Origin of the sequence: Streptomyces sp. CB00316 (assembly GCF_001905595.1) — a bacterium.
Taxonomy (GTDB): Bacteria; Actinomycetota; Actinomycetes; order Streptomycetales; family Streptomycetaceae; genus Streptomyces.
This window is the reverse complement of the sequence record NZ_LIXI01000001.1, coordinates 628,039-685,199: the sequence shown is the minus strand read 5'-3', so window position 1 is coordinate 685,199 and position 57,161 is coordinate 628,039. Positions and strand designations below refer to the sequence as shown.

Sequence of the window (57,161 nt, the reverse complement as noted above, 5' to 3'; positions counted from 1 at the left end):
CTCCAGGTCGCTCTCGCCGCGCGTCGAGCGGGCCAGGGCCGCGCGCAGGCGGTCCTCGGGGATCAGGATGTCACCGTGCATGCCGGTGACGGCGTGGAAGATGCCGAGGCCGGGGGTGGAGCTGTAGCGCTCGCCCTCGGCGGTGGGGCACGGCTCGGCGGTCACCTCGAAGCGCAGCATGTCCCAGCCGCGCAGGGCGGAGGCGAGCTGCGACGCGGTGCCGGCCCGGCCCTTCCAGGAGAATTCGGACCGCCAGGTGCCGGGCGCGGCCGGCTGTCTGATCCAGTCCAGCTGGACCCGTACACCGAGGACGCCCGCCACTGCCCATTCGACATGTGGGCACAGCGCGCGCGGTGCGGAGTGAACGTACAGGACTCCACGTGTCGTCACCGGAACCTCCCGTGTGGGACGAGGTACGCCTTCCCCAGCGGCCTCGCGCCCGCACCGCCTCTTTCCGGCCGGCTCCCGAGGTTGTCATCAGTAAACAGCATCGGGAGTTAATCTCCTGAAAAGGGACAGTGTGTGACGTGCCGTAATGTACCGGAGCCACCCGCCGTGACGAGGCCGGGAGCGGTGCCACTGGTTCGACGGGGAAAAGCTACCGTGCGCCGGGGCCGTCCGTGTGACGTACCGTCGGTCCGGGGCCCCTGATTCGCCGGCTTTCACCCGGCAGGGCGCGCACGCCCTCGACCTGGGGATCATGGGCTTGCCGGGGGCATGACCAGAGGCATAGACCAGGGATCGACCGGAGGGGAACGGCGAATGACGGAGCGTGCGACACGCCCTCGAATGCGTACCGTCGGGACCGCGCTGGCGGCGCTCTCGTTCGTCGGTGTCGCCGCGCTGGCCGGATGCAGTGGTGAGGGTTCGGGCGACGGCGTGTCACAGAACGCGCCCAGGGTCGCTTCCTCCTCGCCCTCAGCCTCGCCGTCCCCCGCCTCCGGCTCCGGCTGGAACCCGAGTCCGGGGTCCGTCGCCGCGGTCGGGGACTCCATCACCCGGGGCTTCGACGCCTGCTCGGTGCTGGCGGACTGCCCCGAGGTGTCCTGGGCGACCGGGAGCGACAGCCTGGTGCGGAGTCTCGCCGTACGGCTGCTCGGCGCGACGAAGGCCGCGGACCGCAGCTGGAACCACGCGGTGTCGGGGGCCCGGATGGCCCAGCTGCCGGAGCAGATGGCGCTGGCGGCGAAGGAGCGGCCGGAGCTGGTCACGGTGATGATGGGCGCGAACGACGCCTGCCGGGACTCGGTGCGGCTGATGACGCCGGTGGCGGACTTCCGGGCGTCGTTCGAGGCGTCGATGCGGCAACTGCGGGCCGGGGCGCCCGAGGCGCAGGTGTACGTCTCCAGCCTGCCGGACCTGAAGCGGCTCTGGTCGACCGGGCGGCTCAACGAGTCCGGCAGGAAGATCTGGAGCCTCGGCATCTGCCAGTCGATGCTCGCGGACGCGGACGACCTGGGGCCCGCGGCCGTGGCGCGGCGGGACGCGGTGCGGGACCGGGTGGTGGCGTACAACGGGGTGCTGCGGGACGTCTGCGCGAAGGACCGGCACTGCCGGTACGACGGCGGGGCGGTCTTCGGTTTCCGCTTCACCGGGGCGCAGCTGAGCCCGTGGGACTGGTTCCACCCCAGCCGCGACGGCCAGGCCAGGCTGGCGGAGATCGCCTACCGCACCATCACGGCGGCCGAGCCCCCCGCGTAGGCCCCGGGCCGCTCCCTACGGGTGGCGCGAACCCGCTCTCCCCGTTCACCATGGGTGGCGTGATGTGCCGGTCCGCGACCGAGGGTGGTTGATCATGACGACAGTGGAGCGGAGGCCCGGTGCTCCGGCCGTCGAGGATGCCGCCCCACTCGCTTCACCGGTCAGCTCCCACAACGAGTGGGACCCGCTGGAGGAGATCATCGTCGGGCGGCTCGACGACGCGACCATTCCTTCCGGCCACCCGGTGGTCTCCTGCAACGTCCCGCCGTGGGCGGCCCGCTTCCAGGGACTCGCGGCCGGTCGCAGGTACCCGCGCCGGCTGATCGAGCCCGCGCAGCAGGAGCTGGACGGGTTCGTCTCGCTGCTCCACTCGCTCGGCGTCACCGTCACCCGTCCGGACGCGGTCGACCACCGGCGGCGGTTCGCCACTCCCGACTGGTCCTCGCGGGGGTTCTGCAACACCTGCCCGCGCGACAGCATGCTGGTGATCGGCGACGAGATCATCGAGACCCCGATGGCGTGGCCGTGCCGGTACTTCGAGACGCACTCCTACCGCCGGATCCTGAAGGACTACTTCCGGCGCGGGGCCCGCTGGACCGCCGCGCCGAAGCCGCAGCTGACGGACGAGCTGTTCGAGAAGGATTTCCGTGCCCCCGGGGCCGATGAGCCCATGCGGTACATCCTCACCGAGTTCGAGCCGGTGTTCGATGCGGCCGACTTCGTACGGGCCGGGCGCGATCTGTTCGTGACGCGCTCCAACGTCACCAACGCCATGGGCATCGAGTGGCTGCGCCGCCACCTCGGGCCCGGTTACCGCATCCACGAGATCGAGAGCCGCTGCCGGACGCCCATGCACATCGACACGACGTTCCTCGTGCTGGCGCCCGGCAAGGCACTGGTCAACCCCGACTACATCGACGTCGACCGGCTGCCCGCCGTCCTGGACTCCTGGGACATCCTCGTCGCCCCCGAGCCGGAGCCCGTCAAGGACCTCGTGCTCCGGACGACCTCGATGTGCGGCAGCTGGCTCAGTATGAACGTCCTCATGGTCGACGAGAAACGGGTCGTCGCGGAACGCCACCACACCGGCATGCTGCGCGCGCTCGAGCGGTGGGGCTTCGAGCCGATCCCGTGCGACCTGATGCACTACGCGCCGTTCGGCGGCTCCTTCCACTGCGCGACGCTCGACGTGCGGCGGCGCGGCACGCTGGAGTCCTACTTCGACTGATCCCCCGTGATCTCCACGGTGGTGGTGGCGCGGATGTCCGCCAGGGAGCGGGCGGCCTCGACCGTGTACGTGCCGGGGACCGTCCTCCAGCCGTACGCCTCCTCGTCCCGGACCTCGTACGCGCGCCGCTCGACGGGGACGGTGACCTCCACGCTCTCCGGTGAGGTACGGGTCCTCGCTGTACGCCTCGAAGTGGCGGCCGCCGAGCGGGGTGCGGTGCAGGTTGACCGTGGGCGCGAGCAGCACGTGGACGCCCTTGCGGCGGGCCTCCTGGGCGAGCAGCCGCCCGGCGCGGCGGGCCAGCTCCGGGTCCCAGGTGGCGGCGAGGGCGGTGGGCGAGGGCAGGGCGATCGAGGGGTCGGCGGCGGTCCAGCGGACGCCCCGGACGCCGATCGGGCCGTCCGACATCACCAGGGAGCGCAGGCCGATCGCGGGCAGGGCGGGCAGCGACCACAGATCCTGCCCGGCCAGGAGACGCGCCTTGTCGTCGAGGCCGAGGGCGGCGAGGGCCGTGTCGACGGCCTCCCGTTCAGGGACTTCCTGGGACTGCTGAAAGGGGCCGGGGACCCCTCGTAGAGCTTGAGGCCCCTCCAGTGAAGCTGCCCTCAGCGCGCCAGGCCCAGGGTGACGCCGAGGCCGACCAGGACCGAGCCGATGGACCGGTTCAGCGCCTTCTGGCGACGGAGCATCGCGCCGCGCAGCCGGGAGTGCGAGAAGAAGAGCGCGACCAGCGCGAACCAGCCGAGGTGCGCCGCCGACATGAGGAGTCCGTAGCCGGCCTGCTGCCACAGGGCGGTCTCCGGGCCGACGACCTGGGTGAAGGTCGCGACGACGAACAGGGTCGTCTTCGGGTTGAGCGCGTTGGTCAGGAAGCCGCCGCGCAGCGCCCCGAAGCGGGTGAGCCCGGGCCGGTCGCTCAGGTCGACGTCGAGGTCGGCGCGGGCCAGGAAGGTGCGTACGCCGATGTAGATCAGGTAGGCCGCACCGGCGAGCTTCACCGCGGTGAACAGGGCGGTGGAGGAGGCGATCAGCAGCCCGACGCCGAGCATCGTGTACGTGACGTGGACCAGGACGCCCACCGCGACCCCGGCCGCCGCGAGGACGCCGGTGGTGCGCCCGTACAGACAGCTGTTGCGGACGACCATGGCGAAGTCGGCGCCCGGGCTGATGACGGCGAGGACGGTGATGGCGGCGACCGCCAGCAGCTCGGTCACGCGGCCCACTCCTTCGGGGCGGCCGTGTCACCGCTGCCCGCCGGGTCGACCAGGTCGCGGGCGAGGAGGGTGGCCCCGGCGACCGCTCCCGGCATCAGGAACACCGCGACGAACGGGACCAGGAACGAGAGGGCGAGCGGGACGCCGAAGCCGAGCACCAGCAGCCGGCGGGTGCGCAGCAGGCCGAGCCGCTTCTTCAGGGCCAGCCCCCGGCGCTGGAGGGCCACGGCGGTCAGCTCTTCGGCCAGGAAGTAGCCGGAGACGCAGATGCCGATCGCCGGGACGACGGTCTGGCCGACGACCGGGATGAAGCCGCAGGCGAAGAGGGCGATCCCGAAGAGGGCGACGCGCAGCAGGATGCGTACGGAGTCCCGGGCGGAGATCCACAGTTCGCGCCAGAGCGGCAGCCCGGACTCGTGGACCTCGCCGCCCTCGCCGCGTTCGACCTCCTCGGAGAGCGACTCGTAGAACGGCTGGCCGACCAGGAGGGTGACCGCGGTGAAGGTGATGACCGCGAGGAAGAGGCCGAAGACGAAGACGAGCGCGGTCAGCGTGGTGCGGAGCAGGCCGATCCAGGGCGAGGACCAGTCGTCGGCGAACGGGGTGGCCCAGCCGACGAGGTCGTCGGCGCCGTGGCCGAGTCCGACGAGGGCGCCGGCGTACACGACGAGGGTGATGAGTCCGGGCAGGAGCCCGAAGCCGAACCACCGGCCGTGCCCGATGACCCAGCGCTGCCCCTTCATCAAGTAGCCGAAGCCTGCCCCGAGATCGTTCATGGCGTCAGCGTACTGGCGTGCGGAAGGCGGCGAGGACCGCACCCCTGGGCGGGGTGCGGTCCTCGCGTGAAGGTGCTGCTGTCGGGTCAGGCGACCGAGAGCTCGACCTTGATGTTGCCGCGGGTCGCGTTCGAGTACGGGCAGACCTGGTGGGCCTTCTCGATGAGCGCCTGGGCGGTGGCGGCGTCGACGTTGGGGATGATCGCGCTGATGGCGACCTCCAGGCCGAAGCCGCCGGCCTCGGTCTTGCCGATGGAGACCGAGGCGGTGACCGTGGAGCCGGAGATGTCGGCCTTCTCCTGGCGGGCGACGACGCCCAGCGCACCCTGGAAGCAGGCGCCGTAGCCCGCCGCGAAGAGCTGCTCCGGGTTGGTGCCCGCGCCGCTGCCGCCCAGCGCCTTCGGCGGGTTGACGACGACGTCCAGCTGGCCGTCGTCCGAGGAGACGCGGCCGTCACGGCCGTTCTCGGCGGTGGCGACAGCGGTGTAGGCGACGTCTATCTTCTGGATGGTCATGATGTGAGGATTCCTCCTGTTGGTGCGCCGCGACTCGCGCCCACGATCGCGACGGCCTGGGAATGAGCCTAGTGGGTACCACTCCCCGGCCGTGCGTGGGTCATGCGTGGCTCAGGCGAGGGAAACGATCATCTTTCCGGTGTTCTCGCCGCGCAGGAGGCCGACGAACGCGTCATAGCCGTTCTCGATGCCCTCGACCGTGGTCTCGCGGTACTTCAGCTCGCCGGAGGCCAGCCAGCCGGCGACCTCCTCGACGAACTTCGGCTGGAGGTCGGCGTGGTCGCCGACGAGCATGCCCTGCAGGCGCAGCCGCTTGCCGATGATCAGCGCCATGTTGCGCGGGCCGGGGGTCGGCTCGGTCGCGTTGTACTGCGCGATCATGCCGCAGATGGTGGCGCGGCCGTGCACGTTGAGCGCGCCGATGGCGGCTTCGAGGTGGTCGCCGCCGACGTTGTCGAAGTAGACGTCGATGCCGTCCGGGGCGGCTTCCTTGAGCTGGTCGCGGACCGGCCCGTTCTTGTAGTTGAACGCGGCGTCGAAGCCGTACTCCTCGGTGAGGAGCTTGACCTTCTCGTCGGAGCCCGCGGAGCCGATGACCCGGGAGGCGCCCTTGAGCCTGGCCAGCTGGCCGACCTGGCTGCCCACGGCACCGGCGGCGCCGGAGACGAAGACCGCGTCGCCCTCCTTGAAGGAGGCGACGTCGAACAGGCCCGCGTAGGCGGTGAGTCCGGTCATGCCGAGCACGCCGAGGTAGGCAGAAAGCGGGGCGAGGTCGGGGTCGACCTTCACCGCGTGCTTCGCGGGCACGTCGGCGATCTCGCGCCAGCCGAGGCCGTGCAGTACGTGGTCGCCGACGGCGAAGCCCTCGGCGTTCGAGGCGATGACCTCGCCGACCGCGCCACCGTCCATGGGGTGGTCGAGCTTGAAGGGCGGGGTGTACGACTTCACGTCGTTCATCCGGCCCCGCATGTACGGGTCGACGGAGAAGAACTTGTTGCGGACGAGGATGCGGCCTTCGGCCGGAGCGGCCACCTCGGTCTCACGCAGCGCGAAGTCCTCGGCCTTGGGCCAGCCGTGGGGGCGGGCGACGAGGTGCCATTCGCGGCTGGACGTGGGAAGTGCTGCAGACATGGGCTCGGGTTCTCCTCAATGTCCTACGGGGGAAGCCTTGGGGAAAGCTTCATGACATGAAACAACCGTGCACCTAAATATTTCATATTGTCAAGTAAATCGGTACGCTGGACTCCATGGCCACCCGCACAGACCCCCTGACCCTTGAGGTCGTCGAGCTCATCGGCACCGTCGTGGCGCGCTACCACGAGGAGTACGACCGGGCCGCCGCCGAGCACTCCCTCACCGGGGCACAGGCGCGGGTCCTCGGCCTGCTCGCGCTGGAGCCGACCCCGATGCGGAGGATCGCCGTCAAGCTGAAGTGCGAGCCGTCGAACGTGACCGGCATCGTCGACCGCCTGGAGACCCGCGGCCTGGTCGAACGCCGGGCGGACCCGGTCGACCGCCGCGTGAAGCTGGCCGCCGCGACGGAGGCGGGCCGGCGGACGGCACGGGAGCTGCGCGACTCACTGAACTTCGCCCGGGAGCCGCTGGCCGAGCTCTCGGACGCGGAGCGGACCGTCCTGCGGGATCTGCTGCGGCGGATGCTGGGCGAGGCGTAGCCCCCTCCGGAGGCCCCCTACCGGCACCACCAGAGGAACGGGGTGCAGGTCGGCGACGGTGTCGGGGAGGGTGTGGGCGTCGCATCCTCGGTCGGGTCGCCCGGCGGGGGCGAAGGCGCCGGTACGGTCGGCGGCTCCTGCGGCTCCTCCGGGCCCGGCGGGTCGGCGGGCGGGCTGTCCGAGGCGTCCGGGGGCGAGCCGGGTGTGGTGGTCGCGTCGCCGGGTTCCCGGTCCGGGCCCGAATTCGAGGACGCCGTGGGCGAGGCCGTCGCCGTGGCGTCGGACGCCGGGGACTCCGCCGGGCCGGCCGCCGGAGCGCTGCCCGACGGCGACGGACCCACGGGCCTGCCCCGGCCGGAGGTGACCGGGCCCGGATCCTGCGCCCCGCCACCGGAGGCGGAGTCCGGCACCGTCTCGTCGGGGCCGCGCGGCGCGTCCTCGACGAAGTCGGCGGCGATGTCGCCCCGGCCCGGCTCCGTCGCCAGCTCCGTCAAGCTCAGCGCGCCCGCCGCGAGGACCAGACCGCCCACCGCGAGCAGCGCCGTACGGCCGCGTCCGCGGTGGCTGCCCCGCGCACGTCGGCGCGAGCGGGCGGCGGGCGCGGGCGTGGCGGCGGCTCCGTCCGGCGCGTCCGGGGCGTGGCCCACGAGGGTCGGCGCGGGCACCGCGAAGGGGCCCGGTGCCTCGGCGGGAGCCCCGCACCCGGCGCAGGCCAGAGCTCCGTTGAGATGCCGTCGGCACGGGTCGCAGTAATCCATGGCGCCCGCAGGTTAGACGTGCGGAGATCGACTCAGGAAGCGGACCAGGTGAGGATCCTGTGAGGAACCCGGGATTCCGCGGACGGCCGGTCCGATACGCCTGACCTGCGCGAGGATGGGCGGCATGACCGCTCCCACCCCCTTCGGCCCCCGCGCATTCCAGCTTGTCCTGCTCCGCCGGATGGCCGACCACCAACCCGATCTGGTCGAGGAGGCACGGCAGGAGCTGAGCGCCTCGCTCGCCGACATGCGGGAGGCCAACCGCCGCTGGCAGGCCATGGTCCGGGCGCCCCGGGGGCGGGGTTCGCTGAGGCGCTACCGCTCGGTGCTCGGGGAGCCGGAACTGACGCTGAAGCGCCGGGTGGGCGACCTGGAGTGCGAGGCCCTGCTCTGGCCGGTGCCCCTCTGGCCGGACCTCCGGTTCGAGGTGATGGCCGCGCCGGGCGGGGCCGTGTGGAACGAGTGGCTCGTCCGGGCGCCGGGGGCGGCGGGCCCCGAGCTCACCTCCGTACCTTCGCTCCGTCCCTGGTCGTGCACCGTGGACGAGGTGGCCCGGGCCTTCCCCCCGGCGCGGCCGATGGAGGGCAGCGCACCGACCCGGTGGGCGCTGGCCCTCACCGACCCGGGCAGCGGGGAGCCGTACGTCGCCGAGTTCACCTGGGGTCTGTTCCAGCGGCTGCTGCCCGGCTGAGGGGTCGGCATCAGCTGGCGGGGCGTCAGCTCACGACCCTCGTACGGCGCATCCCAGCGCGCGCCACCCGGCGGGGAACGCGACGATGCGATGAGAGGCCGGCTGCCGCCGGTACCCCCATCCGTGCTCTCGGGAGAACCTGCCGTGACCGTCAGCCTTGAGCAGTTGCAGCGTTGCCACATCGCCGTCGATCTCGGGGCCGCGAGGACCCGTGTGTACGTCAAGGGGCTCGGGCTCGTCGTCGACGAACCGAGCGTCGCCGCCGTCAACACCCGTACGGGATCGCTCATCGCGGTCGGCGTGCTCGCCGAGCAGATGACCGGCCGCACCCCCGAGTACATCCGGGTGGTCCGCCCGGTCTCCGGCGGAACCGTCGTCGACATCGAGATGGCCCAGCGGATGCTGCGCCACCTGCTCGGCGACAAGCTCCGCCGCCAGCTGCGCCGCAAGCCCCGGCTGCGCGCCGCCGCCTGCACCCCGCACGAGGCCGATCCGCTGGCCCAGCGCGCCACGGTGGAGACCCTCGTCGGGCTCGGCGCCCGGCGGGTCGAGCTGGTGGACACCCTCATCGCGGCGGCCGTGGGCTGCGGGCTGCCGGTCGAACAGCCGACCGCTACCATGATCATGGTGTGCGGCGCGGCCACCACGCAGATCGCCGTGCTCTCGCTCGGCTCGATCGTGACGGCCGTACGGATCCCGGTCGGCGGCAACGCCATCGACGAAGCGGTGATCCAGCACCTGCGCCAGCACCACGAGCTGATGCTCCCGAGCCAGTCCGTGCGCCCGCTGCAGCTGGCGCTGCACGGCAACGGCCTTCAGCTCACCGGACCCGCCCTGACCGAGATCCACGGCCGGGACGTGGCGACCGGCCTGGCCCGCTCGGTGCAGGTCGACACCGCCGCCGTACGGCGGGCCATCCACGCCCCGCTCACCGCCGTCCTCGACGGCGTGGGCAAAGTGCTGCGCGAGTGCCCGCCCGACCTGGTCGCCGACCTCGCGGACCGCGGGATCATGATGGTGGGCGGCAGTGCGCTGCTGCCGGGGCTCGACGAGATGCTCCGCGACGCGACCGGCATGCCGGTGCACATCGCCGACCGCCCCGACGTCTGCTCGGTGCTCGGCCTCGGCGCGATGCTGGACGGCAGGATCCAGCCGATGGTCCTCGACCCGCTGGCGGGTTAGGGGTGTCTTGACCTCCGCCGGCCGACTGCCCCTCCTCCTGGAGGCCGTCCTCAGCATCGGCGGCGACCTCGGGCTCCGGGCCACCCTCCAGCAGATCGTGGACACCGCGACCACGCTGACCGGGGCCCGCTACGGCGCCCTCGGCTTGCTGGAACCCGACCAGGACCGGACCGAGGCGCTGTACACCACCGGGATGACCGAGCCGGAGCGTCAGCGCGTCGCTCACCTCCTCCAGGAGCGCCGCGCGGGGCTCCCGTCCGAGGGCGGCGGCCGGGAGCCGGGTGGACCGCCCGCCCCGGCCTTCCTCACCGCCCCGATCCAGGTGCACACCGAACTCTTCGGCCACCTCTGCCTGGCGGAGAAGGGTTCGGGCCCCTTCTCCGAGACGGACCGGGCCCTGCTGCACGTCCTCGCCTCCCAGGCGGGCATCGCCGTCGGCAACGCCCGGCTCCACGAGAGCGCCCGGCAGCGTGAGCGGTGGATCGAGGGGGCGGCCGCCGTCACCACCGCCCTGCTGACCGGCACCGACGCGGCCGACGCCCTGATGACCGTGGCCGAAGGCGCCCGGGCGCTGGCCGGTGCCTCGGCCGGGGTGATCCTCCAGCCCACCGAGGCGGGCGGGATGGAGATCGTGACCGCCTCCACGCTCGAGGACCCGGCGGGCATCGTCGGCACGACCATCGCCCCCGGCTCCCCCGTCCTGGTCCAACTGCTGGGCGGGGAGCCCGTCTTCATCGACGACTCCGCCACCGACCCCCGGATGACCACCGACGTACGGTCCCGGTTCGGGCCCAGCATGATGCTGCCGCTGCAGAGCGGCGGCCGCCTCATCGGCACCCTCGCGCTGCCCCGGCGGCGCGGCGCGCCCCCGTACACGGCGGTCGACCGGCTGCTGGCGACCCAGTTCGCCTCGCAGGCCGCCCTGGCGCTGGTGATGGCCGACGCGCAGGCGGACCGCGAGCAGCTCGCGGTGTACGAGGACCGCGACCGGATCGCCCGTGACCTGCACGATCTGGTGGTCCAGCGGCTCTTCGCGACCGAGATGATGCTGGAGTCGACGCGTCGGCGGGCGCTGCGGGAGGTGGCGGGCGAGGGAACGGGTGAGGGGTCGGGCGGGCAGGCGGTCGAGCGTTCGGGGGAGGAAGAGGCCGGCGAGCTGCTCGGGAGGGCTGTGGACGAGCTGGACTCCACCGTCCAGGAGGTCCGCACCGCGATCTTCGCCCTCCAGCAGCCACCGGCCGAGGCCCCGAGCACGTTCCGGGGCCGGGTGCTGCGGGAGACCGGGGGCGCCGCGGCGCTGCTGAGGTTTCCGCCGTCGGTGCACTTCACGGGGGCGGTGGACGCGATGGTGGGCGAGGAGACGGGCCGGGAGCTGCTGGCCGCGCTGCGCGGGGCGCTGGCCGCCGCACACCGCAGGCCCGGTATCTCGGCGATCGACGTGGCGGTAGACGCGACGGTCCGGCTGCCCGACGGACGGAGCGCGGTGCGTCTGGTGGTGGCCGATGACGGGCGGGACGAGGAGGGCGGCCGGTCGACGACGGTGACCTGGCAGGCGCCGCTGTGAGCTCCGGACGGGGCCTGGGCGGTCGGTGTCAGTGCTTCGGGGCCGCCCGCAGCGCGATCCGGGTGGTGGAGTGGGCCACCCCCGCCTCGCGTTTCAGTCGCCGCAGCAGCGAGTCCAGCGCCACCGGGTCGGCCGCCGTGGCGCGGATGAGGTAGTCGTGGCCGCCCGTCACGTGCACCACCTCCGTGATCCCGGGCAGCATCAGCACCGAGCGCTCGAACTCCTCGTTCGTCGTGTCGAGCCGCAGTGTCACATCGATGAAGACGACCAGGCCCGAACGGGTGTCGGCGGCCGGGTCGACGATGACGGTGAAGCCGCGGATCACCCCGTCCTTGCGCATGCGGCGGACCCGGTCGCCCGCCGCGTTGGCGCTGAGCCCCACGCGTACGCCCAGATCCCGGTACGAGATCCGCGCGTCCTCCTGGAGAATGCCGAGGATTTCCCTGTCCAGCCGATCCATACCGCGATTGTCCCAGCTTGTGGCGATATCGGCTGAGGGGAGCCACGAAGAGCCGCAGGGAGCCCCTGTCGCCCGGTCGGCGCAGGCCGGCGGGCCGTGCGCTCCCCCGCGGCCTTGACTTGCCGTGTGGATACCGCCGTCAAGCAGTCCCCCGAGCCCTCGGACGCCCCCGCTCCGGCGGCCGCCGGAGCCTCCCCGGCGGCGTACGGCAATCTCGTCATGGCGACGATCGGCTTCGCCCTCACCTTCTGGGCGTGGAACCTGATCGCGCCGATGTCCGGCGACTACAGGGACCGGCTCGGGCTCAGCTCGTTCCAGCAGTCGTTCCTGGTGGCCGTGCCGGTGCTCGTCGGGTCGCTCGGCCGGATCCCGGTGGGCGCGCTGACCGACAAGTACGGCGCGAAGCTGATGTTCCCGCTGGTGTCGGCGCTGACGATCGTGCCGGTGCTGCTGCTGATCCCGGCGAAGAACTCGTACGGCGCGATGATCGCGGTCGGCTTCCTGCTCGGGCTCGGCGGCACGACGTTCGCGATCGGTGTCCCGCTGGTCAACTCGTGGTTCCCGCCCGCCAGGCGGGGGTCCGCACTGGGTGTGTTCGGGATGGGCATGGGCGGGGTCGCGCTCTCCGGCTACTTCACCCCGCGCATCGCGAAGCACGGCGACAACCTGCCGTTCCTCGTCGTGGCGGGCGCGCTGGTCGTGTTCGCGCTGCTCGCCGCCGTCCTGGTCAGCGACCACCCCGACCGGAAGATCCCCACGGCAACGCTGGTGCACCGGCTGGGCGAGGCCGGGAAGCTGCGGGTGACCTGGGAGCTGTCGGCGCTGTACGCGATCGGCTTCGGCGGGATCGTGGCGTTCGGGGTCTATCTGCCGACGTACCTGAAGACCTGGTACGAGATGTCACCGACCGAGGCGGGCACCAAGGCGGCCGGGTTCGCGCTGGTCACGGTCGTCTTCCGGCCGCTCGGCGGCTGGCTCTCGGACCGGATCCACCCGGCGCTGGTGACGTCCGGCGCGCTGTTGCTGGCGGCCCTGATGGCGGTCGTCCAGGCCTTCGAGCCGCCGCTGAACCCGGCCGGCACGATCGCCCTGCTGACCATGGCGGCCGGGCTCGGCACCGCGAGCGGGAGCGTGTTCGCCCTGGTCTCGCAGGTGACCCCGCAGCCGAAGGTGGGCAGTGTGACGGGGATCGTCGGCGCGATGGGCGGGCTCGGCGGTTTCGTGCCACCGCTCGTGATGGGGGCGATCTACAGCGCCAAGGACTCGTACGCCATCGGCTTCATGCTTTTGTCCGATCTGGCGCTGGCCGGGTGCGTGTACGCGTACGGGCGGATGCGGAACATCCAGCGCGACGGGTGAGCCATGCGTGGGGTGTCCCTTCCTGACGGTACGTGGGGCCTGTCAGGCAAGGCCCCGAGAGCCCGACCTGGGGTGACGCTGCCCTCATCGGCCTCCGGGCCCCGGCGAGGTCCGCGCCGACCCCCTAGGCTTCCCGGCGTGACCCTCCTTCTTTCCGCGCTCCAGTCCCCCACCGGCCCGGCAGCCCGCCGGGAGGCCGTCCGTTTCGGTGCCCTCTCCCTGACCTACGGCGAGCTGGCCGCCGCCTCCACCGCCCTCGCCGCACGGATCGCGGACGCGGGCCGGGTCGCCGTCTGGGCCACCCCGACGCCGGAGACGGTGATCGCGGTGGTGGCGGCGCTGCGGGCCGGGGTGCCGACCGTACCGCTCAACCCCCGTACCGGCGAAGCCGAGTTGGCGCACATCCTGGCCGACAGCGAGCCCACCGCCGTCCTGGCGGGCCCGGACGACGAGCTGCCCCCGGCGCTGGAGAAGCTGCGGCGGGTAACGGTCGACGCGCGGGCGGCGTCCGAGGCCCCGGAGGAGTACGGGCCGGGCGAGGCGCCCGCCGAGGCGCCCGCCCTGATCGTCTACACCTCCGGCACCACCGGCCCGCCCAAGGGGGCCGTCCTGCCCCGCCGGGCCATCGCCGCATCCCTGGACGCGCTGGAGGAGGCCTGGGGGTGGACCGGCGACGACGTCCTGGTCCACGCGCTGCCGCTGTTCCACGTCCACGGGCTGATCCTGGGCGTGCTCGGGCCGTTGCGGCGGGGCGGCACCCTGCGCCACCTGGGGAAGTTCTCCACCGAGGGGGTGGCCCGCGAGCTGGGGTCCGGGGGCACGATGCTGTTCGGCGTACCGACGATGTACCACCGGCTGGCCGAGGTGCTGGACGCCCCGGCGAGCGACGGGGAGCGGGACGCTCCGACGGGTGATGCCGAACGGGACGAGCTCGCCGGGGCGCTGGCGGGGGCGCGGCTGCTGGTCTCCGGTTCGGCGGCGCTCCCCGTCCATGACCACGAGCGCATCGCGGCGGCGACCGGGCGGCGCGTGATCGAGCGGTACGGGATGACGGAGACCCTGATGAACACGGGGATCCGGGCGGACGGCGTACCACGCCCGGGCACGGTCGGCCCGCCGCTCGCCGGGGTGGAGCTGCGCCTGGTGGAGGAGGACGGCACGGTACTGGAGGGGCCGGAGGCTGTCGGCGAGATCCAGGTGCGTGGCCCGAACCTCTTCACCGGCTACCTGAACCGGCCCGACGCCACGGCCGCAGCGCACACGGCGGACGGCTGGTTCCGTACGGGCGACGTCGGCACGGTGGACGAGGACGGGTACGTCACGATCGTCGGGCGCAAGGCCACCGACCTGATCAAGAGCGGCGGCTACAAGATCGGCGCGGGCGAGATCGAGAACGTGCTCCTCGGCCACCCCGGCGTCCGGGAGGCGGCCGTGACCGGTGAGGAGGACCCGGACCTCGGCGAGCGGGTCGTGGCGTGGGTGGTCGCGGCCGACCCGGACTCTCCGCCGCCGGCCGAAGAGTTGGCGGACCATGTGGCGGACCAACTGGCCCCGCACAAGCGCCCGCGCACGGTGCACTTCCTGGACGCGCTGCCCCGTAACGACCTGGGCAAGATCATGAAGAGGTCGCTCCATGCCCGCTGAGCCCGCTGAGCCCGCCGCCCCCTCGGCACCGACGAGTGGCCGACTGTCGGCCCGGGAGACCATCGCGCTGCTCACGGGCGGCGCGGGCTTCACCGAACACCGCCCGACTCCGCGCACTCTGTCACCGGACGGTCCGCTCGGCTGGGCGGGGTACGACGCGGCGCGGGAGCGGGCGGCGGAGCGGACGGGCGAGGTCGAGTCCGTGGTGTACGGCACCGGGGTCGTCGGCGACCGGGAGTGCGTGCTGCTCTCCTTCGAATTCGGCTTCCTGGGCGGCTCGTTGGGGCAGCTGACGGGCGACCGTCTGGAGGCCGCGTACGGGCTGGCGCTGTCGCGGCGCCTCCCGCTGCTCGCGCTCGTCGCCACGGGCGGCAGCCGGATGCAGGAGGGCATGGTCGCACTCACCCAGCTCCAGCGGGTGGCGGCCGCCTCCACCCGGCTGCGCGCGGCGGGGCTCCCGCAGATCGCCGTGGTCCGCGACCCCACGACCGGCGGCGGCTGGGCGACGGTGGGGGCGGGCGCGGACGTGGTGCTGGCCCTGCCGGGCGCCCAGGTCGGGTTCGCCGGGTCCCGGGTGCGGCCGCCGGAGGCGGACCCGTACGCGTACGGGGCCGAGGGCCAGTTCGCGGCGGGCCAGGTGGACGCGGTGGTCCCGGCCGGGGAGCTTCCGGGCACGGTGGGACTGTGGCTGCGGGCGCTGGGGGCGGGTGGGGCGTCGCGGGCCGGGGCCGGGGCCGAGGCGCGTGAGACCGAGGCGCCTCAGGGCGGGGCCGGGGCGCCTCAGGCCCGGGCGGCCGCCCGCGTGGACGGGCCTGACGCCGCGCCGCTCCCGCGGGCCCAGGCGTCCTCCGCCTCCGGGCTGCCCACGAGCGGACGGGAGGCGGTGGAGCGGGCCCGTTCATCGCAACGCCCGCGTGCGGAGGCGTACTTGGCGGACTACTTCACCGTACGGCTCCCCCTCCACGGGGACAGGTGCGGCGGCACGGACCCGGGGCTGCTGACCGGCTTCGGCCTGCGCGCGGACGGGCGGCCGGTCGCGTACGTAGCCCAGTGCGGGACCCCGACCCGCCCGGCCGGGTACCGCGCGGCGGCCCGCACGATCCGGCTCGCGGACCGGCTCGGCGTCCCCGTCCTCACCCTGGTCGACACCCCGGGCGCCGCCAACGACGCCGAGGCGGAACGGGCGGGCGCGGGCGCGGCCATCGCGGACACCTTCGCGGCGATCGCGGCGGCCCGGGTACCGGTGACGACGCTGGTGATCGGCGAGGGCGGCTCGGGCGGTGCGCTGGCCCTCGCGGCGCCGGGCAACACCCATGTCACGGCGGACAGCTACTTCTCCGTCATCGCCCCCGAGCTGGCGGCGGCGATCCTTAAACGGCCCCCGTCGGAGACGGGCGCCACCGCCGACCAGCTCCGCCTGCGGCCTCAGGACCTGGTGGAGTCGGGGATCGCCCGCTCGATCGTCACGTGAGCCGCGGCCGGGAGGCACTCACGGCTGCCGGGCCGCCGTCCGCACCAGGGAGCCCCACAAAGAGCAGTGGCCCGGTCCGCGGTGGCGCCCAGGCGCTCCAGGGGCACGCCGTCGCGCGGCCTCTACGGCTGGGGGTCCCGGGCGTCGTAGCGGGCGAAGCCGCGCCACTTCAGGGCGAGCAGGGAGACGGCGACGACGCAGGCGGTGCCTCCGCCGACGACGGCCACGGCGGGCGAGGTGAGGTCGGCGACCGAACCGGCCAGGAAGTCGCCGAGCCGGGGCCCGCCCGCGACGACGACGATGAACACACCCTGGAGCCGGCCGCGCATCTCGTCGGGAACCGCCGCTTGGAGCATGGTGTTGCGGAAGACCATGGACACGGTGTCGGCGCACCCGGCGAGCGCCAGGAAGAGCAGCCCGAGCCAGAGGTGCCGGGTGAGCCCGAAGACGGCGATGGCGGCGCCCCAGCTGCCGACGGCCAGCAGGACGGCGAGGCCGTGCAGCCGGACACGGCCGAGCCAGCCGGAGAACACCCCGCCGAGGAGTGCCCCGAGCGCGGGAGCGGCGACGAGCATGCCGGTGGTCCGGGCGTCACCGCCGTACCAGACGATGGCGACGACCGGGAAGAGTGCCCGGGGGTGGGCGAGGACCATGGCGCACAGGTCGGTCAGGAAGGTCATCCGGAGGGTGGGACGGCCTCCCAGGAACCGCAGCCCTTCCAGTACGGAGGCCCGCTTGCGCGCCCCGCTGTCCTCCCGGTCCGGCAGCATCGAGGGCAGCCGCCACATCGCGTAGAGGGAGGCGGTGAAGGTGAGCGCGTCGACGGTGTACGCGGCGCGGTACCCCCACCAGCCGACGATCAGCCCGCCCAGCATCGGGCCGACGAGCGCACCGGTCGTACTGGTCATGGAGCTCAACGCGTTGGCGGCGGGGAGCTGTTCGGGCGGCAGCAGCCGGGCGATCATCGAGGAGCGGGCGGGTGCGTTGAGGGCGAAGCAGACGGCTTGGAGGGCGACGATCGCGTACAGCAGGCCGACGTTCTCGATGCCCGCGAAGGTGGCGGCCGTCAGGACGAGGGCCAGGGAGAGAGATCCCGCCGCGCTGAACAGGCCGAGCTTGCGCCGGTCGACGGTGTCGGCGACGGCTCCGCCGTAGAGCCCGAACACCACGAGCGGCACGAGTGAACAGAACCCGATGAGCCCCACGGAGAACGCGGACCCGGTGATGTCGTAGACCTGGAGCGACACGGCGAGGGCCGTCATGCCCTGCCCGATCCAGGAGACGGTGTTGCCGAACCAGAGCCGCCGGTAGTCGGGCGAGGAACGCAGCGGGGTGAGGTCGGCGAATATCCGGGTACGGTGAACGGGCGGCTCGGTCGTTTCGGTCACAGGGGATGGTAGTCACGATCGGTTCCCGACGGCCCTGGCGGCCACCCGAGCAGGTGGGGAGACCTTCGAGAAGGGGCGCGTGGCGGGGCGAGAAGGAGCTGTGCGACGGGAATGGGGTCCGCGGCCCTCCGCGGCCTCACGCGCACATGCGCATCGGGGCCGGCTCCCCACGCGGTCTCTACGATGCCCGCATGAAGCATCGAACCGCCCTGGACCGCTGGGAACAGCACACGCGTACCCCGCTGATGGTACTGGCCGTGGTGTTCGCCGCCGCCTACGCCCTTCCCGTCCTCGCTCCGGACGCACCGGCTTGGGCACGCACCGCGTGCGGGGCGGCCGAGTGGGCGGTGTGGGCGACCTTCGCCGTCGACTACCTGACGCGGCTGCTGCTCACCCCCGGCAAGTGGGCCTTCGTCCGCAGCCATCCGCTGGACCTGCTGGCAGTGGCCCTGCCGCTCGTCCAACCGCTGCGCCTGCTGCGACTGCTGTCCACACTGCTGCTGGTGGGCCGACGAGCCAGGCACGCTCCACAGGTCACGATGACCGTGTATGTCGCGGGGTCCGTCGTCGGACTCATGATGTTCGGTTCGCTCGCGGTGCTCCAGGTGGAACGGGATGCGCCGAGCGGCAACATCCGCACGATCGGAGATGCCGTGTGGTGGTCCTTCACGACCATGACGACGGTGGGCTACGGGGACCTGGCGCCCACCACCGGACTCGGCAGGCTGCTCGCCGTGGGCCTGATGCTCTCCGGCATCGCACTGCTCGGTGTGGTGACGGCGAACATCGCGGCCTGGTTCATCTCTCGCTTCGAACGGGACAACGCCGAGGAAAGAAGGCAGACGGCACTCCTGGAGGCTCTGACAGCAGAAGTGGCCGCGCTGCGGGCCGAGCTGGCACGTGGCGCCGGCGCCTCCGAGCCCGCGTCGAGAGTGCCCGGCCCTTCGTCTGCCGGGCCGTGACCCCCGTCCGCCGGATCACGGCTCCGCATGAGCGAGCTGCCAGGACCGCGGCTTCAGGATCCTCATCCCCCGACTTTCCCCGCGATGATCTGTCGGCCGCGGGTGGTGTCCACCACGATGGGGATGCCGTCGGGAATGCGGCCTTCGAGGTCGCCGAGCAGATGGCGGAGACCATGAGCGGCTCCGCCGGGAGCCGGCCCCGCACGGCCCGGGACCGCGGCAGACCCCGCCACAGTGTGGCGGCCGTCTGCCGCGAACCCGCCGGCCCAGTACGTCTCCCAGGGGCCGGCAAGGGCTCGGTCACTCGGCCCGGTGGGCGCCGGGCGGCAACTCTTCCGGCGGCTCCGAGTGGCCCCTCAGGCGGAGGATGGCGGCGATCAGTCCACCCCAGACGATGAGCATGGCGACAACCATCATGACGATGGCGCTGGCGGACATCAGCGGTCCTTCCGGTCAGCGGGCGACTCCATGTCCAGGTCGATGTCCTCGCCACCGGCCGGCCACGGCATCAGAGTGAGGATGACCCCTACCAGCAGTGCGCCGATGGCGACGCTCCAGCCTGCGGAGAGCAGGAAGCCGGTCGAATAGCCCTCATAGTTCTCCTCGAACTCGGTCCGTAGGCTGTCGATCATCATCCAGCCCAGCACCAGCGGTGTGATGACACCGAGGCAGATACGCCACCAGCGGCCGAGCCGGATGGCGGAGGTGGCGTCTGCGTTCTGCTGGAGGCTGGGCAGTTGCCGCAGCACCCAGACGATCACGATCAGCCCGACCAGAGCCGCCAGGGCGATGCCGTACTGATTGATGAAGTGGTCGGACGCGTCGAGCAGATAGATGCCGGACTCGGTAGGGAACAACAGGACCGAGACCAACGCCACCAGACCGCCGATCCCCAGGACCGCCGGCATGCGCCGCATGCCGGTCCGGTCCTGTACGGCCGAGACGACCACCTGCACGATGGAGATCAGCGAGGAGAGCCCCGCGATCACCAGGGAGCTGAAGAAGAGCACGCCGAAGAGGCCACCTAGCGGCATTTCCGAGATCACCGCGGGGAAGGCGACGAACGCCAGGCCGATGCCCGCGCCGGCGACTTCGTCGACGCCGACCCCCGAGGCGGTCGCCAGATAGCCCAGAGTCGCGAAGACCCCGATACCCGCCAGGATCTCGAACGAGCTGTTGGCGAACCCCGCCACCATCGCGGAACCCGTCAGATCGGCCCGGCGGCCCAGGTACGACGCGTACGTGACCATGATTCCGAAGCCGATGGACAGGGAGAAGAAGATCTGCCCGTAGGCAGCGACCCAGACGCTGCCGCTGCCGAGTTCCGACCAGTTCGGCGCGAAGAGGGCGTCGAGACCTGTGGCCGCTCCGTCCAGCGTGAGCGCCCGGATCACCAGCGCGGCGAACAGGACGAAGAGCAACGGAATGAAGATCTTGTTGGCACGCTCGATACCTCGCCGGATACCGAACGCCAGGACGACCAGCACGACCGCCCACACGGCGATGAGCGGCCAGAACACCCCTGGTACGAAGCCGTCCAGGAAGCCCGGGGTCTCAGGGGCCCGCAGGAAGTCGCCGAAGAGGAACGCCTCCGGGTCGTCGCCCCACTGCCGGCCCACCGAGAACCCCACGTACCGCACGGCCCAGGCGATGATGACGGCGTAGTAGGTGGCGATCACGAAGGAGATCGCCACCTGCCACCATCCGATGACCTCTGCCGGCCGGGCCATCCTGCGCAGAGCGGCGGGGGGCGACAGACGGTACTTGCGCCCGATGGCGTACTCCATGATCAACAGCGGAATGCCCGCCGAGAGGAGCGCGATGAGGTACGGCAGCAGGAAGGCGCCACCACCGTTCTCGTAGGCGATGGCGGGAAACCGCCAGATATTGCCGAGCCCGACGGCCGAGCCGATGGCGGCCAGCAGAAAGCCGGTGCGGGTGGCCCATTGCTCACGTGGCTGCTCTGCCATTTGCAGTCCTCGGATCCCCTCATAGCGCTGCGGATCAAACTGATGGAACGTTAGCGCGGAAAGTGCCCCAAACCACCCTGACAGGGCCCACAGATGACACGAAGACTGCGCACACCGACCAAGCGCTGGAGGGCTCGAACGCTTTCGGCGTCACATTCGCCGCCCTGCTTTCGACGGGTCACCGTAGACCCGACCGCGGGGACCGCGTGCGCGCGCACCCGCCGGTCCGCGCCCAGACCGACCGGGTCGGCGGGGAATGTCGCCGGGCGTCGCAGCGAGTCTCCGCCGCGTCAGCTCTTGTGGCTGGATGCGTCCGTCGACCGGTCCTCCGTCTGCGCTCGCCTGCGGCGGATCGCCCAGGCTGTCAGGAGGAGCACGGCCAGAAGGGTGGCCAGGACGGTGGGGCCGACGGAGTCCAGTGCGTCGGCGAGGGCGCGCTGAGCGGCTCCGGCGGTGTCGATGACGGGGTCGGTGACGGCGGGGTCGCGCTGGACGCGGATCTCGTACCAGCCGTAGTAGGCGACGTACGCCCCGACGAGGAGGAGGAGTCCGCCGCCGATGCGCGGTGCGAGGGCACCGACCCGGCGCAGTTGGCCGACGGCTGTGCTGCGGGTGAGGGCTACGGTCAGGGACGCGACGCCGACGATGAGTCCCATACCGCCCGCGTACGCGGCGAAGAGGACGGCCCCCTCGGCGGTGGAGCCGCTGCGGAAGGCGGAGACGACGATGGCGAGGAACGGGGCGATGGTGCAGCCCAGGGACGCGGTGGCGTAGGCCATGCCGAACAGGGCCATCGAGGGGATGGACCGGGTCACGGCGGGGGCCCGTCGGACTCTCGGCAACATGACGGGCAGTTGGCGGCCGGTCAGCAACCAGCCACCGGCGACGGCCATGAGAACGCCGAAGGTGACGGTGAACCACGGCAGGTGTTCCTGGACCTGGCCGGCCACAGGCTGGACGGCCAGGCCGAATATGCCGAACAGGGCGGTGAAACCGACGGTGATCGAGGCGGTCGCAACTAGGGCCCGGGTTATGGCGACACCGCGAGTGGGACTGTCGTCGCCGAGGACGAGGAGGGACAGGTAGGCGGGGAGCAGGGCGAAGCCACAGGGGTTGACGGCGGCGAGAACGCCCGCGGTGAGCGCGAGGGCGAGCGGGAGGTCGGACATCGCGGGTCAGCCGACCAGCCCGGCGACCTTCTCGGCCAGCCCTTCGCCTTTGGGCAGGACGCCCTCGTAGACGGTCTTCCCGCCCTTGTCGAGGATGACGTAGCGGCTCTGCTCCGTGACCTCGAAGCGCTTCCAGACCTCGCCGTTCTCGTCGGACAGGTGCGGAAAGCCACTGGTCCGCGTGTCGGCGACGAAGTCCTTCATGGCCTTGTTCCTGTCCAGGCCCGCCACACCGACGACGTGGGCCCGGCCCGCGTAGTCAGCGGCGACCTTGCTGGTCGCCGTGGCCTGGGCCTTGCACTTGGGGCACCAGGGCGCCCAGAACCACAGCACGGTCGGCCTGCCCGCCAGGCTGCTGGCGTCGAAGTGCTCGCCGTCCACCGTGGTCGCGGTGAACCGCAGCGGCCGCGGCACCTCGGGCTTGGCGGCCTCCTCGCTTCCGGCGCCCGGGGAGGCCGGCGGCAGGCCGGTGGGCGAGGAGCCGGAGGACCGTGTGTCCGCCGTCGCGTTGTCGGTGCCGCTGTTCGCACCGCATCCCGCGAGGGCGAGCAGAGCGGCGGCAAGGGCGGCGGGAAGAACGGAGCGGGTACGCATGGAGGACTCCTGGGCGATCGGGATGGGAGTGACTCTAGATCCGACCTGCCCGCCCCGCGGATGCCGCAGGGCTTACGCTTCGGTGACGTACGCCGCAGGCCCTGGCCGAGGCGGTCGGGGGCCCGGCTCATCGCACCGCAGCTGTACACGGCGAAGACACCCACTCCGGCTTCGGCCGAGGCGCGACTGCTACTCCGGCTGGTCCGCGTCCGGGGCGTCGGGGCGGTGACCGGGGAAAGCCGACCCTGCTGTGGCCTCGTGGTGCAGCCGCAGGAACTCCATGTGTCGCTCGTACTGGTCGAGGGTGTCACCGATGAGTTGTTCCCTGGTGTAGCCCATGACGTCGTACCCCTGGTTGCCCTCGGCCAGTTGGACCTCGAAGCGCACATAGGTGTCGTGGGTGCTCACCGACCGGGTGGCGAAACCCGGGGTGGGCCGTTCGACGGGCCAGGCCCGATAGATGAACTGGTCCTTCGGGCCGATCGGCACGGCGAGGCCGACGTATGAGAGGCCGTTCTCTTCGACGGTGCCGGACAGGATCTGCGCATCCGCCCCTTGCTCACGCAGTTCTTGGACGACTTCCTCGAACGCCGGGCGGCAGACGTCCTCCACGAATCTGGCGGCTGCCCGTCTGCCGGGGAAGGACATCGCCCGCGACAGCCTCTGGCGCCAGTTCCGCGCCCCCGTAGGCCCCTGCTGCGTGGTCCGTCCGGAGAGCGACCCCGGCAGGGTGGTGGTGAGTGCCTCCTCACGCATCCGCTCGGAGCGCAGCGCCAGGTAGAGCCCCGCCATGATCAGGAACATCACGAACGAGAAGGGCAACCCCATGATGATCGTGGCGTCGGTGAGGGCCTGCACGCCGCCCACCAGGAGCATGGCGAGTGTGAGCAGGCCCGTCGCCACCGCCCAGAAGACGCGGAGCCAGGTCCGCGCGTCGGTCACAGGTGTGGGGAGGTGCGAGCTGAGGTTGCCCATGACCAGGGCTCCGGAGTCGGCGGAGGTGACGTACAGGAGCAGCCCGACGAAGGTCGCGAGTCCTGCACTGAACATCGCCCCGGGGTATTGGTCCAGCAATCCGTAGAAGGCCTGCTCGGGGGAGTTGAGCGCGGTCTCCCCGAAAGCGGAGTTGCCGTCGCGCACCACGAACAGTGCGCTGTTGCCGAAGACGGCCAGGAAGAGGCCGGTGAAGAGGAACGGGATGATCAGGGTCGCGGCGACGAACTGGCGCAGTGTGCGGCCTCGCGAGATCCGAGCGAGGAACAGACCCACGAACGGCGCCCAGGCGATCCACCAGGCCCAGAAGAACAGCGTCCAGGCGTCCAGCCATTCGGTCGGCTGATCGTAGGCGAAGGTGTTCAGTGTCATCGACGGAAATCCGCTGAGGTAGTCGCCGATGTTCTGAACCAGCGCGTTGAGTAGCCGGAACGGTTCGCCGACGACCAGGATGTACAGCATCAGCAGCACCGCGAGGAGCACGTTGAGCTGCGACAGTCGGCGGATGCCCTTGTCGACCCCGGCAGCCGCCGAAACGGTGGCCATCACCACCGCGACGGCGATGAGCCCGATCTGTGCGGGCAGACCCTCCGGGACGCCGAAGAGGACCTTGAGCCCGTAGTTCAGCTGCACCACGCCGATGCCGAGAGACACGGAGATCCCGAAGACCGTACCGATGATGGCCGCCAGGTCGACGGCGTCACCGATCCTGCCGTGGATCCGACGGCCGATGATCGGGTAGATCGCGGAGCGGATGGCGAGCGGCAACTTGTGACGGAAGGCGAAGTAGCCGAGCGCCATACCCATCAGCGCGTACATGGCCCAGCCGGTGATGCCGTAGTGGAACAGCGTCCACACCACGGCCTGCTGGGCCGCCTCCAGCGACTCGGGGTCCCCTTCCGGTGGCACCAGGTAGTGGCTCACCGGGCCGGCGACGGAGAAGAACATCAAGTCGATGCCGATGCCCGCCGCGAACAACATCGCGGCCCAGGCGAAGAGCCCGTAATCCGGTTTGTAGTGCTTGGGACCGAGCTTGATCGTGCCGTACTTCGACAACCCGATGAAGACGACGAACACGAGATACAGGGTCGCGGCGAGGAAGTAGTACCAGCCGAACCAGCCGGAGATCCTGTCGACCACCACGCCGATGACCTCCTCGGCACCCGAGGGGGTGATGATCGCCCAGATCGAGATGGCCAGGATGAGCGTCGCGGAGCCGAAGAAGACCAACGGTTTGAGCGAGCTCGTCCCTTCCGCACCGGGATCGGCCTGCGGCTCGTCCGCGTCAGGCCTGGGGCCCTTGTCTCCTACGGTCGACATGGTCGGCTCCTTTCGCAGGGGCGGGCAACTGTGCGGCTTCCGGTCTGCCGGAGGCCGGTCGGTCTTCGATCAGGGCGGCGTACCGTCGGCGCCCCGCCATACGGTCACGCTGGAACCGGGGGCGGCATCATCGTGTACGACCCGGCCGACGGCGGGGTCGGCGACCCGGGCCGGGCGGTCCTCGACGGACTCGATGCGGACGCTCTGCTCCTTGTCACACAGCAGGTGCGAACGGGAAGCGGGGACGGGCGCCGCGCCGGAGCCGCGGCCCGGACCTCCTCGGAGGTCGAGCCGGGTGAGACGCACGGCACCAGCCGCTGTCGAGGTCCACTCAAGGGCCGCGTCGCCGCTGGGGTAGGCCACCCTCCTCGCCGAGGGCCACTCGCATCGGGTGTGCAGACCACCCCTACACCTCCGGTCGGTACCGAGCTGATCAGGTGGCTGCCAGCAACATGGCCTGTCCGATGGCCACCGGTCCAGGGGACGCACCGCAGCATCGCCGAGCTGGTGGCCCCATGCACACCGCTCGGGCTAACACCAGCGCGCGTCTCCTCACGGTTGCGATGCCCGCCCCGCGTGAACACGCTGTTGGTTGTCCACCGCGGCGCCCCGGGGCTGTTCCCCTTGTACGACGGCGGCGCGAGGTGTGCCGACCGTGGTCCGGTCGGTTCAGCGGCGGGTAGCCCTGAACGGTGACTCCCGCGCAGGACGAGTTGGTACGACGGGACGAGGACGCTTTCCGCGACGGGCGGGTCAGGGCGCCTTCCAGAGCGTCAGTTCGGTGACGTAGTCGCGTGCCTTGAAACCCGCGCTCTCATCCCTCTGGACGACGACGTGCTTGATGGTGAGCATCGCGAGATTGCCCTCATCGGTGACGGTGCACAGCACCGTGCCCGGGGTCAGCTGTTCGCCCTGTGCCTCGCCGCCGAGCTCGGAGGGCAGCGCGTCGGCCGCCGCGCCCTCGGCACACTCCTGGGAGGTGGTGCCCGCACTTTTTCCCATGGTCGTCAGAAAGCGCAGGGTGTAGGTGCCGCCGAACTCCTCGTACTGCAGCTCGTTTCCCTTCCCCTCGCTGAGGGCGTTCGGGTCGATCTTCGGTTTGTCCAGGTCGACGTTGGTGTAAGAGATGCGGTTGGAGGTGAACTGGGCGCGCAAGGTGAGCGGTTTGTCCCTGAAGATCTCCGTGTAGCCGTTCGGCGCCGCGTTCCCGGTGGGCGATACGCCGGTGCCCGGCGGGGTGCCCCCGGGGGCCGGGGTACCGGCGGTGGGCGACGAGGCTGGTTGTCCGCCGCGGCCCCGGGCGTTGTCCGTGTCGTCACCCTGGGTGAGGACCCAGACGGTGGTCGCCGCCACCGCCAGGGCCAGCACGGCCGCGCCGACCGTCAACGGGGTACGGCTCCGGGCCGCTGACGGGGCCGTAGGGGGGCCGGTGGGGGGTGGTGCTCCCTGCGGGAACGGGACAGGGGATCCGGCCGACGGCGGCTGTACCCGGCCGTATTGCGGGTGCTCACCGGGCCGGGAGGCGTGGGTGGGTGTGTATCCGCCCGATGCCACGCCGACCGGCGGTGCGGCGTCGGCCGGTGCCGCGGCACCGGTGGGCACAGCTGCGCCTGACGCGACGGGCGGTGGGGGCACGGTCTCAGCACTCGCCACGGCGCCGGAACGCGGTCCGGAATCGGTCTCGGCCTGCTGCCGGGCGGCTTCCTCCCGGCGGGCGATGTCCGCCGCGACGGGCGCGGGCAGCCAGCCGACGAAGTCACGCGACGGCCGCCCGCTCAGCTCCTGGCACAGTTCCGCCAGTTCGGAGGGGGTGGGGCGGGCGGTCGCGTCGGCGGCCAGCGTGCGCTCCAGGACGGCACGCAGCGGTTCTGGGTACGCCGTCAGGTCCGGCGGCCGGGACTCGCTGTTGGCGATCTTGGTGGCCAGGGTGATGGCTCCGGCATCGCCGTAAGGGTGGCGGCCGGTCGCGGCGACGGCGGCGATCAGGCCGAGCGAGAAGACGTCGGTCGCCGGTGTGAGGTCTTGGCCGCCGGCGTGTTCCGGGGACATGAACTGAGGGGTGCCGATGAGCCCTCCGCTGCGGGTGAGCTGGGTGGCGTCGGCGGCCCGGGCGATGCCGAAGTCAATGATCCAGGGGCCTTCGGAGCCGATGAGGATGTTGCTCGGCTTCATGTCACGGTGGATCACTCCGGCTTTGTGCACGGCGTGCAGCGCCTCCGCCGCACAGCCGGTCAGCTGCAGCACCGTGGTCAGCGGGAGCGTCCCATGCCCGGTGAGGAGCTGGTCCAGGGCGAGGCCGGGGACGTACGTGGTGGCCAGCCACGGCTGCGGGCCGGTGGTGTCATGGTCGACGACGGGGACGATGTGGTAGCCCCGCACCCTGCGGGCGGAGGTCGCCTCCTGCTCGAAGCGGCGGCGGAACTCCTCGTCCTGGGCGTACTCACGGCGGATCACCTTCAGGGCGACCGGCTGGTTGCCTCGCGTGCGGGAGAGATAGACGCGCCCCATGCCGCCCTCACCGATCCTGGCGAGCAGGCGGTAACCGGCCACCTCACGCGGGTCTTCGGGGCCCAGCGGGCTCAACTGACCCACGTTCTCAGCGCTGTTCAAGGTTTCCGACCCTCTCCGTCAATACGATGATCGTACCGACGGGTCCGCGTCCCTGATAGGCGTCCGGGGAAGTCGGGAGAAGAGGCGAGGTTCGGGGAGTTTCGTGGAGTCGCGCGAGTTCGTCCTGATGGCGGATGTCGCCGGGCACCCATAAAGTGACGCCCCTGCCGACAGACAGCGAGGTGTCCGTGGAACATCATCTGGCCGCTTCGGCGGAGCGGGCCGACTATCTCGTGGAGCTCTCCAACGTCGTACGCGACACCTCCTCCATCGGCGGACGCGGCCCGCGGTCCCTGCGCCGCCTGGGTCTGGTCCTGAGGGCCCTGATGGAGCTCACAGGGGATCCGGACGTCTCCGTCTACCTGGTCGCCGACACCAGCCTGCTGGGCGGGCACCGCGAGTTCGGTGATCAGGCCGAAGTCCGGCGACTGCGCGGCTGGGTGGTCGACGGGCTGGTCGAGGAGGTCGACGACGCCGATGAGCGCGTCCTCGAGCTGGCCCGCATGACCTCGTTGCCGGTCATCACCGGCGACCGGTATGTCGACCACCGCCTGGAGCACCCGTGGATCCAGGGCAACACCTGGCAGTTCCTCAAACCGCAAGCCCGCCCCGACGGGTCCGTCGCCCTCGTGGCGATGGATATGGGCGTGCGCTCGGCGGCGGAGATCTCGCGCAGGATGGAACTGTCCGCACTGAAGAAGCAGGGTCTCCTCGGCCCCTCCCGGACGCCGCTGGCAGAAGTGATCATGCGGACGTGGCGCTGCCCGGAACTCCGGTGCACCCTCTACGACATCCGCAAGGGCGAACGGATCCTGCTGCCCCGTATGCGGCGCGGCGTTCCCACCTGCGAGCTTCACGGCACGCCTCTGGTGGCTGAAGGACCGCGCCTGGGCACCACCCAGCTCAAGGCCGTCATCAACGGCACCTGCTTGGCCCGGTACACCCTCGACGAGGGCTCCGAGGCGCACGTCGGCCGGCTGCCGGGGCAGGTGGGAATCGCCCTGCACAGCCTGCTGCCCCCGCAGGTCGCCCAGCAGGTCAGCCGCAGTCATGTGGCCGTCTCCGCCCGGAGCGGCGCAGTCCTGATCCGTGACATCAGCACCTACGGGACCCGCATGCGCCGCGCCCGCAAGCAGGGTGCGTTCGGCCCCTGGGAGAAGCTGCCCCCGCAGACCGACCGTCCCTTCCGTCCAGGCGACGAGGTCGAGCTCTCCTCCGGCGTCGTACTCACCCGTAGTGGCCGACGCTTTCCCGCCGAACTGGCCGACGCCTGGCGGGCGGAAGCCGCCAGGACCCCCGTGTCGCCCACTGCCGTGGCGCCCACCCGCCGGGCCTGACCACCTTGGCGCCGGCTGGACACCTGACCGTCCGGTGACTGACTCCGCCGCTTCGGTCAGGGTCGGCGGCCGGGTGGAGCAGGCTGCATCCCGCTGTGACGCGAGACCGTCGGCTGCTGCCATACGGTCCACGACTCACCTCGGCCACCACAGAGAGGACGCCTCTTCTCCGACGCGGGGAAAACGCCCATACGCCTCAGAGGCACCGTCACCGACAGGGCGACTTGTCATATTCAGTGACGGAGTAAGGCGATATCGCCCCGGCTGAGGGCGAAGCCAAAGGCTCCCTGGCCCTATGCATCGACAGGGCCGCAAACAGGGTGTGAGCGTCACATGATCAGTTCACCGAGCCGGTTCCTCGACATGCCTTTCGGCACGCCGGTGCGCACCGCCTCGAAGCAGCCGCGGCCTCGGGGCGGGCGCGAGCGGAGAAGTCGGCCGCCGAATGTCACCCCTTCTGTGCTCCCATCAGCCGGATAATGAGGTCGTCGAGGCTGATCAGGCCGGTCAGTCGGCCCTCTGTGTCGCGTACGACGGCGAGGGAGGCCCTACGGTGCTGGAGTTGCTCGACGGCGTGGGCGACGGTGTGGCTCGGAGCCAGTTCCGGGACGGGGCGTGCCAGTGCTCGGGCTGTCAGGTTTCTGCCCTGGGCGCGGGCGACCAAGGCGTCGCGGGCGTGTAGCGAGCCGAGGACCGTTTCGCCGTCCCGTACGAGCAGCCGGGTGTGGTCGGCCGCTGCCGTAGCCGCGAGGACCGCGCTCGTGTCGGCGTCGCCTTCGATGTAGCTGATCCGGGCAGCGGGCACCTGGAGTTGTGCCACAGGGGTCTGCGGTTCGCTCAGGGAGCGGGAGATCAGGCCGGAGTCGGCCTCGCTGATCAGGCCGAGGCGCTCGGACTCCTCGACCAGGTGCGCGAGTTGCTCACGGTTGTGTACGGAGGTGAGCTCGTCGCGGGGAGTGACGCGGCACAGCCGTACGAGCGCGTTGCTGACCCTGTTGAGCACCCAGATCAGCGGGCGCACGAGACGGATCACGGCGCGGAACGGCGGCGCGAGGAGCATGGCGGAGCGCTCGGGGTGGGCGATGGCCCAGGACTTGGGTGCCATCTCACCCAGCACCATGTGCAGGAAGACCACCACGGTCATCGCGACGGCGAAGGCGATGCCGTAGCTCAGTGCGCTGGGCAGGCCGAGCTTCTCCAGGAGTGGGTCGATCTCGTGCGAGATGGCGGGCTTGGAGATCGATCCCAGGCCCAGGGTGCAGATGGTGATGCCCAACTGGGCACCGGCGAGCATCAGGGACAGTTCGCGCATCCCGGCGAGCGCCGATTTGGCGCCGCGTTGGCCCTGGGCGGCGGCGCGTTCCATGCGGTGACGCTTGGCGGCCACCAGGGCGAACTCGGCCGCGACGAAGAAGCCGCTGCCGATCAGCAGGAGAAGGGTGATCGCGAGGGCCAGGGGGAAGCTCATGCGGTCGGCTCCTCGTCGGCAGTGACGGTGCGGGGACCCGCGTCCTGGTCGGTGCCCGGCGGGCGCTCCAGGCGGATGCGGTCGGGGACATGGCGGTCGAGGGTGCGGACCTCGATGAGGATGTTGCCGACGGTGAGGCGGTCGCCGATGGCCGGGAAGCGGCCGAGCCGGTCCACGATGAGGCCGGCGGCGGTGTCGTAGTCCTCTTCCTCCGGGAGTTCGATGCCGGTGGCTTCGGCGATCTCGTCGAGGCGGCGGCCGGCGTCGACCAGCCACCCGTTTCCGTCCGCGGCCGCGATCTCGATCACTTGGTCGGACTCGTCGGTGATCTCACCGACCAGCTCCTCGGCGATGTCCTCGAAGGTGACGATCCCGGCGAAGCCGCCGTGCTCGTTGAGGACGACCGCGAATTCCTGCTTGTGCTCCTGCATCTGCTCGACGGCGCCGGGCAGCGGCAGCGTGTCGGGAAGCAGCAGAGGGCGCCGGGCCAGTTCACCGGCGGTGATGTGCTCGAAACGGTCGGCCGGCAGGCGCATCAGTTCGCGTACGCCGATGACGCCTGTGATGTCGTCGTGGCGCTCGCCGGTGACGGGGTAGTTGGAGTGGCCGTGCTCGGCGATCAGCCGCACGACCTCGGTGGCGGGTGCGTCGGCGCGTACGTATGCCACCTCGACGCTCGGCACCATGACCTCGTCCAGGGTGCGTTCGGAGAACTCCAGTGCGTGGTCGAGGAGTTCGGCGTTGGCGCGAGGCAGCTGGCCCTGTTCGTGGGACTCGCCGATCAGGTGGCTGAGTTCTTCCAGGGTCGCGCCGTGATGGAGCTCTTCGACGGGCTCGATGCCGACTTTTCGCAGCAGCTTGTTGGCTGTTGCGTCGAAGAGGTGCACCACCGGGCCGACGACCTTGAGGTACGCGAGGGTGGAGGCCGACAGCGACTTGGCGAGCCGCTCGGGGACGGCCAGGGCCAGGTTCTTGGGTGCCAGTTCGCCCAGCACCATCTGCACGACGGTGGCCATGACGAAGGCGAGCGTCACCGAGACCGCGGAGACCGCGCCGTCGGAGAGGCCGGTGCCGGTCAGCGCGGGCCGCAGCAGCGCGGAGACGGACGGCTCGGCGAGGAAGCCGACGACAAGGCCGGTGACGGTGATGCCCAGCTGGGCGCCCGAGAGCATGAACGAGAGCCGTTCGAGCACCTTCACGGCGCGCTCCGCGCGCTTGTCACCCGCTTTCGCCTCGCGGGCGAGCGCCAGCCGGTCGGCTGCGACGTACGCGAATTCCTGCGCGACGAAATAGCCGGTGCCTGCGGTCAGGACGAGGACGGCCAGCAGGCCGAGTACGGCATTCATCGGACAACCCGGGTATGGGTTACCGGACCGTCGGGGTCCGTCGGACTGGCGGACAAGACGTGCTCCTTCAGAGGCGGTGGATGAGGACTACGGGTCTGCCGGGACCGAAGTCCCGTGGCCCGAGTATCAGGGGGATCTGTGGCGGGGCTGCGTCGGCCCGTCAGGCGGCCGGGCCGACGAGTTCTCCCAGTACGTCTTCCATGGTGACGAAACCCAGGACTCTGCCCGTGTCCCCCGTGACCGCGGCGAGGTGGCTGCCGGAGGCGCGCAGGGCGGTGAGCGTGTCGTCCAGGGGCGTGTCGATACTGACGCGGTTCACCGCATGCACGGCGGAGCGCGGGAAGGGCTGGTCGCGGTCCATGACGCCGAGGGTGTCCTTGATGTGGAGGTAGCCCATGACGGTACCGGTGGGCCCGGTGACCGGGAAACGGGAGAATCCGGTCCCAGCGGCGGTGCGCTCCAGCTCGGCCGGGGTGATCATGTGGTCGGCAGTGACCATCTTCGGCGCGGGGACGAAGATCTCGCCCACCGGCCGCGTACCCAGCTCCAGCGCGTCACGCAGCCGCTCGCCGTCCTGCGGCGACAGAAGCCCCGCCGCACTGGAGTCACGGACCATACGGGCGAGCTCGTCGTCGGTGAAGACGGAGGCGACCTCGTCCCTCGGCTCGACCTTCAGCAGTTTCAGCAAGACGTTGGCGAAGGCATTGATGGAGAAGATGACCGGGCGCAGCGCGCGGGTGAGGGCGACCAGCGGCGGGCCGAGCAGCAAGGCGGTCCTGACCGGGGCGGCAAGCGCGATGTTCTTGGGCACCATCTCACCGATCAGCATGTGCAGATACGTCGCCAGGCTCAGCGCGATCACGAAGGCGATCGGGTGGACCAGGCCGTGCGGGACGTGGACGGCGTCGAAGCCCGGCTCCAGCAGACGGGCGATGGCGGGCTCGGCGACCGCGCCCAGGACCAGCGAGGTGGCGGTGATACCGAGCTGGGCCGTGGCCATCATCGGGGAGATGTGCTGCAGCCCCCACAGGGTCAGGCGGGCGCGCTTGTGGCCCGCGCGGGCCTGCGGCTCGATCTGACTGCGGCGTACGGAGATAAGGGAGAACTCGGCGCCGACGAAGAAGGCGTTGATCAAGATCATCAGAGCGCCGATGGCCAGCTGGATCACGGTCATCGGGTCGTCTCCTCAGAGTTCCGCTGCGGGCCGGGGGCGGGTCCGGGCTCGGTGATGTGCACCCGGTCGACCCGGTGGCGCTCGACGTCGAGAACGTCCAGCTGCCAGCCGCCGAAGGCGACCGCGTCACCTTCGACGGGGATGCGCGCGAGATGGGTGGCGATCAGCCCGGCCACGGTCTCGTAAGGCCCCACGGGGGCGGTCAGGCCGATGCGGGCGAGTTCGTCGATCCGTACGCCGCCGTCGGCCTCCCAGCCGGCGCGGCCGTCCGGTGTGGGCGGGGCGGGGAGGAGGCCGGGGGGCTGTGCGGGGTCGTGCTCGTCGCGGACCTCGCCGACGACTTCCTCGACGATGTCCTCCACGGTCGCGACACCGGCCGTGCCGCCGTACTCGTCGATGACCACCGCCATCGTGCGGTGCTCGCGCATCCGCTCCAGGAGGCGGTCGGCAGGCAGGGAGTCGGGGACCCGCAGCGGCGTGGTCGCCAGCTCGGTGATCGGCGTGACCGGTCGTTCTCCTGGGTCGAGGGCGAGGACGTCGCGGATGTGGACGGTGCCGATGATCGCGTCGAGGCTGTCGCGGTAGACCGGAAAGCGGGAGAGCCCGGTGGCGTACGTCAGATTCGCCGCGTCGGCCGCCGTGGCGTGGACTTCCAAGGCGCGCACGTCGACGCGCGGGGTCATGACGTTCTGGGCGGTCAGCTCGGACAGGTGCAGAGTGCGGACGAACAGTTCGGCGGAGTCCGCCTCGATCCCGCCCTCGGCAGCCGAGTGCCGGGCCAGCGAGGCCAGCTCGGCGGGGGTGCGGACGGAGAGCAGTTCCTCGGCCGGCTCCAGTCCGAAGCGTCGCACGATCCGGTTCGCGGTGCTGTTCAGCTGGTGGATGAGAGGGCCGAAGGCGGCGGTGAAACCGCGCTGCGGACCGGCCACCACCTTGGCAACGGCCATCGGGCGCGAGATCGCCCAGTTCTTGGGCACCAGCTCGCCCACGACCATGAGCACGACCGTGGAGATGGCGACGCCCAGCACTGTTGCCGTGGACGACGCAGCGGCGCCGAGCCCCACGGCTTCGAGCGGACCGCGCAGCAGGGCCGCGAGCGACGGCTCGGCGAGCATGCCGATCACCAGCGAGGTGACGGTGATCCCGAGCTGGGCGCCGGACAGCTGGACCGTCAGCTTGCGAACCGCTTTGAGGGCGCTCTCGGCGCCCCGCTCCTCCGCCTCGGCCGCCCGCTCCAACTCACCGCGCTCCACGGTGGTCAGCGAGAATTCAGCGGCGACGAAGAGCGCACACGCGAGGGTGAGAGCCAGGGCCAGGAACAGCAGAAGCACTTCGGTCACCGTGCCACCTCCGCTCCCCGGCGCACACAGTGTGCGCAGGTGGTGGCACGGTTCGTACTGGGAGGCTCGCCCATAACGGGTCGCTCACTCCTTCTCTGCTCGGTTCGGTTCGGTGGAACTGCTGAGGTATCAGTGTCCCCAACCTCATAGTAAAGGGATAGTAAAGTGAATGCTGGATGGCTCCGCCCTGGAGTATTTTGCGCGCCTCCGGAGCTTCACACTCCCGCACGCGCCGCCTGCCCAGCACCCTGGCACTCACAAGATCCCGATGGCGCCGCCAGGCCGGATTCCACGTCGTCCAGGGCTTGGCGTGCTGCGGCGAGCTGTGCCCGCAGAGCCTCTACCGGGTTGTCCACTCGCGGCTGCCGCCCCGGCACGCTCCTCTCCCGCTCCATCTCCAGCTCCCGGGCTTCCTCCAGGGAATTGATCACGACTCCGATGAGGAGGTTGACCAGCACAAAAGAGCCGAGCAGGACGAACGAGCCGAAGTAGAAGACGGTCCAGCGGGAGATCTCCAGGCCGCCGCGTACGGCGTCACCTAATCCGTCGAGGGTCATGAGGAGGAAGAGCGTGAGGGCCGCGCGGCCGAGTGACCCGTAGTGCTCGGGGTCTTGGTCGGCGAAGAACACCCAGCCGACCATGGCGTACACGTACAGCAGGAGCGCCCCGACGAGGGCGAAGCTCAGGGTGCCGGGCAGGCTCTTGCCGACGGCGACGATCACGATCCGCAACTGCGGCAGGAAACGCGCCGCACGCAGTACGCGCGCCAGGCGCAGGAGCCGCAGCACGGTGGCGTTCTCACGGGCGAACGGCATGAAGGCCAGGGCCACGACGAGCAGGTCGAACACATTCCAGGGGTCACGGAAGAAGCCCCCGGGTCGATCGGCATGGGCGGCTGCCCGCAGAAGTATCTCCGCGGTGAAGGCGGCGAGGAAGAAGTTCTCCGCAGCCTTGAGGGCACCGTGCCATTGATGCACGACGCCGCTGTACGTCTCGATTCCGAGCAGGACGGCGTTGGCCGCGATGAGACAGAAGACGGCGCTGGAGAAGGCGCTGGAGTCCACGATGCGGCGACTGCGGTGGGCGAGCCCGTGCCGCAGACGCACGGCCGTCCGATCGGACATGGTGTTTCGTTTCCTCGCAGACCTGTTTCGGACATTTCCCGTGAGCCGCAGCGGTATGCGGTCGGCGGGGCCGACCACCCCCTATGCTTCTACATGCGTGTAGATATTGCGAGCCGGACCCGCCAATCATCCACTCCTGAGGAGGACTTCATGGCATCGATCGACCTGGACAAGGTGCTGGACAAGGCATGGGCGGACAAGAGTCTGCCGGAGGTGCTCGCTGCTCCCGTCGGCGCCCTGAAGGGGGTCTCGGACCGTGACGGCGAGCTGCTGCAGGAGGCGTTCGGCATCAAGACCGTCCGCGACCTCGCCGAGCTGAAGTACGTCCGCTGGGCACAGGCCCTGGCGACACTGGACACGGCGGCCAAGTAGGCACGACCGATGGGTTGCCGCACATCGAGGGCACGGCAACCCACTTCCCCGAACCTCCACGTACTCCGAAGGAGAGAACGCCACGATGGTGTTCAAGAAACTGCTCGGGTCGCTCGGCGTAGGCGGCCCCACGGTGGACACGGCCCTGGAGGGCGGCCCGGTCCAGCCCGGCGGGACGCTGCACGGGCAGGTCCATCTCGTCGGCGGGAAAGCCGACTTCGACATCGAGCAGATCACCCTGGAGCTCGTCGCCCGCGTCGAGGCGGAGCACGAGGACGGCGAAGCCGAAGGGACGGTCTCCTTCGAGCGCTTCACTGTCGGAGGCGGCTTCCGCCTCGCAGAGGGCGAGCGTCGCACCATCCCGTTCGCAGTGACGGTTCCGTGGGAGACCCCGGTCACCGAACTTCACGGCCAGCCGCTCGGCGTCGTGCTGGGCCTACGAACCGAACTGTCAGTGGCGGGCGGCAAGGACAAGGGCGATCTGGACCCGCTGACCGTCCGGCCGCTCCCCGCACAGGAGGCGGTCCTGGAGGCGTTCGGGCAGCTCGGCTTCGGCTTCAAGTCGGCAGACCTGGAGTACGGACACATCGGCGGCACGGGCCAGCAACTGCCCTTCTACCAAGAGGTCGAGCTCGCGCCGGCTCCCCAGTACGCGCACGCCATGCGGGAGGTCGAGGTCACCTTCCTGGCCAACCCGGGCGGCATGGAGGTGGTCCTGGAGGCCGACAAGGGCGGCCTCTTTCCCTCCGGTCACGACGCTGTCAACCGCTTCACCGTCAGCCACCAGGACGTCGAGCAGCGCGACTGGAGCGCCGAGGTCGACGGCTGGGTACGCCAACTGGCGGCCGGACACGCGGTTCACGGATCCCACGCCGCACACGATTACGGGCACGGGCACGGCGAGCATCACCAGGGCGACAGTCACCACCGCTCCGGACCTGGCATGGGCACCATGGTCGCGGTCGGCGCGGCAGGGCTGGCCGTCGGCGTTGTCGGAGGCATGGTGGCCGCCGAAGTCGTCGACGAGGTGGGCGACTTCTTCGAAGGGGACGACGAGGGTGAAGAGGGCTGAAGCGCTGACCAGCCTCCTGATAGCTTCTACGCGACTGTAAAGAAATGTGGGTGTTTGGATCGGCCCCCTTCCGGCCCGGACACCTCCTGACGCATATGGAGTTCTTATGGCCCTGTGGGATCGCTTCAAGGAGTCCGCGTCAACGATGCAGACGCAGCTCATGGCGAAGAAGAACGACCTCAAAAGCGGCTCCTTCCGCGATGCGAGCATGGCGATGTGCGCCCTGGTCGCCGCCGCCGACGGCACCATCGACCCGGCGGAACGGCAGCGGGTGGCCCAGCTCATCGCCACCAACGACGTACTGCAGAACTTCGCCGCGGACGATCTTCGGCGCCGCTTCGACGACAACCTGAACAAACTGACCGCCGACTTCGCCTTCGGCAAGGTCAGCGTGTTGCAGGAGATCGCCAAGGCGAAGAAGAAGCCCGCCGAGGCCCGCGCCGTCATCCAGATCGGCATCGTCATCGGCGGCGCCGACGGCGACTTCGACAAGGACGAGCAGGCCATCGTCCGCGAAGCCTGTTACACGCTGGACCTGCCGCCCCATGAGTTCGACCTCTAGCGAACAGGGCACACACCCGCACACGGCGTACTCGGAGAAGCGGACGCGGAGATCTCAGGCACCATCATCGGCGTGTTGGGACGCCTCGTCCTGTCGGGCCGACAGCACATCGGCACCCTGTGGACCATCCTCATCGGTATCGCCGCCGCCTTCCTGGGCACCACCATCGCGGCCGGACTGGGTGTCGCGGACTCCGAGAGCGTCGACCGGATCGAATGGCTGATCCAGATCGGCCTCGCCGTTGTTGGCGTCGCCGCACTCGAACGGGTCAAGTCCCGGCGCTGACGCTCCGCACCGGGTGCGGAGAAGGGTGGGCCTGCGGCACTCAGCCGCAGGCCCGCCCCTCTTTTTCCTGGCCGCCGGAGCGCGTCGGCGAATGCCGGCGAAGTCCGCACCCACGATGCGAGTGACGGCAGGCCGTGACGCCCATGTCAGGCTTCGTCGCGACATCGAGCAGCCGGGAAGCGGGCACTCCTGCCTGGCTTGCGAGGCCCTCCGGGTGGATGACCGCAGTCTCCTCCGCTGATTCGCGCGCGTATCCGGTGCCGGTGATGGTGTAGCCCGCCGCCCTCAGTGTTTCGGCGGCCTTCGCGACCTGACCGGGCACCCCGCTGCCGTTGAGGACCTGCCCTGTACGCGCACCGTAGCGGCGTACACCGGATCCTTGGAGCCCGCGGCCACCTTCTCCTTGTCGACCTCCTGGTCCTTGGCCATCGAGGCGAGGAGGTCTACGGCCTGAGGCCCGCCAACTGCCTTACTTCGCGCTCGTCCTCTGCAACCGCGGCTCCCCGCGGCGCGTGAACTCCACAGTCGCGTAGGGGAAGCTCATCCGTGGTGGGATGCTCCGAATTATCCGTAGGTGGCGGATTGCAGAACGAAGAACAAGGCGATCGCCGCGTTGAGTGCGGACAAGGTCGACGCGGCCGTTCCGGCTGCGGCGACGATGGCGGCCATACCGGCCGCAGTCAGTGCCGGCGGCCAGCCACCGGTCGGCGGAACCGGTCCCAGCAGAGCGGCAATACGTCGCGGTACCGGACCGGCCTCGGCGAAGGCGGCCAAGCCGGGTACCCCCGCGCGCCGGGAGATCAGCGCGGCCTTGCCGACGGCGCGTGCCGTTGTCCGGCGGTCTCCGGTAACCCGGGCGGCTTCCTCGTCGGCCCAACGCTCCGTGCTGTATCCCACCGCCGCACGGAACGGCCGCAGCAGCGGGTTCGCGCAGCCGGAGAGCTGCACCGTGAGCAGAAGGCGGTGGTGCCGTCCGGCAAGGTGGGCGCGCTCGTGGGCGAGCAGCGCGCGGCGCTCTGCCTGGCTCAGGCCGGAGAGCATGCCGGTGGAGACCAGGATCCGGCCCGGAGAGCCCGGCAGCGCGTACGCGTACGGCACCTCGTCGGCGAGTACGGCGACCTGCGAAGCGTCTGGATGCGCGGCGAGCGTGCGATGAGCTCGGGCACGGAAGCCGTAGTGCCGTCGCAGTGCCAGCGTGCACGCCACGACCACGAGGGCAAGGGCGCCGATGGACGCCTTCCCGGCCACCTCGTCGTACGGAACCGCCTCTCGCACCTCGGGATCGGACCAGCTGTCGGGCAGCGGGTTGCCGGGTAACTGCGCCGTACCGACCACGACTAGGAGCCCGAGGCACAGTGTGCTGCATGCGGCGAGGATCGCCCCCACCCAGGTCAGCAACAACGCCGCGATGCGCGGATGCAAATGCTGTTCAGCCAGCCGCGCGATCGGCAGTGCGGTCAGCGGCAGGATCAGGGGCAGGAAGACGAAGACGCCCATCGGTCAACGCTCCGGATCATCAGCTTCGTTGAGGAGGGAGCGCAGGAGCTGCTCGTCGTGTGAGGACAGAGAGGACACGAAACTGGAGAGCACCGCATCGCGGTCCTTCTGGTTGTCGAGCAGCTTGCGCATGCGCATGGCCACCAGACCGGCCCCGTCCGCCACCGGCGTCCACTCGAAGGACCGGCCGGCCCTGGTGCGGGCCACCGCCTTCTTCGCGTACAGCCTGGTCAGGATCGTGATGACCGTGGTGTACGCCAGATTGCCGCCGAGCTGTTTCTGCACCCACGCGGCAGCCACCGGGCCCGGTGCCGAGCCGAGCACCGACAACACCTGCATCTCAAGTTCGCCCTGGCGCCTGCGACCGCGTCCATCCGGGCTCGCCGTCTCCGTGCCGTCAACCATGGCGCGGCCCCCTCTCCGTTCCGCCGCCCCGAACCGGTACGAGCGTCGAGGAGGCATCGTACTGGCCACTTGGCGCCAGCCTCTTCCGCGATCGGAACGCCTGTGTGACCGGAAGGCGCCGACAGGCACACCCAGTTCACACACCTATCAGCTCCCGCAGCGGCTCAAGTCAACCGATCTGGCCACGCAGATGCACGTGTGGACCGAACGGTCCGACGGGACGATCACGCTCGCCGAACAGGATGCTTCGAGTACGCGTCGTGTAGAGCAGGTGATCCGTGGAACGAGAGAGTCGATTACTCTCCGCCACCTCACAGCCGGAGGGTCGATGGCCGCTGCTGCGCCGCACGCACGAACTGTCGCGCGGAAGCGAGCACACCGGCAGCACCTTCCCCAAGGCGGTACCGACTGCGTTACGGAGTCCGGCGCGCAATCTGTGGACGACGCACGCCCGGGGCAAGCCCTCGCACGGCAAAGCCGCCCCCGTACGCGGTCCGCTGCCGGGGCGGTCAGGGGCGGCTTGTATCGGTCTTCTCAGTGGCCGGCGGTGAGCTGGCCGGCGAGCTTGCCGTGCATCTCGGCACTGGCCTTGTTGAGGCCGATGATCGTGACCTTCTTGCCGCGCTGGGCGTACTTGGTCTCGATGGCATCCAGGGCGGCGACGGAGGAGGCGTCCCAGATGTGCGTTCCGGAGAGGTCGATGACGACGTCGTCGGGGTCGTCCTTGTAGTTGAACTGGTAGACGAGGTCGTTGGAGGAGGCGAAGAACAGTTCCCCGGTGACCGCGTAGACGACCTGGTTGCCGTCCGGGTCGACGACCCCGGAGACCTCGGCGATGTGGGCGACCCGCTTCGCGAAGATCACCATCGCGGTGATGCAGCCGAGAACGACACCGATGGCGAGGTTGTGGGTGGCCACCACCGCCGCGACGGTGACGACCATGACGGTCGTCTCACCGACCGGCATCCGCTTGAGCGTCTTGGGCTGGATGGAGTGCCAGTCGAAGGTGGCGAAGGAGACCAGGATCATCACCGCGACGAGAGCGGCCATCGGGATGTCCGACACGATCGGGCCGAACGCGATGCACAGGACCATCAGGAAGGTACCGGCGAGGAAGGTGGAGAGGCGGGTCCGGGCGCCGGACGTCTTCACGTTGATCATGGTCTGGCCGATCATGGCGCAGCCGCCCATGCCGCCGAAGAACCCGGTGACGATGTTGGCGATGCCCTGGCCGATGGACTCTCGGGTCTTGTTGGAGTGGGTGTCGGTGATGTCGTCGACGAGCTTCGCGGTCATCAGCGACTCCATCAGCCCCACCAGCGCGAACGCGAAGGCGTACGGGGCGATGATGGTGAGGGTGTCCATGGTGAACGGCACATCGGGCAGACCGGGGACGGGCAGCGAGGACGGGAGGTCGCCCTTGTCGCCGACGTTGGGGACGGCGATGCCGGCGGCGACGGTGATCACGGTCAGTGTGACGATGGCGACCAGGGGTGCCGGGATCACCGTGGTGATCTTCGGGAAGAACACCATGAGGGCCAGACCGCCGATGATCAGCGGGTAGACGGCCCACGGGACGTCCCGCATCTCGGGCACCTGCGCCATGAAGATCAGGATGGCGAGGGCGTTGACAAAGCCGACCATCACCGAGCGCGGGACGAACCGCATCAGCTTGGCCACCCCGAGCGCGCCCATCGCCATCTGCATCAGGCCGCCGAGGATGACGGCGGCGATCAGGTAACCGAGCCCGTACTCGTGGTTGAGCGGTGCGATGACCAGGGCCATGGCACCGGTGGCCGCGGAGATCATGGCCTTGCGGCCACCCACGATCGAGATGACCACGGCCATCGTGAAGGAGGCGAACAGGCCGATGGCCGGGTCGACGCCCGCGATGATCGAGAAGGAGATCGCCTCGGGGATCAACGCCAGGGCAACGACGAGGCCGGCCAGCACCTCGGTGCGGAAGACCTTCGGGGAAGCGAGCCAGTCCGGCTTGGACATACGCAGCTTGGGAGCTGCGGACAGCGGTGTAGACATGCAACCGTTTCTGTTCGGGCGCACACATCCACCGGTCTGGACACGCACGCATCGTTCTCGACTCCACACAGGGGGCGGAATCCCGGCAGCCCGGCGCCGATAGGGCTCTGCCTGATCGGGCGGCAGCCTTCGTGGCCGACAGTCGGGCATCATTGCCCGATAAGCCGTGAGGCCCTGGCCGGGGCTCAAGCGTCAGCGAGGTCTGCCCAGCGGTCTCGGCTCACTGAAAATCGTACCCTGACGTCAAGGCAGAGTGCGAGTTGCGGCTTGTGAAATGCAGGTAAACACGTCTGCGGATCATGTGATTATGGACACGTATGCTGGTTCCCTTCGAACGATCGAAGAGCAGCCGGTTTATAGAGGAGGCAGGCGCGGAGATGGCAGAGCGGCAGATGCAGATCGGTGAGGTGGCTGAGCGGACCGGCTTGTCGCTGCGCACGATCCGGCACTACGAGGAAGTCGGCCTGGTCATCCCCTCCGCCCGCAGCAAGGGAGGTTTCCGCCTGTACACCGAGACGGACGTCGACCGCCTGATGGTGATCCGTCGTATGAAGCCGCTGGACTTCTCACTGGAGGAGATGCGGGACCTTCTGGAGATCGTCGACCGCATCGCAGCCGACGACGCGCCTACAGCCGAGGAGCGGGAGCGCCTGCATGAGCGGCTGGGCTCCTACCGGAAAGTGGCCGACGCGCGCTGCGAGACGCTGCGCGCTCAGCTCATGGCCGCCGAAGACTTCGCCGCCACACTGCGCCGCAGGCTCAACGCCCGGAATTCCTGACGGCCCGGCCTCGGGACGGTATGCAAGTCCTCCCTGATCCATACCTCGCCCCGCTGCGGACATGCGACTGGCATCGATGACGACGAGGGATGCGGTTCACCGGCTGTGCGCCCCGACGCCACGCGTCTCGCCTTTCGCGCAGCCTGCCCCAGCGGGGCGGTCGCGCACACCCCCGAAGGGAACGGCGGCGTCACCGACACCTGGTCCCGCGTGCTGCCCTCCCCCGCCGGACCGAGCGCTCCGCGACCTCAGTCCGCGCGGACGACCGCCCGTCGACTCGTTGCGAGGTGCCGGCTCGCGAAGCTGACAGCCGATGGGAACGCGGCCGACACCAACCTGGCCTCACGGGACAGCGGCGCCTGAGCCCGAGGGCGGGGGGCGTCCAGATTCTCGGTCGGGACGAAAAACCATTCCGACCTGCGCCCAGTGGCGAGTGGCGGCGATGACGTCCTCTGCGGGTGAAGGGCTTCCATTCGAGCTTCGCCGGCCCGTCGAAGTGCCTACTGCGCTGCAGCCTCGTCCAGGAGAGCGGCGAGCGAATCCACCAGCGTTTCCTCACGATCGGCTTCAACGTGGCTGGTCCCGAGCGCCGTCCCCCCCTCTTCGCGTGGGTCGTGAGGCAGGCTGAGTCCCGCCCCATAATGGATCATCCCCGCAACTCTCCGGTAGCGTCAGCGTATGAGCCATCCACATCCTGATCTGAAGCCCGCCCCTCCTCTGGCCCCGGGAGGGCTGAGAGTCGTCGCCCTGGGCGGTCTCGGAGAGATCGGCCGCAACATGACCGTCTTCGAGTACGCCGGCAAACTGCTGATCGTCGACTGCGGCGTGCTGTTCCCCGAGGAGACCCAGCCCGGCGTCGACGTGATCCTGCCCGACTTCACCTCGATCCGGGACCGTCTGCACGATGTCGTCGGGGTGGTCCTCACCCACGGACACGAGGACCACATCGGCGGCGTGCCCTACCTCCTGCGAGAACGCCGGGACATCCCGGTCATCGGCTCGAAGCTGACGCTCGCCTTCCTTGAGGCCAAGCTCAAGGAGCACCACATCAAGCCCACGACGGTGCGGGTGAAGGAAGGGGACCGGCGCGACTTCGGGCCCTTCGGCTGTGAGTTCGTGGCGGTCAACCACTCCATCCCCGACGGCCTCGCGGTCGCCATCCGCACCGGTGCCGGGATGGTCCTGCACACCGGTGACTTCAAGATGGACCAGTTCCCGCTGGACGACCGCATCACCGACCTGCGCGCCTTCGCCCGGCTCGGCGAGGAGGGCGTCGACCTGTTCCTCACCGACTCCACCAACGCCGAGGTGCCCGGTTTCACCACATCCGAGCGCGAGCTGAACCCCGCCATCGAGCACGTCATGCGGACCGCCCCGCGCCGGGTCATCGTCTCCAGCTTCGCCAGCCACGTCCACCGCATCCAGCAGGTTCTCGACGCCGCACACCAGCACGGACGCAAAGTCGCCTTCGTGGGCCGGTCCATGGTCCGCAACATGGGCATCGCCCGCGAACTGGGCTATCTGAGGACGCCGCCGGGCCTCGTGGTCGAGGCAAGGGAGCTGGAGAAGCTGCCCGACCACAAGATCACCCTGGTCTGCACGGGCTCCCAGGGCGAACCGATGGCCGCCCTCTCCCGCATGGCCAACCGCGATCACTCGATCCGTATCGGTCAGGGCGACACCGTCCTGCTCGCCAGCTCCCTCATCCCGGGCAACGAGAACGCCATCTACCGGGTGATCAACGGGCTGACCCGCTGGGGCGCCAACGTCGTCCACAAGGGCAACGCCAAGGTCCACGTCTCCGGCCACGCCAGCGCCGGTGAACTCGTGTACTGCTACAACATCGTCAAGCCCCGCCATGTCATGCCCGTCCACGGCGAGTGGAAGCACATGCGGGCCAACGCCGACCTCGCCATCCGTACAGGCGTCTCACCGGACCGCGTGATCATCGCCGAGGACGGCGTCGTCGTCGACCTCGTCGACGGGCGCGCCTCGATCACCGGAAAGGTCCCCGCCGGCTACGTGTACGTCGACGGCATGACGGTCGGCGGCGCGACCGAGGCGTCCCTGAAGGACCGCCGCGTCCTCGCGGAGGAGGGCGTCGTCACCATCGTGGCGATCGTCGACACCGACACCGGAGCACTCGCGGAGGCGCCCGACTTCCTCGCTCGCGGATTCGAGCACGACGACACCACCTTCGAGCCCGTGATCCCGCTCATCGAGAAGACCCTGGCCGCAGCGGCGCAAGAGGGCATCGGCGACCACCACCAGCTCGAACAGCGCATCGCTCGCGCCGTCGCCTCCTGGGCCTTCCGCAGCCACCGCCGCAAGCCCCTGATCATCCCCGTCGTCATCGACGCCTGACATCGCGCCGCCGACCGGAGGAGACCCCCACCATGACCACCCGCTTCGAGGAACTCGACTGGAAGCCGACACCGATCGGCGACATCAGCTTGCGGCGCCGACGCGACCCGTTGTCGGGAGCCGACGTGTACGAGGTGAAGCTCGGGGACGAGTTCCTGATGTCCAGCCTCTTCACCGAGGGCGAGATCGCCCTCGCCAGGCTGGGCCTCGCCCCGCTCGCGCACCGCCCCGGCCTCGATGTCGCCGTCGGCGGCCTCGGCCTCGGGTACACGGCACATGCCGCACTGGAGGAGCCGGGCGTCCGCTCCCTGATCGTCGTCGACACCCTCGGCGAGGTCATCGACTGGCACCGACGCGGCCTGGTACCGCTCGGCACCGCGCTCGGCTCGGACGACCGCTGCCGGCTGGTGCACGGTGACTTCTTCGCCATGGTGCGGGAGGGCCACGGGCTGGACCCGCAAGCCGAGGGCCGCCTGTTCCACGCCATCCTGCTGGACGTCGACCACTCCCCCCGTCACGTGCTGCACTCGAGCCATGCCGCTCTCTACCGGCCGGAGGGCCTGAGCGCCCTCTGCCGCCTTCTCCACCCCGGAGGCGTCTTCGCCCTGTGGTCCAACGACCCGCCGGACGACGACTTCGTCTCCCTGCTCGCCGACGGCTTCCAGAGCGCCGCCGCCCACGTGGTGGAGTTCCCCAATCCGCTGCGAGGCGGCACCTCGACCAACACCATCTACGTGGCCATGACGGGCAGCGCACCGGAACCAAAGGCCTGACCATCCTGCCTGGATTCGCCGGTCGGCGCGCACCGCAACGCTCCTGACTGCGCTCTCCCGCCCCCTGCCCCGGTGTCCGCCCTCTCCGACGCCACGTGGATCTACGGCATCCCGGCCGACGATTCGGACGGAGCCGTGGGGCAACACCCCTGGCCAAGCGGGAGCGGGCGGGCGAGGCTCGCGGAAAGCCCCTTCGCGCAGGCTCTGCATGACAGTCGCCCACTCTCTCCCAGGGTGAGGTGTGGCCCCCCTCCCGGGCCAGGGTCCCCAGAGGCCCCTGCCTTCGGCTCCTGCCGCCTTCGGCAGGTGTGCTATTCGTGGGCGGCGAGGAGGGTGCCGAGGCTGGCGTCGGGGAACTGCCGCCGGAAGGAGTTCGCCTGCCAGCGGTCGGGGAACAGCGCGAGCTGCGCTTTGTCGCGGATCCTGGTCAGCGCCTCGCCCTTGACCAGCTGGGAGCGGTTGAGGGTGTCCGCTCCGGCGGCGTCGGTGGCCCGCGCCAGGTGATAGGGCAGCATCTCCAGGCGGACGGGTGCGGAGAACTCCCCGGCCATCCGGGCGGAGACGACGTCGAACTGCATCGGCCCCACCGCCGCCAGGACCGGTGCCTGGTCCCCGCGTGTGTCACTCACGAGGACCTGCACGACGCCCTCCTCGTCCAGCTGGGCGATGCCGCGGCGGAACTGCTTGGAGCGGCTGATGTCGACCGGCCGTACGACCGCGAAGTGTTCTGGGGCGAAGGTCGGCATGGGCGGGAACAGGGCCGGCGGCCCGTCGTAGAGGGTGTCGCCGACGCGCAGGGCCGCGGCGTTGATCAGTCCGACGACGTCGCCCGGGTAGGCGGTGTCGACCATGGAGCGGTCCTGGCCGAAGACGCTGTGGGCGTACTTGGTGGCGAACGGCTTTCCGGACGCGGCGCGGGTGACGGTCGCGCCTCTTTCGAAGACGCCCGAGCACACCCGCAGGAAGGCGATCCGGTCCCGGTGGGCCGGGTCCATGTTCGCCTGCACCTTGAACACGAGCCCGGAGAAGGGTGCGTCGACGGGCCTGCTGCCGCCGCCTTCCAGTTGCCGCGGCCCCGGGGGCGGGGCGAGGTCGACGATGGCGTCCAGGAGCAGCCGTACGCCGATGTTGGAGACCGCCGCGCCGAAGAAGACCGGCGTGGAGCCGCCCGCCAGGAACGAGGCTTGGTCGAAGCCGGCACCGTCCGCCTCCAGCAGCTGGAGCTCCTCCACCGCCTGCTGCCAGTCGGCGCCCTCCTCGAACGCGGCCCGCTCGGCGGGAACGACCTCTTCGGCGGCTTCGTGCGCGCCGCCGGGGGTACGGGTGTAGCGGAGCATCCGCTCCGGCTCGCGTACGTCGACCAGGCCGCGCAGGTAGCCGGAGGTGCCGACCGGCCAGTTCACCGGGGTGGGCTTGAGCCGGAACTCGCGCTCGATCTCGTCCAGCAGCTCCAGGGCCTCCCGGCCGGGCCGGTCCCACTTGTTGATGAACGTGATCACGGGGATGCCCCGGTGCCGGCAGACGTCGAAGAGCTTACGCGTCTGCTCCTCCAAACCTTTGGCCGCGTCGATCAGCATGACCGCGCAGTCCACGGCCGCCAGCACCCGGTAGGTGTCCTCGGAGAAGTCCGCGTGCCCAGGAGTGTCCAGCAGGTTCAGCACGCAGTCCCGATAGGCGAACTGCAGGACGGCGGAGGTCACGGAGATACCACGGGCCTTCTCCATCTCCATCCAGTCCGACGCCACACCCCGCCGCCCGGACTTGCCGTGCACCGCCCCCGCCGACGTGATCGCGTGCGCGTGCAGCGCCAACGCCTCGGTCAGCGTCGACTTGCCCGCGTCCGGGTGACTGATCACCGCGAACGTACGCCGCCGGGCCGCTTCAGCGGCGGCCCACTCGCGCATGGCGTTCACCGCGCCGCCTCCGATCCAGCCACCGACGTATCCAGCAGGTGAGCGAGCTGCTCATGGAGGGAACGCGCGAACGCCTCCGCCGTCTCCAGCTCACGGCGCAGGTCCTCACACCGCGCATCGGCCCGCACCCAGTACTTCCGCAACTTCGCCACCAACTCCTCGCACGCCTGCTCATCATTCTCCGGCAGCGGACCACCGCGGCCAGGAAGCCGGTCCAGCACATCGAGCAGCGCCCGCACATCGTCCAGACAGAACCCGAGCGGCCGCATCCGACGCACCAGCACCAACCGCCGCACCTCCGACTCCGTGAACAGACGGAAACCACCCAGACTGCGCCCACTGGGAGCGACCACACCGACGCTCTCGTAATGACGGATCGTGCGCAGGGACAGACCCGAGCGCCCGGAGACCTCACCGATCCGCATCAGCCGCTCACCCACGACTCCACCGCCCCGCGTCGCCCGTCCGGCACCTTCGCCTCCTACAAATCTACCTTGACGTCAGGGTAGACTGGTAGCTGCTGCAACGGAGTCGGGCAACCGCCACAATCAGGCGGCCTCATGTTTCCGCCAAGGGGGGCGTTCCGCCGCCACCCCGAGCGTCGGCGGCCGATCCCGGCCTTGAAGTTCGCACCTGCGCCGTCGCCGTACAGCGGCAAGGTCGTCGGCTTCCGCGACGACCGTAAGAGCCGATTCGAGCTCGATCCGGACGTTGGGCCCAGGGCCCCGTCATCGCAGCAGCAGCGTCCGAGCAGTAAGCATGCAGCCCTCATGGCCTGAGAACAAGCCGCGTATGCCGGGCCGGACCCCGATGGACTGGTGAAGATCGCAGCATCCCGCTCGACGGCCGTGGGACCGCGCCACGACGCTCCTCGACGACGTCCTCGGACCGGGCGCCGTGGCGGCCGGTCCCGGCCAGCTCGACGAGTTCCCCGCCGGTGCCGAAGGCCGCGTCGCATGCGGCGGCCACAGCGGGTGTCGGGTTGCGCAACCCGCTCTCCAGATTGCAGATCTGCCCTTCGGAGACGTTCGCACGCCGGGCGGCGTCGCGCACGCTCCACCCCCGACGTGCCCGGAGTGTGGCCAGGACGACGCCGAAGCCGCCCGGCGGCAGACGCGTGCCGGCCGATCTCCCTCCCGGGACCGCCCCTGCCGCGCTGTCCGCCGGATCCATACCCGTCAGCGTACGGAGCCTTGCGGCCGCTATTCGATCCCCGGCGAATAGCCACCGAGCGCGTACGCCGCCCCTAGGGTGAGCACAATTCCTGACATCAAGGCTTGCCAGAAAGGGGGGAATTGTGCCGCGCGTCTTCCTCAGCTTTCGCAAACCGGACTCCCGGTGGATGCGAGACCGCGTCTATCGCGCACTGTCCGAACGCTTAGGTGCCGACGAGATCTTCAAGTCGGGCCAGTCGATCCCGCCCGGGGCCGATTTCGCCGAGATCCTGCGGCGGCAGGCCGCCGAGTGCGAGCTCATGTGCGTACTGATCGGGCCCGGGTGGCTCGACGCACGGGGCGAGGACGGTGTGCGGCTTCTGGACCGGGATCACGACTGGGTCCGCGTAGAGATCGCGACAGCTCTGCGGGCGGGAAACCGCGTTGTCCCGGTCCTTCTGGGTGACGCGACGCCGCTGCCCGACGCCTCGACTCTGCCGGCCGTGATCGCGGAGCTGGCGGGCCTGCAGTTTCTCCGCGTTCCGGAGACCCATTTGGCGGACGGGCTGGCGCACTTGGGCGACGAACTGGCCTCTCTCCTATCCGGTACCGATACCGGCCCCGCTGACGAACTCGGGCACGGCACATCGCCGGCCGCCGATCCGGAGCCGTCGATGACCATGACGGCCCATGTGTCCGGCGGCGGCAGCGCCTACCAGGCGGCCTGTGATCAGACGATCAGGCTGGCGTGAGGGGCGGACGATGAATCATCCCGGAGCAGACGGTGCCCATCGGATCGGGCCGTATGCGCTGCTCAGAAGAGAGCGCACGATAGGCGGGAGCGAAGTCTTCGCGGCCCGCACGGACGAAGGGCTCCTCGTCACGGTCACGGTCGTGGGGCCCGAACTCGCCGCGGACCCGGGGTTCCGGGACCGGTTCCGAGCCGCCGTCGAGGCCGCGCGGACGCTGTCCTGTGCCTTTCTCATACCGGTGGTGGATGCTGACGCCGACGCGCCGGTTCCCTGGCTGGCGACCCAGTTCACCGCCGGACTGCCGCTCCGGCAGGCGGTCGACCGGCACGGCCCGCTGTCCGAACCGGCTCTGCGGGTGCTCGCCGACGGCCTCGCCCAGGCGCTGGCCGTACTCCACGCGGCCGGTACGGTCCACGGCGAGGTGAGCCCGGACTCGGTGCTGCTGACCATGGACGGGCCCCGCATCACCGCCCTGGGGATGGTGGGAGCCACCGGTAGCCCGGCCCCCTCACCGACGGACGAGATGTTCGACCTCGGGTCGACCGTGCTGTTCGCAGCTTCCGAAGGCGAGCCGGACACGGGCGCACTCCCCGTGTCACTGCGCGACGTGATCGGCGGCTGCCTGTACCAGGACCCGCCGGACCGTCCCACCGCGGAGCAACTCGTCGCCTACCTGATGCATCAGAACCTGCCTGTCCTGACCGGCACTTGGCTGCCGCAGGCGATGACCGCCGACATGGCCGCAGCGACCGCGGCGGTGGGATCGGAGTCCGCCGGGGGCGGCGGCCGGGGCCCGCTTCCTCCGCTGCCGGAGATCGCGGCCGGCGCGGGTGTCAGCCGCCGGAAGCTGATCATCGCTCTGGCCGGAGGCGCGGCCGCACTCGGCGGGACCGCGGCGGCACTCGCCTTCTCCGGTGACTCGTCACCGGCGCCCGAGGGCCGGGCCGGTGGGCACGGGCCCACGCGGACGGCCTCGCCGTCGGGCGGGCGATCCACGTCCGCCCCCTCCGCATCGCCGTCCTGGACGGACGGACCGGAACCGGTCGTGCTGGCCGGACCCCCGCGGTCATCGACAAAGACCCGAACCTCGGCTCCATCCCCGACATCAAGTGGGGCGACGACGACGGCGGCGACGACATCCTGCGCGGCCTGATGGAGGGCATACCCGAAATCGTCCCAGACCTCCTCCATCCACTGTGCAAGAACGTGTTCCGGGTCGGCAGGGTGGCAGACGTCTACCCCTATCCGGAACAGCACTACCTCAACTCCCTCTGCCACAGCTGGATGAGTGTCTCCATCACTGCGTCGCTGGGGGCGGACCAGCTCACCCAGGCCGTCGGAGCCATCACCAACCACCAGCAGGCCGAGTGGGAGGCCGCCATGCGGACCTTCTGCAGCGCCCTCTGGGGAGGAACGGCCTGGGGACAGCGAAAAGCCCAGGTCACAGCCGCACAAAGACCATCCTGGATGCGCGATGACCCACGTCCGCCACACCTCCGCCACACACGAAACACCCCCGAAAAACGCGTATCCCCAGGTCAGAACGATTCTGCCTGGGGACGCTCGGTGGGGCGGGTGGGACTCGAACCCAAAAGGGAGACGCGTCTCACCTGCGACGATGCCAAAACAAACGGACATAGCCACCCGTTTCCATCCGGCTGCGTCCCCCTCGATCCGGCTCGAACGGGGCTCGGTTAGGCGTTCGCCACACCGCCCGCTCTCCGTCGTGTACGCGCCCTGCTTCCGAGGGACACGGCAAGAATCTTGCTTTGCAGCACCATCGGACCGTCTCCGCACGACGGAGGGCCGAGTCACTCCTCTTGCCACACGAAATGCACTCCGTAGCAAGGCGCGGACCGAACGGCCGTAGCGACGTCCCCAGTCGTCGTCGACCAGGCCGTCCAGCAGATGCGAAGCCGTGCGGGCCACCCCTTTTCCAGCGTGGCGCGGACCGCCCCGGTGACCAGTTCCAGCCTGGTCAGGTCGCGCACCGCGGCCAGGACGTGGGTGGCGTGGGTGCGCTGCTCGGTGACAAGACCGGCCTCTTTCAGGCGGCCGAGTGCCAGATCGAGGAGACGGTCGGCGCGGTCGTCCTCGGCGAGACGCTCGCGGAAGTCGGCCGGCACACTGTGGTGGAAACCGGGATCGTCCGGCTCCATGGCGAGTGCGTACTTGAAGTCGATGCGGCAGCGGACCGCTTCCGCCGCCTGCCGGTCCGACAGGCGGAGCAGAAGTGCAGCACACAGACGGTGGCCAGTTGGGCGGCCGAGAGCCTGGGGCGCCCGTCGCGCGGGTACCAGCCGGCGAAGTCCTCGACCCGGGCGGGCGTAGTGCACGACCCCTAAGGGGTGACGTCGGGTCCACGCTCCGTCTGAGTCCCACACTTTGGAAGGCCGAGACGCTGGTGGACCAGGCGGGCGAAGTGACTCAAGGTGCGTCCGGTGGCCAGGTCCGCCGGCGCGAGGCGGACGGCAAAAAGATCACGGGCGCCGACGAGGAACTGCATACCGAGCAGGGAGTCGAGTCCGAAGTCGGTGACGGGGCGGGTGGGGTCCAAGTCTCCCTGATCGGTTTGCAGGACTCCGGCCAGGAGGTGTCCGAGCGCGTCGGTGATCTTTCGTACTGCCTCGTCCGTCGGCAGGTCTGCCAGTGTCCTCAGGAGTTCGTCTCGGGCGTCAGGGGAAGCCAGGGAGGAGGGCGGCACCAGGCGGGCGAACCGCGGGGTGGCCAGAGCTGGCAGAAAGTGGCGCGCGGTTCCCCAGCGATAGCGTCCTGCTCCGGCGACAACGGTGCCGGCGGCGACAAGGCGGCCGGCGGTCGTCAGGGCCTCTGAGGGGGCGAGGAGGTCGAGGCCGCGTTCGGCCATGGACGTTTCCATACCGCTGCGGGCGACGTAGCCGATTTCGCCGATGGGGCCCCAGGCCAGCGCCGTGCCCGGCTTGCCGACGCTGTGCCGGACCCGTGCGAGTGCTTCCAGGTAGGCGTTGGCTGCCGCATAGGCGGCCTGGCCGGGGTTGCCGACGGTGGCGGAGACGGAGGAGTAGGTGAGGAAGAGGTCGAGGTTGCGGTCCGCGGTGAGCTGGTCCAGCAGAGCCGCGCCGGCCGCCTTGGGCGCCAGCACGGCGGCGAACCGGTCGTCGGTGAGTTCGGACTGCGGTGCGTCGTCCATGTGCATGGCCGCATGCACGATACCGCGCAACGGGTGTCCTGTGGTGTCCACGGTTTCGATGACCCGGCGCAGTGCGGTCTCGTCGGTGACGTCGGCGGCGTAGGCCGTGGCGTGTACGCCACGGTCGGTGAGTTGCCGGAGCAGGGCGGATGCCTCAGGAGTGTCAGGTCCGCGGCGTGAGAGCAGGGCCAGGTGCCGGGCCCCGTGGTCGGCCAGCCGGAGGGCCGTGGCGGCGCCGAGTCCGCTCAGCCCGCCGGTGATCATGTAGGTGCTCTCGTGATCGAGGGTGAGGGTGCCGGGGACGGGTTCGACGGGGACGGGTTCGTCCAGGGTGTCGAAGGTGATGACGACCTTGCCGGTGTGCCGGGAGTGTTGCAGGAGGTGGAAGGCCTCCTCGACGCGGGCGGCGGGGTAGGTCGTGTGGGGCAGCGGCCGGTAGGCGTGGCGGCTGATCTGCTCGTCGAAGACCGAGACGAGACGGGAGCGGAGGGCCGACGACTCCATGACGGCGTCGAGGTTGAAGGCGGTGAAGGAGAGGCTGCGGTGGAAAGGGCGCAGCGTCATCGGGTTGTTGAGGTAGATGTCCCTCTTGCCGAGTTCGATGAACCGTCCGTTGGGGCGCAGGAGGTCGAGGCCCAGGGCGATGGCTTCGCCGCTGAGGGAGTTCACCACGACGTCGACGCCCTGGCCGCCGGTCAGCTCTCGTACCTGGGGGACGAAGTCCAGGCTGCGGGAGTCGAGGACGTGTTCTGCGCCGAGCGTGCGGAGCAGGTCGCGTTTGGTCTCCGTACCGGCGGTTGCGATGACCCGGGCCCCCTGGTTGCGGGCGCATTGCAGGACGGCCATGCCTACGGCTCCGGCTCCACCGTGGACGAGCACGGTCTCCCCGCGGTCGAGGCACGCCTGGTTGACCAGGGTGTGATGGACGGTCAGGAACGCGACGGGGAAGGTCGCCGCTTCCGCGAAGCTCATCCCATCCGGGATGCGGACGACGGCGGCGGCGGCGGTCGTCGCGTGGGAGGCCAGGGCCGCGGGCACGAGGCCACAGACTCTGTCGCCCGGTTCCAGGCCCTCCACACCTGCTCCCACGGCGCGGACGACGCCGGCGCCGTCCGTACCCAGACCCCTGCTGAGGGGGCTGTTCTCCGCCGCTTCGGGCGGCAACAGGCCGTTGGCCCGCATGGCGTCGCGGTAGTTCAGAGCAACCGCCCGCATGTCGAGGGCCACCTCCCCCGGTCCGGGTTCGGGGACATCGGTCTGCCGCCAGATCAGCCGTCGGCTCAGGCTCGGGTCGCGGGCTTCCAGAATGAACGGCGTGTCGGCGGGGGTGGCGGGTGGTTCGCCCTCCGCGTGCTGGACGTGCCGAGGTACGAAACGGCCGTGCGCGGTCAGGACGATCTCGTCCTCCTGAGCGCTCTCCTCGTTGTCCGCGGAGAGGAGTTCCCCCGCAAGGCGGCGTGCGTCGGCGGCCGTCTCACCGCTGCGTTGCCAGGAGAGACGTCGCACGCGCAGATCGGGCCGCTCGTTGGCGAGTGTGCGGCAGGCGGCCCAGACGGCCGCGTCGTCCGGATGCGTGGGCTGCTCAGGAGCCGGGAACAATCCCGTGGCGCGGGTGACGAGCCACAGCTTGGGACTGGTGCCGCCGCGGAGGCTGTCGCAGGCTGCGGCCAGGGCGCGCAGGAGAGCCGCGCGACGGGTGGTCAGGGTGACGACGGACTGCTGCGGTCGACGTTCGGCCAGCAGCAGGACGATGTGCGGCTCGCGGTCGGTGGTCAGCGCTCCGGCCCAGGCATCGGCCTCCTCGGACGCGGTGACGACCGTGGCCTCGCCCAGAAGGTCTGCCAGGGCCTGCGCGGTCTGCTTCTCGGTGCCGTCCTCGACGGCGATGACCCATGAGGCACCGGGAACCGGCACCGGTACCTCGATCTCGGCGGCATGGCGGTGGGGAGCTGCGGCGAGGATCACGGAACGGTCCTCGGGTCCGATCTGCACCGGGTCGGGGAAGCCGCACCGGCGCAGCAGCGGTACCCACTGTTCGCGGGCGAGGATGCGGGAGACGGGGCGCAGGGATTGATCGCCACGCTCCCAGAAACCCTCCACCGCGCCGGACAGCAGGGCCTGTAGCTGGGCGTGGTGCTGTTCGGTGGCCAGCAGATGCCCGCCGGGAGCCAACAGGGTGCGCAGATGCCCCAGGGTCGCGGCCACGTCGTGGGTGGCGTGCACGGCGTCGCTGGCCAGGACGAGGTCGAAACCGGCTCGGGGCATGCCTTGACCGGTCGGGTCGGTGTTCAGGTCCAGGGTGCGGTATTCCACGAAGTCGTGGCCGGCGAAACGGTGTTGGGCGCGAGTGAGACCGGCGGCAGTGGCGGCCGTGCAGGTGTAGTGGGTCCGATCGGCCGGCAGCATGGGCAGCGCTGCGGCCGTCAGGGCACCGGTGGTCGCACCGACTTCCAGGACGCGCAGCGGACGGTCGGCGGGCCACCGGGTGACGATATCGCCGAGGAGAGCCTGCACGGCACGGTGGGTGAAGCGGTGAGCCGGGCCGGTCTCGCGGAGTTGGTCATACGCGCTGTCTCCTGGCGGCAGGAGATCGTGTGCGTCGACGCTGCCCCGCACCACGTCGGCCAGGTGGCGCAGTTGCCGGTTGAGGAGCAGTGTGTCGGATCCGAACGCGGGATGGTCCTCCACGAGACCGCGCAGCAGTTCCTCGGGGCGGACCTCGGTTTCGGTCAGCTGCCAGGTCTCTCCCACGGGCCGGGCGAGACCGTGCTCGACCAACAGGGGCATCATCAGCCGCACCAGGCGGCGGTGCTGGGGCTGAAGTCCTCCGCTCACGAGATCGCGCATCGAGAACGGGACTGTCGGGTCGGCGAGAAGGCCGTGCAGCGCCTTGGCCCAGCAATGGGACCCGGCCTGTTCGGCGGCGGCGATGAACCGGTGGTGGCCACACTCGTCGAGGGCGGCGCGTGCGGCGGTGATGCGGGGCTCTGCCGCGCACGCCACCTCGGCAGGAGCGGGTAGCGGAGAAGGAGGTGCGGAGGTGCCTGTGCGCGGGGCTGCCCGCAGAACGGTCCGCTGGACGGTCAGGGGGGTGTGTTCCGTCATGCCGCCGCGGCGGGTACGGCAGCCGTCGATCTCGACTGTGACCGTGCCGTCTGCGTCCGCATAGGTGATGTCCCAGCAGATCTCGTTGGCGCTGTGGCTGCGGCGGCGCAGATGCACGACTCCGGCGGTCGCGGGGGCGCGCCACACACGCACGGACCCGAATACCGTCGGCAGGAAGCCGGCGGATTCCGCCGTGAGTTCGGACAGGGCCACGGTGGCCTGCAGCGGTGCGTCGAGAAGTACCGGGTGGGCGGTGTAGGCGTCGGCGGGGTGTCGAAGCCGGTAGGAGACCAGTACCTCCCCCTCCCCGATGTTCAGGTGCTCGATGAGCTGGAAGTCCGGCCCGCAGTTCAGTCCGATGCGGTGGCACGTCCGGTAGAAGTCCGCACCGCTGAGGCCCTTGCCACAGCGTGCTCGGAGAGCGTCGATGTCGAGGGGGGACGGCGCCGTGCCGAGCAGGGTGCGGACCTGGGCTCGTACGACGGGCCGGCACTCGCCGCCGTGTTCTTCGCGGACGCTGATGGCCAGGGCGCCGTCATCGGGGGTGACGGCGGTCTGCAGGGCGATCGGTGTCGGGTCCGGCCAGGGGAGAGCCAGTGGGCGGCTGATCTCCAGGTGTCGTACTTCGACCGGGCGCTCCATGGCACGCAGGCCGGCGCTCAGAGCCATCTCCACATAGGCGGCGGCCGGCATGAGTACGTCGTCCCCGATCTTGTGGTCACCCAGCCAGGGCACCAGCTGTGGCTCGACGGTGCCGTGCCACACGGGGTGCGGAGCGGGCATCCGTTCGCCCACCAGCGGGTGGTCGAGCTGGCCGGAGCCGCTGGTGTGCGTGATCCGGTCGTGCACGGTGCCGTGCCAGTACCGTTCGTGCTGCCATGGGTAGGCGGGCAGCTCGGCCACACGGCCGGGACGGGGGAAGTGGCGCTGCCAGTCGGTGGTCGTGCCGGCGGCGAGCAGCGCGGCAACCGTCGCCGCGGTCTCGCGGAGGCCGTCACCGTCCCGGTGCAAGGTGGCGACGTAGGGGATGTCCGTGTGGCGCAGGTAGGGGCGCAGCACCGGGTGCGGGCCGATCTCGACCACGCTGCCGGCGCCTTCGGACACCAGGTGGGTGACGGCCTCGGCGAAGCGGACCGGCTCGCGGACGTTGCGCCACCAGTAGCGCGCGTCCAGTTCCGGCCCGCTCAGCGGTGTGCCGGTGACAGTGGAGACGAAGGGGATGCGGGCCGTGCCAGGGGTAAGCCCTTCGAGAGCTGTGCACAGTGGTTCCTTGATGGGGTCCATGGCACGGCTGTGGAAGGCGTAGTCCAGATCCAGCTCGCGGAAGAAGACGCCGCGGTCTACCAACTCCTGCCCCCATGACGCCAGTTCGTCGGCGGAGCCGGCGACGGTCACGGCGCGGTCGCTGTTGATTCCCGCGATCTCCAGCGCGCCGCCGTAGCGCAGCAGTTCCTCGCGGGCCTGTTGCTCGTCCAGTCCGACGGCGGCCATGCGGCCCCTGCCCGCTGTGGTGGCCTGGGTGCGGCTGCGTTCGGCGATGACCAGTGCCGCCTGCTCCAGGGTCAGGGCTCCGGCGGTGTGGGCGGCAGCGACCTCCCCGACGCTGTGCCCGGCCACCGCCTGCGGCCGCAACCCGTGTGAAGCCAGCAACGCGGTCAGGCCGACCTGCACGGCGAACAGGGCGGGCTGGGCGATCTCGGTACGCTGCCAGGAAGGCGGGGAGGGATACGCCAGTTCCTTGGCCACCGACCAGCCCAGGTGCGGGGCGAGGGCGGCGTCGACCTCCTCGACGGCCGAGCGGAAAGCCGTCTCGTGCTCCAGCAGGTCCGCGGCCATGCCCGGCCACTGCGAGGCGTTCCCGGAGAACACGAAGACGGTGCCGCCTTGCTCG

At 70.4% G+C, this 57,161-nt stretch carries 49 protein-coding genes and 2 pseudogenes (2 of these 51 only partly in view); 20 read left to right on the top strand and 31 right to left on the bottom strand.

Going from position 1 to position 57,161, the window contains the following annotated elements; all coding sequences use genetic code 11:
* A protein-coding gene (locus AMK21_RS02970; protein WP_073873827.1) for a DUF3145 domain-containing protein crosses the window boundary here: on the bottom strand, positions 1-390 show its 5' portion. Its footprint begins 105 nt before the window's first position; 390 of the gene's 495 nt are visible here — the first part of the coding sequence; its start codon is at positions 388-390; the stop codon falls past the left edge of the window.
* 399 nt (positions 391-789) lie between these two features.
* On the opposite strand from AMK21_RS02970, the gene AMK21_RS02965 reads away from it, so the two are divergent.
* The gene (locus tag AMK21_RS02965; protein ID WP_199863091.1) at positions 790-1,701 is read left to right on the top strand and encodes an SGNH/GDSL hydrolase family protein; all 912 of its coding nucleotides are present in this window, start codon (positions 790-792) and stop codon (positions 1,699-1,701) included.
* Between the two features lie 94 nt (positions 1,702-1,795).
* Complete coding sequence (locus AMK21_RS02960) at positions 1,796-2,929, top strand: amidinotransferase (protein ID WP_073873823.1); 1,134 nt, start codon at positions 1,796-1,798, stop codon at positions 2,927-2,929.
* Here AMK21_RS02960 and AMK21_RS35695 read toward each other — a convergent pair.
* The 6 genes and pseudogenes from AMK21_RS35695 to AMK21_RS02935 all read right to left on the bottom strand — a co-directional run bounded on the left by AMK21_RS35695 (position 2,917) and on the right by AMK21_RS02935 (position 6,565).
* A complete protein-coding gene (locus tag AMK21_RS35695) occupies positions 2,917-3,081 on the bottom strand; it encodes a hypothetical protein (protein WP_234421812.1) in 165 nt (54 codons plus the stop codon). The genes AMK21_RS02960 and AMK21_RS35695 overlap by 13 nt on opposite strands.
* Positions 3,023-3,523: pseudogene (locus AMK21_RS02955) on the bottom strand (glycoside hydrolase family 3 N-terminal domain-containing protein); the annotation flags it as partial. The pseudogene AMK21_RS02955 and the gene AMK21_RS35695, both read right to left, overlap by 59 nt.
* An 11-nt stretch (positions 3,524-3,534) precedes the next feature.
* Positions 3,535-4,143, bottom strand: coding sequence for a LysE family transporter (locus AMK21_RS02950; RefSeq protein ID WP_073873821.1), 609 nt, complete (start codon positions 4,141-4,143; stop codon positions 3,535-3,537).
* Positions 4,140-4,919: an EI24 domain-containing protein gene (locus tag AMK21_RS02945; RefSeq protein WP_073873819.1), complete on the bottom strand. Its 780-nt coding sequence runs from the start codon at positions 4,917-4,919 to the stop codon at positions 4,140-4,142. Before AMK21_RS02945 ends, AMK21_RS02950 begins: the two co-directional genes overlap by 4 nt.
* 86 nt (positions 4,920-5,005) lie before the next feature.
* Positions 5,006-5,434: an organic hydroperoxide resistance protein gene (locus tag AMK21_RS02940; protein ID WP_073873817.1), complete on the bottom strand. Its 429-nt coding sequence runs from the start codon at positions 5,432-5,434 to the stop codon at positions 5,006-5,008.
* 111 nt (positions 5,435-5,545) lie between these two features.
* Positions 5,546-6,565: an NADP-dependent oxidoreductase gene (locus AMK21_RS02935; RefSeq protein WP_073873815.1), complete on the bottom strand. Its 1,020-nt coding sequence runs from the start codon at positions 6,563-6,565 to the stop codon at positions 5,546-5,548.
* A 116-nt stretch (positions 6,566-6,681) separates the two neighbouring features.
* Here AMK21_RS02935 and AMK21_RS02930 point away from each other — a divergent pair, with 116 nt between their 5' ends.
* On the top strand, positions 6,682-7,107 hold the full coding sequence (locus AMK21_RS02930; protein ID WP_073873812.1) for a MarR family winged helix-turn-helix transcriptional regulator: 426 nt from the start codon (positions 6,682-6,684) through the stop codon (positions 7,105-7,107).
* Between the two features lie 17 nt (positions 7,108-7,124).
* Here AMK21_RS02930 and AMK21_RS02925 read toward each other — a convergent pair whose 3' ends face one another.
* Positions 7,125-7,865, bottom strand: coding sequence for an SCO2400 family protein (locus AMK21_RS02925; RefSeq protein WP_073873810.1), 741 nt, complete (start codon positions 7,863-7,865; stop codon positions 7,125-7,127).
* 124 nt (positions 7,866-7,989) lie between these two features.
* Here AMK21_RS02925 and AMK21_RS02920 point away from each other — a divergent pair, with 124 nt between their 5' ends.
* The 3 genes from AMK21_RS02920 (at position 7,990) to AMK21_RS02910 (ending at position 11,302) form a co-directional block, all read left to right on the top strand.
* Complete coding sequence (locus AMK21_RS02920; protein WP_199863090.1) at positions 7,990-8,556, top strand: hypothetical protein; 567 nt, start codon at positions 7,990-7,992, stop codon at positions 8,554-8,556.
* A 144-nt stretch (positions 8,557-8,700) separates the two neighbouring features.
* Entirely contained in the window at positions 8,701-9,738 is a 1,038-nt protein-coding gene (locus tag AMK21_RS02915; protein ID WP_073873806.1) for a rod shape-determining protein, read from the top strand.
* A gap of 7 nt (positions 9,739-9,745) precedes the next feature.
* The gene (locus AMK21_RS02910; RefSeq protein WP_073873804.1) at positions 9,746-11,302 is read left to right on the top strand and encodes a GAF domain-containing protein; all 1,557 of its coding nucleotides are present in this window, start codon (positions 9,746-9,748) and stop codon (positions 11,300-11,302) included.
* 28 nt (positions 11,303-11,330) lie between these two features.
* Here AMK21_RS02910 and AMK21_RS02905 read toward each other — a convergent pair whose 3' ends face one another.
* On the bottom strand, positions 11,331-11,762 hold the full coding sequence (locus AMK21_RS02905) for an Lrp/AsnC family transcriptional regulator (protein WP_018511664.1): 432 nt from the start codon (positions 11,760-11,762) through the stop codon (positions 11,331-11,333).
* Between the two features lie 126 nt (positions 11,763-11,888).
* Here AMK21_RS02905 and AMK21_RS02900 point away from each other — a divergent pair, with 126 nt between their 5' ends.
* From AMK21_RS02900 to AMK21_RS02890, 3 genes are all read left to right on the top strand, one after another.
* A complete protein-coding gene (locus AMK21_RS02900; protein WP_073873802.1) occupies positions 11,889-13,121 on the top strand; it encodes a nitrate/nitrite transporter in 1,233 nt (410 codons plus the stop codon).
* Between the two features lie 138 nt (positions 13,122-13,259).
* Complete coding sequence (locus AMK21_RS02895; RefSeq protein ID WP_073873800.1) at positions 13,260-14,765, top strand: acyl-CoA synthetase; 1,506 nt, start codon at positions 13,260-13,262, stop codon at positions 14,763-14,765.
* The gene (locus AMK21_RS02890; protein ID WP_073873798.1) at positions 14,755-16,236 is read left to right on the top strand and encodes a carboxyl transferase domain-containing protein; all 1,482 of its coding nucleotides are present in this window, start codon (positions 14,755-14,757) and stop codon (positions 16,234-16,236) included. The genes AMK21_RS02895 and AMK21_RS02890 overlap by 11 nt, the downstream gene beginning before the upstream one ends.
* A gap of 122 nt (positions 16,237-16,358) precedes the next feature.
* On the opposite strand, the gene AMK21_RS02885 is transcribed toward AMK21_RS02890, so the two are convergent.
* The gene (locus tag AMK21_RS02885; RefSeq protein ID WP_073873796.1) at positions 16,359-17,624 is read right to left on the bottom strand and encodes an MFS transporter; all 1,266 of its coding nucleotides are present in this window, start codon (positions 17,622-17,624) and stop codon (positions 16,359-16,361) included.
* A 191-nt stretch (positions 17,625-17,815) separates the two neighbouring features.
* Here AMK21_RS02885 and AMK21_RS02880 point away from each other — a divergent pair, with 191 nt between their 5' ends.
* The gene (locus AMK21_RS02880) at positions 17,816-18,586 is read left to right on the top strand and encodes a potassium channel family protein (RefSeq protein WP_073874245.1); all 771 of its coding nucleotides are present in this window, start codon (positions 17,816-17,818) and stop codon (positions 18,584-18,586) included.
* A gap of 300 nt (positions 18,587-18,886) precedes the next feature.
* Here the strand turns inward: AMK21_RS02880 and AMK21_RS02875 are convergent, their stop codons facing one another.
* From AMK21_RS02875 to AMK21_RS02845, 7 genes are all read right to left on the bottom strand, one after another.
* Positions 18,887-19,024, bottom strand: a complete 138-nt coding sequence (locus tag AMK21_RS02875; RefSeq protein ID WP_073873794.1) for a methionine/alanine import family NSS transporter small subunit — start codon at positions 19,022-19,024, stop codon at positions 18,887-18,889.
* Entirely contained in the window at positions 19,024-20,556 is a 1,533-nt protein-coding gene (locus AMK21_RS02870) for a sodium-dependent transporter (RefSeq protein WP_073873792.1), read from the bottom strand. Before AMK21_RS02870 ends, AMK21_RS02875 begins: the two co-directional genes overlap by 1 nt.
* A gap of 290 nt (positions 20,557-20,846) precedes the next feature.
* Positions 20,847-21,725, bottom strand: coding sequence for a cytochrome c biogenesis CcdA family protein (locus tag AMK21_RS02865; protein ID WP_073873791.1), 879 nt, complete (start codon positions 21,723-21,725; stop codon positions 20,847-20,849).
* A gap of 6 nt (positions 21,726-21,731) precedes the next feature.
* Positions 21,732-22,319 (bottom strand): redoxin domain-containing protein, encoded by a 588-nt coding sequence (locus tag AMK21_RS02860; RefSeq protein ID WP_073873789.1) that lies wholly within the window; start codon positions 22,317-22,319, stop codon positions 21,732-21,734.
* A 189-nt stretch (positions 22,320-22,508) separates the two neighbouring features.
* Entirely contained in the window at positions 22,509-24,632 is a 2,124-nt protein-coding gene (betT, locus tag AMK21_RS02855; RefSeq protein ID WP_073873787.1) for a choline BCCT transporter BetT, read from the bottom strand.
* Between the two features lie 69 nt (positions 24,633-24,701).
* The gene (locus AMK21_RS02850; RefSeq protein WP_073873785.1) at positions 24,702-24,995 is read right to left on the bottom strand and encodes a hypothetical protein; all 294 of its coding nucleotides are present in this window, start codon (positions 24,993-24,995) and stop codon (positions 24,702-24,704) included.
* A gap of 390 nt (positions 24,996-25,385) precedes the next feature.
* Positions 25,386-27,242 (bottom strand): serine/threonine protein kinase, encoded by a 1,857-nt coding sequence (locus AMK21_RS02845; RefSeq protein ID WP_234421811.1) that lies wholly within the window; start codon positions 27,240-27,242, stop codon positions 25,386-25,388.
* Between the two features lie 188 nt (positions 27,243-27,430).
* Here AMK21_RS02845 and AMK21_RS02840 point away from each other — a divergent pair, with 188 nt between their 5' ends.
* Positions 27,431-28,579: an FHA domain-containing protein gene (locus tag AMK21_RS02840; protein WP_073874244.1), complete on the top strand. Its 1,149-nt coding sequence runs from the start codon at positions 27,431-27,433 to the stop codon at positions 28,577-28,579.
* Between the two features lie 448 nt (positions 28,580-29,027).
* Here AMK21_RS02840 and AMK21_RS02835 read toward each other — a convergent pair whose 3' ends face one another.
* From AMK21_RS02835 to AMK21_RS02815, 5 genes are all read right to left on the bottom strand, one after another.
* A complete protein-coding gene (locus tag AMK21_RS02835) occupies positions 29,028-30,047 on the bottom strand; it encodes a hemolysin family protein (protein WP_073873781.1) in 1,020 nt (339 codons plus the stop codon).
* A complete protein-coding gene (locus AMK21_RS02830) occupies positions 30,044-31,393 on the bottom strand; it encodes a hemolysin family protein (protein WP_073873779.1) in 1,350 nt (449 codons plus the stop codon). Before AMK21_RS02830 ends, AMK21_RS02835 begins: the two co-directional genes overlap by 4 nt.
* Before the next feature lie 160 nt (positions 31,394-31,553).
* A complete protein-coding gene (locus AMK21_RS02825; RefSeq protein ID WP_073873777.1) occupies positions 31,554-32,567 on the bottom strand; it encodes a hemolysin family protein in 1,014 nt (337 codons plus the stop codon).
* The gene (locus AMK21_RS02820; protein WP_073873775.1) at positions 32,564-33,907 is read right to left on the bottom strand and encodes a hemolysin family protein; all 1,344 of its coding nucleotides are present in this window, start codon (positions 33,905-33,907) and stop codon (positions 32,564-32,566) included. Before AMK21_RS02820 ends, AMK21_RS02825 begins: the two co-directional genes overlap by 4 nt.
* Positions 33,908-34,122: 215 nt before the next feature.
* A complete protein-coding gene (locus AMK21_RS02815) occupies positions 34,123-35,031 on the bottom strand; it encodes an ion transporter (protein ID WP_073873773.1) in 909 nt (302 codons plus the stop codon).
* 150 nt (positions 35,032-35,181) lie between these two features.
* On the opposite strand from AMK21_RS02815, the gene AMK21_RS02810 reads away from it, so the two are divergent.
* From AMK21_RS02810 to AMK21_RS02795, 4 genes are all read left to right on the top strand, one after another.
* Positions 35,182-35,403: a hypothetical protein gene (locus tag AMK21_RS02810; RefSeq protein ID WP_073873772.1), complete on the top strand. Its 222-nt coding sequence runs from the start codon at positions 35,182-35,184 to the stop codon at positions 35,401-35,403.
* Between the two features lie 85 nt (positions 35,404-35,488).
* Entirely contained in the window at positions 35,489-36,475 is a 987-nt protein-coding gene (locus AMK21_RS02805) for a sporulation protein (protein ID WP_073873770.1), read from the top strand.
* A gap of 106 nt (positions 36,476-36,581) precedes the next feature.
* Entirely contained in the window at positions 36,582-37,037 is a 456-nt protein-coding gene (locus AMK21_RS02800) for a tellurite resistance TerB family protein (protein WP_073873768.1), read from the top strand.
* Positions 37,038-37,109: 72 nt separating this feature from the next.
* Entirely contained in the window at positions 37,110-37,322 is a 213-nt protein-coding gene (locus tag AMK21_RS02795) for a GlsB/YeaQ/YmgE family stress response membrane protein (protein WP_383850423.1), read from the top strand.
* Between the two features lie 40 nt (positions 37,323-37,362).
* Here the strand turns inward: AMK21_RS02795 and AMK21_RS37015 are convergent.
* From AMK21_RS37015 to AMK21_RS02775, 4 genes and pseudogenes are all read right to left on the bottom strand, one after another.
* Positions 37,363-37,653, bottom strand: a pseudogene (locus AMK21_RS37015) (LytR C-terminal domain-containing protein); the annotation flags it as partial.
* A gap of 233 nt (positions 37,654-37,886) precedes the next feature.
* Positions 37,887-38,819 (bottom strand): M56 family metallopeptidase, encoded by a 933-nt coding sequence (locus tag AMK21_RS02785; protein ID WP_073873762.1) that lies wholly within the window; start codon positions 38,817-38,819, stop codon positions 37,887-37,889.
* A 3-nt stretch (positions 38,820-38,822) separates the two neighbouring features.
* Positions 38,823-39,224 (bottom strand): BlaI/MecI/CopY family transcriptional regulator, encoded by a 402-nt coding sequence (locus AMK21_RS02780; RefSeq protein ID WP_073873760.1) that lies wholly within the window; start codon positions 39,222-39,224, stop codon positions 38,823-38,825.
* Positions 39,225-39,758: 534 nt separating this feature from the next.
* Entirely contained in the window at positions 39,759-41,261 is a 1,503-nt protein-coding gene (locus AMK21_RS02775) for a SulP family inorganic anion transporter (protein ID WP_073873758.1), read from the bottom strand.
* A 377-nt stretch (positions 41,262-41,638) separates the two neighbouring features.
* Between AMK21_RS02775 and AMK21_RS02770 the strand changes: the two genes are divergently transcribed.
* The 3 genes from AMK21_RS02770 to AMK21_RS02760 all read left to right on the top strand — a co-directional run bounded on the left by AMK21_RS02770 (position 41,639) and on the right by AMK21_RS02760 (position 45,177).
* On the top strand, positions 41,639-42,040 hold the full coding sequence (locus AMK21_RS02770; RefSeq protein ID WP_073873756.1) for a MerR family transcriptional regulator: 402 nt from the start codon (positions 41,639-41,641) through the stop codon (positions 42,038-42,040).
* 678 nt (positions 42,041-42,718) lie between these two features.
* Positions 42,719-44,404: a ribonuclease J gene (locus AMK21_RS02765; RefSeq protein ID WP_073873754.1), complete on the top strand. Its 1,686-nt coding sequence runs from the start codon at positions 42,719-42,721 to the stop codon at positions 44,402-44,404.
* A 32-nt stretch (positions 44,405-44,436) separates the two neighbouring features.
* A complete protein-coding gene (locus AMK21_RS02760) occupies positions 44,437-45,177 on the top strand; it encodes a spermidine synthase (protein ID WP_073873752.1) in 741 nt (246 codons plus the stop codon).
* 311 nt (positions 45,178-45,488) lie between these two features.
* Here the strand turns inward: AMK21_RS02760 and AMK21_RS02755 are convergent, their stop codons facing one another.
* The 3 genes from AMK21_RS02755 to AMK21_RS02745 all read right to left on the bottom strand — a co-directional run bounded on the left by AMK21_RS02755 (position 45,489) and on the right by AMK21_RS02745 (position 48,263).
* Positions 45,489-47,081: a peptide chain release factor 3 gene (locus tag AMK21_RS02755; RefSeq protein ID WP_073874242.1), complete on the bottom strand. Its 1,593-nt coding sequence runs from the start codon at positions 47,079-47,081 to the stop codon at positions 45,489-45,491.
* Between the two features lie 5 nt (positions 47,082-47,086).
* Entirely contained in the window at positions 47,087-47,530 is a 444-nt protein-coding gene (locus tag AMK21_RS02750; RefSeq protein WP_073873750.1) for a MerR family transcriptional regulator, read from the bottom strand.
* Between the two features lie 328 nt (positions 47,531-47,858).
* Positions 47,859-48,263: a helix-turn-helix domain-containing protein gene (locus AMK21_RS02745; RefSeq protein ID WP_234421810.1), complete on the bottom strand. Its 405-nt coding sequence runs from the start codon at positions 48,261-48,263 to the stop codon at positions 47,859-47,861.
* A gap of 124 nt (positions 48,264-48,387) precedes the next feature.
* Here AMK21_RS02745 and AMK21_RS02740 point away from each other — a divergent pair, with 124 nt between their 5' ends.
* On the top strand, positions 48,388-48,996 hold the full coding sequence (locus AMK21_RS02740; protein ID WP_073873748.1) for a toll/interleukin-1 receptor domain-containing protein: 609 nt from the start codon (positions 48,388-48,390) through the stop codon (positions 48,994-48,996).
* Positions 48,997-49,006: 10 nt separating this feature from the next.
* Complete coding sequence (locus AMK21_RS02735) at positions 49,007-50,149, top strand: hypothetical protein (protein ID WP_234421809.1); 1,143 nt, start codon at positions 49,007-49,009, stop codon at positions 50,147-50,149.
* Positions 50,150-50,807: 658 nt separating this feature from the next.
* Here the strand turns inward: AMK21_RS02735 and AMK21_RS02725 are convergent.
* The gene (locus AMK21_RS02725) at positions 50,808-51,332 is read right to left on the bottom strand and encodes a transposase (protein WP_234421808.1); all 525 of its coding nucleotides are present in this window, start codon (positions 51,330-51,332) and stop codon (positions 50,808-50,810) included.
* A 5-nt stretch (positions 51,333-51,337) separates the two neighbouring features.
* A protein-coding gene (locus AMK21_RS02720) for a type I polyketide synthase (RefSeq protein WP_234421819.1) crosses the window boundary here: on the bottom strand, positions 51,338-57,161 show its 3' portion. It continues 1,547 nt past the right edge of the window; the window shows 5,824 of its 7,371 coding nt (coding positions 1,548-7,371); its start codon lies beyond the right edge, outside the window; its stop codon occupies positions 51,338-51,340.

What these genes read in the sequence shown, in the direction of transcription:
- AMK21_RS02965 (WP_199863091.1), top strand. Translation starts at nt 790, where the DNA reads ATGCGTACCGTCGGGACCGCGCTGGCGGCGCTCTCGTTCGTCGGTGTC.
- AMK21_RS02960 (WP_073873823.1), top strand. Translation starts at nt 1,796, where the DNA reads ATGACGACAGTGGAGCGGAGGCCCGGTGCTCCGGCCGTCGAGGATGCC.
- AMK21_RS02945 (WP_073873819.1), bottom strand. Translation starts at nt 4,919, where the DNA reads ATGAACGATCTCGGGGCAGGCTTCGGCTACTTGATGAAGGGGCAGCGC.
- AMK21_RS02940 (WP_073873817.1), bottom strand. Translation starts at nt 5,434, where the DNA reads ATGACCATCCAGAAGATAGACGTCGCCTACACCGCTGTCGCCACCGCC.
- AMK21_RS02935 (WP_073873815.1), bottom strand. Translation starts at nt 6,565, where the DNA reads ATGTCTGCAGCACTTCCCACGTCCAGCCGCGAATGGCACCTCGTCGCC.
- AMK21_RS02930 (WP_073873812.1), top strand. Translation starts at nt 6,682, where the DNA reads ATGGCCACCCGCACAGACCCCCTGACCCTTGAGGTCGTCGAGCTCATC.
- AMK21_RS02925 (WP_073873810.1), bottom strand. Translation starts at nt 7,865, where the DNA reads ATGGATTACTGCGACCCGTGCCGACGGCATCTCAACGGAGCTCTGGCC.
- AMK21_RS02920 (WP_199863090.1), top strand. Translation starts at nt 7,990, where the DNA reads ATGACCGCTCCCACCCCCTTCGGCCCCCGCGCATTCCAGCTTGTCCTG.
- AMK21_RS02905 (WP_018511664.1), bottom strand. Translation starts at nt 11,762, where the DNA reads ATGGATCGGCTGGACAGGGAAATCCTCGGCATTCTCCAGGAGGACGCG.
- AMK21_RS02890 (WP_073873798.1), top strand. Translation starts at nt 14,755, where the DNA reads ATGCCCGCTGAGCCCGCTGAGCCCGCCGCCCCCTCGGCACCGACGAGT.
- AMK21_RS02880 (WP_073874245.1), top strand. Translation starts at nt 17,816, where the DNA reads ATGAAGCATCGAACCGCCCTGGACCGCTGGGAACAGCACACGCGTACC.
- AMK21_RS02875 (WP_073873794.1), bottom strand. Translation starts at nt 19,024, where the DNA reads ATGTCCGCCAGCGCCATCGTCATGATGGTTGTCGCCATGCTCATCGTC.
- AMK21_RS02870 (WP_073873792.1), bottom strand. Translation starts at nt 20,556, where the DNA reads ATGGCAGAGCAGCCACGTGAGCAATGGGCCACCCGCACCGGCTTTCTG.
- AMK21_RS02865 (WP_073873791.1), bottom strand. Translation starts at nt 21,725, where the DNA reads ATGTCCGACCTCCCGCTCGCCCTCGCGCTCACCGCGGGCGTTCTCGCC.
- AMK21_RS02860 (WP_073873789.1), bottom strand. Translation starts at nt 22,319, where the DNA reads ATGCGTACCCGCTCCGTTCTTCCCGCCGCCCTTGCCGCCGCTCTGCTC.
- betT (WP_073873787.1), bottom strand. Translation starts at nt 24,632, where the DNA reads ATGTCGACCGTAGGAGACAAGGGCCCCAGGCCTGACGCGGACGAGCCG.
- AMK21_RS02835 (WP_073873781.1), bottom strand. Translation starts at nt 30,047, where the DNA reads ATGAGCTTCCCCCTGGCCCTCGCGATCACCCTTCTCCTGCTGATCGGC.
- AMK21_RS02830 (WP_073873779.1), bottom strand. Translation starts at nt 31,393, where the DNA reads ATGAATGCCGTACTCGGCCTGCTGGCCGTCCTCGTCCTGACCGCAGGC.
- AMK21_RS02825 (WP_073873777.1), bottom strand. Translation starts at nt 32,567, where the DNA reads ATGACCGTGATCCAGCTGGCCATCGGCGCTCTGATGATCTTGATCAAC.
- AMK21_RS02815 (WP_073873773.1), bottom strand. Translation starts at nt 35,031, where the DNA reads ATGTCCGATCGGACGGCCGTGCGTCTGCGGCACGGGCTCGCCCACCGC.
- AMK21_RS02810 (WP_073873772.1), top strand. Translation starts at nt 35,182, where the DNA reads ATGGCATCGATCGACCTGGACAAGGTGCTGGACAAGGCATGGGCGGAC.
- AMK21_RS02805 (WP_073873770.1), top strand. Translation starts at nt 35,489, where the DNA reads ATGGTGTTCAAGAAACTGCTCGGGTCGCTCGGCGTAGGCGGCCCCACG.
- AMK21_RS02800 (WP_073873768.1), top strand. Translation starts at nt 36,582, where the DNA reads ATGGCCCTGTGGGATCGCTTCAAGGAGTCCGCGTCAACGATGCAGACG.
- AMK21_RS02785 (WP_073873762.1), bottom strand. Translation starts at nt 38,819, where the DNA reads ATGGGCGTCTTCGTCTTCCTGCCCCTGATCCTGCCGCTGACCGCACTG.
- AMK21_RS02780 (WP_073873760.1), bottom strand. Translation starts at nt 39,224, where the DNA reads ATGGTTGACGGCACGGAGACGGCGAGCCCGGATGGACGCGGTCGCAGG.
- AMK21_RS02775 (WP_073873758.1), bottom strand. Translation starts at nt 41,261, where the DNA reads ATGTCTACACCGCTGTCCGCAGCTCCCAAGCTGCGTATGTCCAAGCCG.
- AMK21_RS02770 (WP_073873756.1), top strand. Translation starts at nt 41,639, where the DNA reads ATGGCAGAGCGGCAGATGCAGATCGGTGAGGTGGCTGAGCGGACCGGC.
- AMK21_RS02765 (WP_073873754.1), top strand. Translation starts at nt 42,719, where the DNA reads ATGAGCCATCCACATCCTGATCTGAAGCCCGCCCCTCCTCTGGCCCCG.
- AMK21_RS02760 (WP_073873752.1), top strand. Translation starts at nt 44,437, where the DNA reads ATGACCACCCGCTTCGAGGAACTCGACTGGAAGCCGACACCGATCGGC.
- AMK21_RS02755 (WP_073874242.1), bottom strand. Translation starts at nt 47,081, where the DNA reads ATGCGCGAGTGGGCCGCCGCTGAAGCGGCCCGGCGGCGTACGTTCGCG.
- AMK21_RS02745 (WP_234421810.1), bottom strand. Translation starts at nt 48,263, where the DNA reads ATGGATCCGGCGGACAGCGCGGCAGGGGCGGTCCCGGGAGGGAGATCG.
- AMK21_RS02735 (WP_234421809.1), top strand. Translation starts at nt 49,007, where the DNA reads ATGAATCATCCCGGAGCAGACGGTGCCCATCGGATCGGGCCGTATGCG.